The organism is Stenotrophomonas sp. a6 (assembly GCF_030913325.1).
GTDB lineage: Bacteria > Pseudomonadota > Gammaproteobacteria > Xanthomonadales > Xanthomonadaceae > Stenotrophomonas > Stenotrophomonas maltophilia.
Genome location: NZ_CP133161.1, coordinates 1,763,134 through 1,818,575, shown reverse-complemented (window position 1 = coordinate 1,818,575; position 55,442 = coordinate 1,763,134). Strand labels below are relative to the sequence as shown.

At 65.3% G+C, this 55,442-nt stretch carries 54 protein-coding genes, 1 tRNA gene and 1 other RNA gene (1 of these 56 running past the window's edge); 25 read left to right on the top strand and 31 right to left on the bottom strand.

Going from position 1 to position 55,442, the window contains the following annotated elements; all coding sequences use genetic code 11:
- Positions 1 to 401: the 3' portion of an aminotransferase class III-fold pyridoxal phosphate-dependent enzyme gene (locus Q9Q79_RS08530; protein WP_076739231.1), read on the top strand. It extends 1,096 nt beyond the left edge of the window; the window shows 401 of its 1,497 coding nt (coding positions 1,097–1,497); the start codon falls outside the window, past its left edge; it ends in the stop codon at positions 399 to 401.
- Between the two features lie 183 nt (positions 402 to 584).
- Entirely contained in the window at positions 585 to 1,178 is a 594-nt protein-coding gene (locus tag Q9Q79_RS08525; protein ID WP_005409253.1) for a TIGR00730 family Rossman fold protein, read from the top strand.
- Between the two features lie 19 nt (positions 1,179 to 1,197).
- On the opposite strand, the gene Q9Q79_RS08520 is transcribed toward Q9Q79_RS08525, so the two are convergent.
- Positions 1,198 to 3,996, bottom strand: a complete 2,799-nt coding sequence (locus tag Q9Q79_RS08520) for a GGDEF domain-containing protein (RefSeq protein WP_286246110.1) — start codon at positions 3,994 to 3,996, stop codon at positions 1,198 to 1,200.
- 292 nt (positions 3,997 to 4,288) lie between these two features.
- Between Q9Q79_RS08520 and Q9Q79_RS08515 the strand changes: the two genes are divergently transcribed.
- From Q9Q79_RS08515 to Q9Q79_RS08495, 5 genes are all read left to right on the top strand, one after another.
- Positions 4,289 to 4,807 (top strand): RNA polymerase sigma factor, encoded by a 519-nt coding sequence (locus Q9Q79_RS08515; protein WP_229295586.1) that lies wholly within the window; start codon positions 4,289 to 4,291, stop codon positions 4,805 to 4,807.
- The gene (locus Q9Q79_RS08510) at positions 4,804 to 5,802 is read left to right on the top strand and encodes a hypothetical protein (protein WP_024958289.1); all 999 of its coding nucleotides are present in this window, start codon (positions 4,804 to 4,806) and stop codon (positions 5,800 to 5,802) included. The genes Q9Q79_RS08515 and Q9Q79_RS08510 overlap by 4 nt, the downstream gene beginning before the upstream one ends.
- 40 nt (positions 5,803 to 5,842) lie before the next feature.
- A complete protein-coding gene (locus Q9Q79_RS08505; protein ID WP_201863780.1) occupies positions 5,843 to 6,439 on the top strand; it encodes a YigZ family protein in 597 nt (198 codons plus the stop codon).
- Positions 6,432 to 8,204 (top strand): ABC transporter transmembrane domain-containing protein, encoded by a 1,773-nt coding sequence (locus Q9Q79_RS08500; RefSeq protein WP_005413014.1) that lies wholly within the window; start codon positions 6,432 to 6,434, stop codon positions 8,202 to 8,204. Before Q9Q79_RS08505 ends, Q9Q79_RS08500 begins: the two co-directional genes overlap by 8 nt.
- A gap of 70 nt (positions 8,205 to 8,274) precedes the next feature.
- Positions 8,275 to 8,469, top strand: coding sequence for a hypothetical protein (locus Q9Q79_RS08495; protein ID WP_005409247.1), 195 nt, complete (start codon positions 8,275 to 8,277; stop codon positions 8,467 to 8,469).
- 268 nt (positions 8,470 to 8,737) lie between these two features.
- On the opposite strand, the gene Q9Q79_RS08490 is transcribed toward Q9Q79_RS08495, so the two are convergent.
- From Q9Q79_RS08490 to Q9Q79_RS08480, 3 genes are all read right to left on the bottom strand, one after another.
- Positions 8,738 to 9,862 (bottom strand): prephenate dehydrogenase, encoded by a 1,125-nt coding sequence (locus tag Q9Q79_RS08490; RefSeq protein WP_180872413.1) that lies wholly within the window; start codon positions 9,860 to 9,862, stop codon positions 8,738 to 8,740.
- Positions 9,859 to 10,767, bottom strand: a complete 909-nt coding sequence (gene pdxY, locus Q9Q79_RS08485) for a pyridoxal kinase (RefSeq protein WP_201863782.1) — start codon at positions 10,765 to 10,767, stop codon at positions 9,859 to 9,861. Before pdxY ends, Q9Q79_RS08490 begins: the two co-directional genes overlap by 4 nt.
- 571 nt (positions 10,768 to 11,338) lie before the next feature.
- On the bottom strand, positions 11,339 to 12,538 hold the full coding sequence (locus tag Q9Q79_RS08480; RefSeq protein WP_032966631.1) for an MFS transporter: 1,200 nt from the start codon (positions 12,536 to 12,538) through the stop codon (positions 11,339 to 11,341).
- A 72-nt stretch (positions 12,539 to 12,610) separates the two neighbouring features.
- On the opposite strand from Q9Q79_RS08480, the gene Q9Q79_RS08475 reads away from it, so the two are divergent.
- Positions 12,611 to 13,408: a helix-turn-helix transcriptional regulator gene (locus tag Q9Q79_RS08475; protein ID WP_201862369.1), complete on the top strand. Its 798-nt coding sequence runs from the start codon at positions 12,611 to 12,613 to the stop codon at positions 13,406 to 13,408.
- Positions 13,409 to 13,467: 59 nt separating this feature from the next.
- On the opposite strand, the gene dnaJ is transcribed toward Q9Q79_RS08475, so the two are convergent.
- From dnaJ to hrcA, 4 genes are all read right to left on the bottom strand, one after another.
- Positions 13,468 to 14,592 (bottom strand): molecular chaperone DnaJ, encoded by a 1,125-nt coding sequence (gene dnaJ / locus Q9Q79_RS08470; RefSeq protein ID WP_005409242.1) that lies wholly within the window; start codon positions 14,590 to 14,592, stop codon positions 13,468 to 13,470.
- A 154-nt stretch (positions 14,593 to 14,746) separates the two neighbouring features.
- The gene (dnaK, locus tag Q9Q79_RS08465) at positions 14,747 to 16,669 is read right to left on the bottom strand and encodes a molecular chaperone DnaK (RefSeq protein WP_005409241.1); all 1,923 of its coding nucleotides are present in this window, start codon (positions 16,667 to 16,669) and stop codon (positions 14,747 to 14,749) included.
- 182 nt (positions 16,670 to 16,851) lie between these two features.
- Positions 16,852 to 17,367, bottom strand: coding sequence for a nucleotide exchange factor GrpE (grpE, locus tag Q9Q79_RS08460; protein WP_201862371.1), 516 nt, complete (start codon positions 17,365 to 17,367; stop codon positions 16,852 to 16,854).
- 63 nt (positions 17,368 to 17,430) lie between these two features.
- Positions 17,431 to 18,495, bottom strand: coding sequence for a heat-inducible transcriptional repressor HrcA (gene hrcA, locus Q9Q79_RS08455; protein WP_005409239.1), 1,065 nt, complete (start codon positions 18,493 to 18,495; stop codon positions 17,431 to 17,433).
- Positions 18,496 to 18,610: 115 nt separating this feature from the next.
- Here hrcA and recN point away from each other — a divergent pair, with 115 nt between their 5' ends.
- A complete protein-coding gene (gene recN, locus Q9Q79_RS08450; RefSeq protein WP_201862372.1) occupies positions 18,611 to 20,272 on the top strand; it encodes a DNA repair protein RecN in 1,662 nt (553 codons plus the stop codon).
- 110 nt (positions 20,273 to 20,382) lie between these two features.
- Here the strand turns inward: recN and Q9Q79_RS08445 are convergent, their stop codons facing one another.
- A complete protein-coding gene (locus Q9Q79_RS08445; protein ID WP_005409237.1) occupies positions 20,383 to 21,300 on the bottom strand; it encodes a LysR family transcriptional regulator in 918 nt (305 codons plus the stop codon).
- 97 nt (positions 21,301 to 21,397) lie between these two features.
- On the opposite strand from Q9Q79_RS08445, the gene Q9Q79_RS08440 reads away from it, so the two are divergent.
- Positions 21,398 to 22,663 carry an SGNH/GDSL hydrolase family protein gene (locus Q9Q79_RS08440; RefSeq protein ID WP_201862374.1) on the top strand — a complete coding sequence of 422 codons (1,266 nt, stop codon included), beginning with the start codon at positions 21,398 to 21,400 and terminating at the stop codon, positions 22,661 to 22,663.
- A gap of 75 nt (positions 22,664 to 22,738) precedes the next feature.
- Here the strand turns inward: Q9Q79_RS08440 and fur are convergent, their stop codons facing one another.
- Positions 22,739 to 23,146: a ferric iron uptake transcriptional regulator gene (gene fur, locus Q9Q79_RS08435; RefSeq protein WP_005409235.1), complete on the bottom strand. Its 408-nt coding sequence runs from the start codon at positions 23,144 to 23,146 to the stop codon at positions 22,739 to 22,741.
- Between the two features lie 103 nt (positions 23,147 to 23,249).
- Between fur and bamE the strand changes: the two genes are divergently transcribed.
- Positions 23,250 to 23,642, top strand: a complete 393-nt coding sequence (gene bamE / locus Q9Q79_RS08430; RefSeq protein WP_005409234.1) for an outer membrane protein assembly factor BamE — start codon at positions 23,250 to 23,252, stop codon at positions 23,640 to 23,642.
- A gap of 34 nt (positions 23,643 to 23,676) precedes the next feature.
- On the opposite strand, the gene Q9Q79_RS08425 is transcribed toward bamE, so the two are convergent.
- Positions 23,677 to 23,934, bottom strand: coding sequence for an RnfH family protein (locus Q9Q79_RS08425; RefSeq protein WP_005409233.1), 258 nt, complete (start codon positions 23,932 to 23,934; stop codon positions 23,677 to 23,679).
- Between the two features lie 3 nt (positions 23,935 to 23,937).
- On the bottom strand, positions 23,938 to 24,363 hold the full coding sequence (locus tag Q9Q79_RS08420; protein WP_005409232.1) for a type II toxin-antitoxin system RatA family toxin: 426 nt from the start codon (positions 24,361 to 24,363) through the stop codon (positions 23,938 to 23,940).
- 57 nt (positions 24,364 to 24,420) lie between these two features.
- Here Q9Q79_RS08420 and smpB point away from each other — a divergent pair, with 57 nt between their 5' ends.
- Positions 24,421 to 24,924, top strand: a complete 504-nt coding sequence (gene smpB, locus Q9Q79_RS08415) for an SsrA-binding protein SmpB (RefSeq protein ID WP_005409231.1) — start codon at positions 24,421 to 24,423, stop codon at positions 24,922 to 24,924.
- 125 nt (positions 24,925 to 25,049) lie between these two features.
- Here smpB and Q9Q79_RS08410 read toward each other — a convergent pair whose 3' ends face one another.
- The 7 genes from Q9Q79_RS08410 to Q9Q79_RS08380 all read right to left on the bottom strand — a co-directional run bounded on the left by Q9Q79_RS08410 (position 25,050) and on the right by Q9Q79_RS08380 (position 31,366).
- Entirely contained in the window at positions 25,050 to 25,622 is a 573-nt protein-coding gene (locus Q9Q79_RS08410; protein ID WP_005409230.1) for a hypothetical protein, read from the bottom strand.
- Positions 25,623 to 26,025: 403 nt separating this feature from the next.
- Positions 26,026 to 26,628 (bottom strand): hypothetical protein, encoded by a 603-nt coding sequence (locus tag Q9Q79_RS08405; protein WP_201862376.1) that lies wholly within the window; start codon positions 26,626 to 26,628, stop codon positions 26,026 to 26,028.
- 1,183 nt (positions 26,629 to 27,811) lie between these two features.
- Positions 27,812 to 28,696: an SOS response-associated peptidase family protein gene (locus Q9Q79_RS08400; RefSeq protein WP_236672480.1), complete on the bottom strand. Its 885-nt coding sequence runs from the start codon at positions 28,694 to 28,696 to the stop codon at positions 27,812 to 27,814.
- 771 nt (positions 28,697 to 29,467) lie between these two features.
- Positions 29,468 to 29,887, bottom strand: a complete 420-nt coding sequence (locus Q9Q79_RS08395) for a hypothetical protein (RefSeq protein WP_201862380.1) — start codon at positions 29,885 to 29,887, stop codon at positions 29,468 to 29,470.
- 32 nt (positions 29,888 to 29,919) lie between these two features.
- Positions 29,920 to 30,339, bottom strand: coding sequence for a PLxRFG domain-containing protein (locus Q9Q79_RS08390; protein WP_236672481.1), 420 nt, complete (start codon positions 30,337 to 30,339; stop codon positions 29,920 to 29,922).
- 110 nt (positions 30,340 to 30,449) lie between these two features.
- A tRNA-Met gene (locus tag Q9Q79_RS08385) sits at positions 30,450 to 30,526 on the bottom strand.
- A 168-nt stretch (positions 30,527 to 30,694) separates the two neighbouring features.
- Positions 30,695 to 31,366, bottom strand: coding sequence for a hypothetical protein (locus Q9Q79_RS08380; RefSeq protein ID WP_201863783.1), 672 nt, complete (start codon positions 31,364 to 31,366; stop codon positions 30,695 to 30,697).
- Between the two features lie 144 nt (positions 31,367 to 31,510).
- Here Q9Q79_RS08380 and Q9Q79_RS08375 point away from each other — a divergent pair, with 144 nt between their 5' ends.
- Together Q9Q79_RS08375 and Q9Q79_RS08370 are read left to right on the top strand one after the other, a co-directional pair.
- On the top strand, positions 31,511 to 32,008 hold the full coding sequence (locus Q9Q79_RS08375; RefSeq protein ID WP_201862384.1) for a hypothetical protein: 498 nt from the start codon (positions 31,511 to 31,513) through the stop codon (positions 32,006 to 32,008).
- 150 nt (positions 32,009 to 32,158) lie between these two features.
- Entirely contained in the window at positions 32,159 to 32,563 is a 405-nt protein-coding gene (locus tag Q9Q79_RS08370; RefSeq protein ID WP_286245818.1) for a tyrosine-type recombinase/integrase, read from the top strand.
- 127 nt (positions 32,564 to 32,690) lie between these two features.
- Here Q9Q79_RS08370 and Q9Q79_RS08365 read toward each other — a convergent pair whose 3' ends face one another.
- Both Q9Q79_RS08365 and Q9Q79_RS08360 read right to left on the bottom strand, forming a co-directional pair.
- A complete protein-coding gene (locus Q9Q79_RS08365) occupies positions 32,691 to 33,827 on the bottom strand; it encodes an XRE family transcriptional regulator (RefSeq protein ID WP_201862386.1) in 1,137 nt (378 codons plus the stop codon).
- Between the two features lie 20 nt (positions 33,828 to 33,847).
- Positions 33,848 to 34,345, bottom strand: coding sequence for a hypothetical protein (locus Q9Q79_RS08360; protein WP_201863785.1), 498 nt, complete (start codon positions 34,343 to 34,345; stop codon positions 33,848 to 33,850).
- A gap of 394 nt (positions 34,346 to 34,739) precedes the next feature.
- On the opposite strand from Q9Q79_RS08360, the gene ssrA reads away from it, so the two are divergent.
- From ssrA to Q9Q79_RS08345, 3 genes are all read left to right on the top strand, one after another.
- Positions 34,740 to 35,093, top strand: a transfer-messenger RNA (tmRNA) gene (gene ssrA, locus Q9Q79_RS08355).
- A 205-nt stretch (positions 35,094 to 35,298) separates the two neighbouring features.
- Positions 35,299 to 36,645, top strand: a complete 1,347-nt coding sequence (locus Q9Q79_RS08350) for a hypothetical protein (protein WP_043035467.1) — start codon at positions 35,299 to 35,301, stop codon at positions 36,643 to 36,645.
- Between the two features lie 81 nt (positions 36,646 to 36,726).
- Positions 36,727 to 37,209, top strand: a complete 483-nt coding sequence (locus Q9Q79_RS08345) for a hypothetical protein (protein WP_201862389.1) — start codon at positions 36,727 to 36,729, stop codon at positions 37,207 to 37,209.
- Between the two features lie 13 nt (positions 37,210 to 37,222).
- Here the strand turns inward: Q9Q79_RS08345 and Q9Q79_RS08340 are convergent, their stop codons facing one another.
- Positions 37,223 to 37,684: an isoprenylcysteine carboxylmethyltransferase family protein gene (locus Q9Q79_RS08340; protein ID WP_201862391.1), complete on the bottom strand. Its 462-nt coding sequence runs from the start codon at positions 37,682 to 37,684 to the stop codon at positions 37,223 to 37,225.
- A gap of 153 nt (positions 37,685 to 37,837) precedes the next feature.
- On the opposite strand from Q9Q79_RS08340, the gene Q9Q79_RS08335 reads away from it, so the two are divergent.
- The 6 genes from Q9Q79_RS08335 to Q9Q79_RS08310 all read left to right on the top strand — a co-directional run bounded on the left by Q9Q79_RS08335 (position 37,838) and on the right by Q9Q79_RS08310 (position 43,130).
- On the top strand, positions 37,838 to 39,859 hold the full coding sequence (locus Q9Q79_RS08335; protein ID WP_065183325.1) for an alpha/beta fold hydrolase: 2,022 nt from the start codon (positions 37,838 to 37,840) through the stop codon (positions 39,857 to 39,859).
- Positions 39,860 to 39,943: 84 nt separating this feature from the next.
- Positions 39,944 to 40,816, top strand: coding sequence for a glyoxalase III HchA (hchA, locus tag Q9Q79_RS08330; RefSeq protein ID WP_111687903.1), 873 nt, complete (start codon positions 39,944 to 39,946; stop codon positions 40,814 to 40,816).
- Positions 40,817 to 40,821: 5 nt separating this feature from the next.
- Positions 40,822 to 41,526: a PA1136 family autoinducer-binding transcriptional regulator gene (locus Q9Q79_RS08325; RefSeq protein WP_201862392.1), complete on the top strand. Its 705-nt coding sequence runs from the start codon at positions 40,822 to 40,824 to the stop codon at positions 41,524 to 41,526.
- 87 nt (positions 41,527 to 41,613) lie between these two features.
- A complete protein-coding gene (locus Q9Q79_RS08320) occupies positions 41,614 to 41,850 on the top strand; it encodes a hypothetical protein (RefSeq protein WP_024956430.1) in 237 nt (78 codons plus the stop codon).
- Positions 41,851 to 41,891: 41 nt separating this feature from the next.
- Entirely contained in the window at positions 41,892 to 42,137 is a 246-nt protein-coding gene (locus Q9Q79_RS08315; protein WP_024956429.1) for a hypothetical protein, read from the top strand.
- A 138-nt stretch (positions 42,138 to 42,275) separates the two neighbouring features.
- On the top strand, positions 42,276 to 43,130 hold the full coding sequence (locus Q9Q79_RS08310) for an endonuclease/exonuclease/phosphatase family protein (RefSeq protein WP_201862394.1): 855 nt from the start codon (positions 42,276 to 42,278) through the stop codon (positions 43,128 to 43,130).
- A gap of 19 nt (positions 43,131 to 43,149) precedes the next feature.
- Here the strand turns inward: Q9Q79_RS08310 and Q9Q79_RS08305 are convergent, their stop codons facing one another.
- Positions 43,150 to 43,413, bottom strand: a complete 264-nt coding sequence (locus Q9Q79_RS08305; protein WP_060380179.1) for a hypothetical protein — start codon at positions 43,411 to 43,413, stop codon at positions 43,150 to 43,152.
- 139 nt (positions 43,414 to 43,552) lie between these two features.
- Between Q9Q79_RS08305 and Q9Q79_RS08300 the strand changes: the two genes are divergently transcribed.
- Positions 43,553 to 43,930 (top strand): VOC family protein, encoded by a 378-nt coding sequence (locus tag Q9Q79_RS08300; RefSeq protein ID WP_005409114.1) that lies wholly within the window; start codon positions 43,553 to 43,555, stop codon positions 43,928 to 43,930.
- A gap of 41 nt (positions 43,931 to 43,971) precedes the next feature.
- On the opposite strand, the gene Q9Q79_RS08295 is transcribed toward Q9Q79_RS08300, so the two are convergent.
- The 6 genes from Q9Q79_RS08295 to Q9Q79_RS08270 all read right to left on the bottom strand — a co-directional run bounded on the left by Q9Q79_RS08295 (position 43,972) and on the right by Q9Q79_RS08270 (position 51,781).
- Positions 43,972 to 45,393, bottom strand: a complete 1,422-nt coding sequence (locus Q9Q79_RS08295) for an efflux transporter outer membrane subunit (protein ID WP_043035475.1) — start codon at positions 45,391 to 45,393, stop codon at positions 43,972 to 43,974.
- Positions 45,387 to 46,124 (bottom strand): SDR family oxidoreductase, encoded by a 738-nt coding sequence (locus Q9Q79_RS08290; protein ID WP_005409112.1) that lies wholly within the window; start codon positions 46,122 to 46,124, stop codon positions 45,387 to 45,389. Before Q9Q79_RS08290 ends, Q9Q79_RS08295 begins: the two co-directional genes overlap by 7 nt.
- Before the next feature lie 64 nt (positions 46,125 to 46,188).
- The gene (locus tag Q9Q79_RS08285) at positions 46,189 to 49,359 is read right to left on the bottom strand and encodes a multidrug efflux RND transporter permease subunit (protein WP_005409111.1); all 3,171 of its coding nucleotides are present in this window, start codon (positions 49,357 to 49,359) and stop codon (positions 46,189 to 46,191) included.
- Positions 49,360 to 49,471: 112 nt separating this feature from the next.
- Entirely contained in the window at positions 49,472 to 50,695 is a 1,224-nt protein-coding gene (locus Q9Q79_RS08280) for an efflux RND transporter periplasmic adaptor subunit (RefSeq protein WP_049449210.1), read from the bottom strand.
- Positions 50,696 to 50,786: 91 nt separating this feature from the next.
- The gene (locus Q9Q79_RS08275; RefSeq protein WP_005412995.1) at positions 50,787 to 51,557 is read right to left on the bottom strand and encodes an SDR family NAD(P)-dependent oxidoreductase; all 771 of its coding nucleotides are present in this window, start codon (positions 51,555 to 51,557) and stop codon (positions 50,787 to 50,789) included.
- The gene (locus Q9Q79_RS08270; protein WP_005409108.1) at positions 51,554 to 51,781 is read right to left on the bottom strand and encodes a hypothetical protein; all 228 of its coding nucleotides are present in this window, start codon (positions 51,779 to 51,781) and stop codon (positions 51,554 to 51,556) included. The genes Q9Q79_RS08275 and Q9Q79_RS08270 overlap by 4 nt, the downstream gene beginning before the upstream one ends.
- Positions 51,782 to 51,928: 147 nt before the next feature.
- Here Q9Q79_RS08270 and Q9Q79_RS08265 point away from each other — a divergent pair, with 147 nt between their 5' ends.
- A complete protein-coding gene (locus Q9Q79_RS08265) occupies positions 51,929 to 52,960 on the top strand; it encodes a LysR family transcriptional regulator (RefSeq protein WP_005409107.1) in 1,032 nt (343 codons plus the stop codon).
- 179 nt (positions 52,961 to 53,139) lie between these two features.
- Here Q9Q79_RS08265 and Q9Q79_RS08260 read toward each other — a convergent pair whose 3' ends face one another.
- Complete coding sequence (locus Q9Q79_RS08260) at positions 53,140 to 53,835, bottom strand: OmpA family lipoprotein (protein WP_005409106.1); 696 nt, start codon at positions 53,833 to 53,835, stop codon at positions 53,140 to 53,142.
- Between the two features lie 139 nt (positions 53,836 to 53,974).
- Positions 53,975 to 55,390, bottom strand: coding sequence for a deoxyribodipyrimidine photo-lyase (locus Q9Q79_RS08255; protein ID WP_005412994.1), 1,416 nt, complete (start codon positions 55,388 to 55,390; stop codon positions 53,975 to 53,977).
- Positions 55,391 to 55,442 lie beyond the last annotated feature (52 nt).

Below are 55,442 nucleotides of genomic sequence, written 5' to 3'. Positions count from 1 at the left end.
ATGGCAATACCATGACCAGCAACCCGCGTGCGCTGGACGTGGCCTGCGCCACCTTGGCCCAGCTGACCCCGCAGGTGCGCGCCAACATCGCCGAACGCGGTGCCGAGGCCGTGCGCAGGCTGGAACAGCTGAAGAACGAGCTGGGCGGGCTGATCACCAAGGTGCAGGGCACCGGTCTGCTGTTCTCCTGCGAGCTGGCCCCGCAGTTCAAGTGCTACGGTGCCAACTCGACCGAGGAATGGCTGCGCCAGCACGGCATCAACGTGATCCACGGCGGCGAGAACTCGCTGCGCTTCACCCCGCACTTCGGCATGGACAGCGAGGAGCTGGACCTGCTGGTGGGCATGGTCGGCCGCGCCCTGCGTGAAGGCCCGCGCCGCGAGCAGGCCGCTGCCGCGTAAGCCTGCTTGGCGTTTGTAGAGTCGAGCCGTGCTCGACTCGGCCTTTGCCGCGATCTGAACGAAGATCAGCCGAGCATGGCTCGGCTCTACAGAAGGGCTCATAATCCAAGGACACCCCGTCCCCGACCGCCCTGCGGTTGGCGACGGGGCGTTTTCGTTTCCGGCCAAGAGACAGGAAGATCCATGAAATCGATCTGTGTGTACTGTGGTTCCAACGCTGGCAGCAAGCCGGCCTACACCGAACGCGCCATTGCCCTGGGTGACCGCATCGCCCGCGACGGCCTGCGCCTGGTGTATGGCGGCGGCAACGTCGGCCTGATGGGAACCGTGGCCAATGCCGTGCTCGCCGCTGGCGGCGAGGTGACCGGCGTGATCCCGCGCCAGCTGGCCGACTGGGAAGTGGCGCACCGTGGCCTGACCGAACTGGAGATCGTCGGTTCGATGCATGAGCGCAAGTCGCGCATGTTCGATCTTGCCGACGGTTTCGTCGCCCTGCCCGGCGGCTTCGGCACCATGGAAGAGATCTTCGAGATGCTGACCTGGCGCCAGCTGGGCATCGGCAACAAGCCATGCGCATTCCTCGATGTGGACGGCTTCTACGCCCCGCTGATCGGCATGATCGATCGCATGGTGGAAGAACGCTTCCTGCATCCGGACCAGCGCCAGGACCTGTGGTACGGCTCGGACATCGAAGAGATGCTGGAGTGGATGAAGAACTACCAGCCGGCCCAGGCCTCGAAGTGGATCGACGAGAAGCGCCGCGCCGCCCTGCGATGATGCAGCTGCACGCGGTGGCTCAGGCCGCCGCGTGCGCCCACGGCGCGGGCCGCCCCAGCAGGTAGCCCTGGCCGTAGTCGCAGCCCAGTTCACGCAGGGTCTGCCGCTGCGCGTCGGTCTCGATGCCTTCGCCAATGGTCTCAATGCCCAGCGTGCGCGCCAGCGACAGCACGCCTTCCACCAGCGCCCGCGTACTCTGCACTTCCGGACCGTGCAGGCCGGCGATGAAGCTCTGGTCGATCTTCAGCGTGCTGATCGGGAAACGGTGGAGGTAGGACAGCGCGGAGAACCCGGTACCGAAATCGTCCAGCTGCACCTGGATGCCGCGCTCGCGCAGGCCCTGCAGGATACGCAGCGTGTGCGGGCCGTCGTCCAGCAACGCCACCTCGGTGATTTCCAGGCGCAGCCGGCGCGGATCGGCACCACAGCTGTCGAGCAGGCCGAACAGGCGATCACTGAACTCTGCCGAGCGGAAATGCCGGGGCGATACGTTCACCGAGACGTAGCCTTCGCCTCCCCGTGCCAGCCCCGCGATGACCTGCTCGTAGATCAGCCAGTCCACCTGTTCGATCAGGCCGCTCTCTTCACCCAGCTCCAGGAACGCGCCGGGCAGCAGCAGGCCACGGCGCTCATGCTGCCAGCGCAGCAGCGCCTCGTGACCGACCACTTCGCCGTCGGACAAGCGCACGATCGGCTGATAGAACGGCACGAAATCGCGGTTGTTGATCGCACGGCGCAGGTCGGCTTCCAGGTCCAGGCTGCGCATGGCTTCTTCGCGCATGTCCTCGTCGAAGATCGCACAGCGGTCATGGCCCTGCGCCTTGGCCCGGTACATGGCCGCATCCGCATCGCGCAGCAGCTCTTCTCCGGTGCGGTAGCGCGGATTCCACAGGGCAATGCCCAGGCTGCCGGACGGAAACAGTTCGCGCCCGGCGATCCACATCGATTCCTGCAACGCCAGCAGCAGCCGCTGGCCGAAATCCAGTGCCTGCGCCAGGCCCTGCGGGCACTGCAGCAGCACAGCGAACTCATCACCGCCAAGCCGGGCCACCACATCTTCGGCACCTGCCATCGACACGATGCGCTTGGCCACTTCCACCAGCATGCGGTCGCCGGCGGCATGGCCGATGCTGTCGTTGACCAGCTTGAAGCGGTCCAGATCGAGGAACAGCACGGCGAACACCGGTCCGCCCTCGCGCTTGGCCAGCGACAGTGAATCCTGCAGGCGATCCAGCAGGTGCAGGCGGTTGGGCAGGCCTGTCAGCGCATCGTGCATGGCCTGGTGGGTCAGGCGCTGCTCGGCACGCAGGCGCTCACCGATCTGCCCAAGCAGCTTTTCGTTGACCTCGGCCAGTTCGCGGGTGCGTTCCTCAACGCGCTTTTCCAGCTCGGCATGTGCCGAACGCAGCCGCTGCTGGTCGCGCTGGCGCGCAAGCCCGGTTCCGATGTTCTGCGCAACGAAGGTCAGCAGCCGCTGATCGTGCACGCTGAACGTGCTGTTCTCGCTGTAGCTCTGCACCACGATCGCACCCACCACCTCATCGTCGCGCAGCAACGGCACGCCCAGCCAGCAATGCGAGCGCGCGCCGGACTCGCGCACTTCACCACTGGCCAGCAGCGCATCGATCTGCGCGCGTGACGCCAGCAGCGGGCGCCGGTTGCGCACCACGTATTCGGTCAGGCCCCGGCTGAACGGCCGTGGCGCGCGGCTGGCATTGTGCTCGTCCACCGAATACACGAAGTCCAGGCCGTTGCCGGCCGGGTTGACCAGGGCGATGTAGAAATTGCGTGCGTCGAGCAGGCGCCCGACCACCCCATGCACCTGACCATAGAACTGGTCCAGGCTGTCGGCAGACATCGCCATCTCGGCGATGTTGTACAGCGCGGTCTGCAACTGTTCGGCACGGCGACGCTCGGCCACCTCATCCTGCAGGCTGCGGTTGGCGCGCTGCAGTTCCTGGGTGCGCCGCGCCACCTGCTGCTCCAGCCGCACCTGCGCCTGGCGCCGGTCCATCGCGGTCTGTACGTGCTGCGCAACGAAGCCCAGCAATGCGCGCTCGGCCTCGCCATAGCGGGCTGCCTGTTCATAGCTCTGGACCACGATGGCGCCGCAGACGCGGCCGTCCCGCAGCATCGGCACGCCCAGCCAGTCCAGGCTTTCGGGCCCACGCTGCGGGTCGTGCTCCTGTTCCATCACCTGCGCCAGCAGCCTGCGCGAGGGACCACTGAGCGGCTTGCCATGGCGCAACAGCGCCACGGTCAGGCTGCGCGGCATCTCGCTGGCGTCATGGCTCTGCGTGGGATCGGCGACGAAGTCATCGACCTGATCGGCGAAGTACAGGAAGCGTATCTGGTCGCGCACATCGTCGTATTCCACGATGTAGCAGTTCTCGGCATACATCAGCGTGCCCAGCACACCATGCACGTGGCGCAGCATCTCGGGCATTTCCAGGTCGGCACCGGCCAGATCTGCAATCTGGAACAGGGCCTGCTGCAGCCGTTCGGCCTCTTCCAGTGCCTTGATCTGGCCGGCCTGGCGGCCGCGCTGCAGCGCCAGCTCAATCGCCTGCCGGGCCAGCCCCCACCACGCGGGTGAAGGCACCGCGCCCGCAACCGACAGCAGCAGCCGCGCACCGTCATACTCCCAGCCGTGCTGGCCATCGCCGGTGGCGGGCTCCACGGACGCAGCGCTGTCAATCGCAGGCAAGGGCCAGCCCCCTCGGCCACTCCCCAGCTGCGGGTCGTCCCAGCCAACGCGGACCACGGCCGTTTCCGGCAAAAGCGCATGCAACGCGCGCACCAGCGCCGTGCTCAACACGGCCTCGTGTAGTGGCTCTTCCGCCGATTCAGCATGCGTGGACAAATGACAATCTCTTGGCGCCGTCTGTGCGTCGCCTCCCCTGAGCCGCCGAGCATAGCGCGCCACCCGGGGGGCAATGGAAGCCCGTAAACCCCGAATCGTGCGCCCGTACGTTTTTCGTGCTGTCCGTAGCTGCTTCCATGCCATGAACCTCGCCCTGCCCGCCCCTGCCACCGGCTATGCGCCACCGCCTGCAGGCCTTACCCTGTACGCCGTGGAAGCCAGCGCACTGCCAACCGATGAAGCCTTGATGCTGGCCTGGGCCGGTGGCGACCTGCGCGCGTTCGAAAGCCTGTATGGGCGCCACCGCAAGCGCCTGTTCGGCTTCCTGCTGCGGCAACTGCGCGACACCGCGCTGGCCGAGGAGATCTTCCAGGACGTCTGGCAGCGGGTGATCAGCGCCCGTGCCGGGTGGCAACCAGACGCGGCCTTCAGCACCTGGCTGTTCCGCATTGCCCACAACCGCCTGAACGACCATTGGCGCGCCGCCCGCCACCGCCCGGCTGCCCCGGCCGATGCCGATCTGCGCCTGGCCGCGATCGAGGATGGGCAGACCCCGGAAGGCGAGCTTTCCGAATTCGAACAACGTCGCCGCATCCAGCTGGCGATGGAACAACTGCCGCCTGAGCAGCGCGAAGTGCTGCAACTGCGGCTGGATCAGGAACTGAGCCTGGAGGAGATCGGCCAGATCACCGGCGTAGGCCGGGAAACCGTGAAATCGCGGCTGCGCTATGCGATGGACAAGCTGCGTGCGGGATTGAACGCATGAACCGAGACGAACCGCTGACGCCGGAAGAACGCGAGCTGGCCCGGCTGCTCGGCCGTCGCGCCGAGCAGGCTCCGCCCGCCGCACTGGACGCCGCCATCCTGGCCGCGGCCCGCGCTGCCGTGGACGCGCCGGCCGCCGATGCGGTCGCCTCTCCCGAGGCGCCGCGCACGCAGCGCACACGCCCGCGTTGGCCGGCGGTGTTCGGCATCGCCGCCTCGATGGTGTTTGCCATCGGCATCGCCTGGCAGCTGCGTCCGGAACCTCCGCCGGTTCCGGCCGGTGAGGCCGCTGTTGCTGCGGCACCGGCAGCGGCAGAAGACGTTGCGGCTGCCGATCAGGCCGCTGACCGCAGTGCAGCCGACAGCGCTGTGGCGGCCGCCGAACCAAGCGCTGCGCCCGCAGCACCCGAGGCCGCCCCTGTTGCCGCTGCCCCGGCACCGGCCATCGCACGCGCGCCCGAGCCGGCGCCGGCCCAGGCTGCACGATCGATGGCTGCGGATGCGGCCGCCGATACCGCCTTTGCGGCCCTTCCGCCAGCGCCGACGGCAGCACCGTCCGCAGCGCCGCCTGCGCCACCGGCACCCGCCGCCTACTCGGCACCGGCACCTGCACCGGCATTCGCGCCGGCAGCGTCCGGGGCACTGAAAGCACGCACGGCCGCGGCACCTGCACCGGCACCAGCAGCCAATGCCGCCGAGGTCGAGCGGGCGGAGGCGCTGGATCGGGTGGAGATCACCTCGATGAAGCGTGAGGCTCCCAGCCGTTCGGCTCCGGGCATCATGCGCCGCGGCAGCGATGCGGGCCTGAGCGCGGATACCGTGCAGGCCGAGGTGGACGCCGACGCGCGCCTGCCACGCCGGCAGTGGCTGCAGAAAATCCGCGAGCGCCGTGATCAGGACCAGCGCGACCTCGCCCGCGCCAGCCTGGAGCGCTACATCCAGCAATATCCGGAAGCGCGCCTGCCGCGCGACCTGCGCCCGCTGCTGGACGACTGAAACGGGCGGGGGTACCCGGCAACACCGTAGAATGGCGGGAATGCTCGATACCCTCGCCCAGCCCGTCAGCCACACGCTGGAAGTCAAACACAGCCGCTTCATCGCCCATGCCGCGCCGATCGACGGCGCCCCCGCAGCGCTGGCGTTCCTGCAACAGGTTGCCGTGGCCGACGCCACCCACAACTGCTGGGCCTACCGGCATGGCCAGGACTACCGCTCCAGCGATGATGGCGAGCCGGCAGGCACCGCCGGGCGGCCGATCCTGGCCGCGATCGACGGGCAGGGCTTCGATCGGGTGATGGTGGTGGTGACGCGCTGGTTCGGTGGCATCAAGCTCGGCGCCGGCGGCTTGGTCCGGGCGTACGGTGGCGCCGCCGCAGAATGCCTGCGCACCGCGCCGCGGCTGGCGCTGGTCGCCATGGCACGGCTGCAGCTGCAGGCCGGCTTCGAAGACCTGGGCACCCTGCATGCGGCCCTGCCGGCATTCGGCGCGGAGAAGCGCGATGAACAGTTCGACGCGATCGGGGTGTGCCTGCGGGTCGAATTGCCGGCCGATCAGGTCGACGCATTGAAAATCCGCCTGCGCGACGCCACTCGTGACCGTATCCGCATAGAAGACGACCACCAGGATGACTGACAAGGACGGCGCCCCCGCCTCGCCCCCGCCGCTGCGCCGCCTTGGCAGCCTGCGCACGCTATGGCCGTTCGTGCGCCGCCACAGTGGCCTGTTCACCGCTTGGCTGATGGCCCTGGCGGTGTCTTCGGCGGCCACGCTGAGCCTGCCGCCGGCGGTCAAGCAGATGATCGACCATGGCTTCAGCAGCGGCGGCCAGATCAACCGTGCCTTCGCCCTGCTGATGCTGGTGGCCGTGGTGCTGGCCCTGGCCACCGCCGCGCGCTTCTACTTCGTGTCGCTGCTGGGCGAAAAGGTCGTGGCTGACCTGCGCAGCCGCCTCTACGCACACCTCATCCAGCTCGGTGCCGGCTTCCATGACCGCAGCCGCAGCGGTGAGCTGGTCTCGCGCCTGACCGCCGACAGTGAGCTGCTGCGCAGCGTGGTCGGCTCGACCATGTCGGTGGCATTGCGCAGCAGCGTCACGGTGGTCGGCAGCCTGGCGATGCTGTTCGTCACCAGCCCGCGGCTGGCGGCGTGGTCGCTGCTGGGCATTCCGCTTGCGGTACTGCCGATCATCATCGGTGCGCGCAAGCTGCGCACCGTCGCGCGCAGCAGCCAGGACCGCATCGCCGATGCCAACAGCCTGGCCAGCGAGACCCTGGGCGCCGTAAGGACGGTACAGGCGCATGCACGCGAACCCTACGAGCGCGGCCGCTTCGACCATGCACTGGGCGATGCCATCAAGGCCGCCCGCCGCCGCATCGGTGCGCAGTCGCTGGTCACCGCCAGCGCCATCCTGCTGGTGTTCGGCGCCATCGTCGGCGTGCTGTGGCTGGGCGCGCACGATGTCATCGACGGCCGCCTCAGCGCAGGCACCCTTGGCCAGTTCGTGCTGTACGCGCTGATCGGTGGTGGCTCGGTCGGTGCGCTGGCCGAAGTCTGGAACGAACTGCAGCGCGCGGCCGGCGGCATGGGCCGCATCGGCGAACTGCTGCAGGAAGACATCGAGATCCGCGCGCCGGCGCAGCCGCACGTGCTGCCGCAGCCGCTGCGTGGCGAGATCCGGTTCGACGACGTGGTGTTCCATTACCCGCAGCGGCCTGACCAGGCGGCGCTGGACCATTTCAACCTGCACGTGCGCCCGGGCGAGACGGTGGCCCTGGTTGGCCCGTCCGGCGCAGGCAAGAGCACGGTGCTGTCGATGCTGCTGCGCTTCCACGATCCGGCCAGTGGCCGCATCTGCGTGGATGGCATCGACGTGCGCCAGGTCGACCCGGCCGAACTGCGCGGACAGCTGGCGCTGGTTCCGCAGCAGCCGACGCTGTTTGCCGCCAGCGCGCGCGACAACATCCGCTATGGCCGCCTGCAGGCCAGCGACAGCGAGGTGGAAGATGCCGCACGCGCCGCCGAGGCGGACGGATTCCTGCGCGCGTTGCCGCAGGGCTATGACAGTGAGCTGGGCGAGCGCGGCGCCCGCCTGTCCGGTGGCCAGCAGCAGCGTGTGGCGATTGCCCGCGCACTGCTGAAGGATGCGCCGATCCTGCTGCTGGACGAAGCCACCAGCGCGTTGGACGCGCAGAGCGAGCACAGCGTGCAGCAAGCGCTGGAACGCCTGATGGCGGGCCGCACCACGCTGGTCATTGCCCACCGCCTGGCCACCGTGCTCAAGGCCGACCGCATCGTGGTGATGGACCAGGGCCGCATCGTCGCCGAGGGCACGCACGCGCAGCTGCTGGCCGAAGGCGGACTGTACGCTGAACTTGCACGCCTGCAGTTCATCGATTGATGACGTCCGCCTAACATCGGCGCGGCCAAGCTGGCCGCGCAACAGCAGCATCCGCTGAAGGAGGTGCACGATGTCGTTCCGTCAGTTCCCCGCCGTCGACAGCAACGGCGAAAGCCACATCATCATCGAGTTCAAGCCCGAGGCGAATGGCAGCGGGCACCATTCCGAAGCCACGCCACGCTACGAACTGGATGATGGACGGCCGCTGGTACGCGACGGCCGCGAGTTCACCACCAGTGGCGGTGAGCTGAGGCTGACGATCTGAGGTTCGCCGGGCATGGCCCGGCGCCACCGGATTTCGTACCGCTCCGCTCTGGTGGGTGTCGACCTTGGTCGACACGCCTTTTGCCTCTGGTAGGTGTCGACCTTGGTCGACACGCTTTTTGCCAAAGGCGGTCGAGCATGGCTCGACCCTACAAAAAGCGTGATCAATTTTTGACCAAGCATCTTGACAGCCTTTACTACCAAGGGCTGAGCGAGGTTATCCACACCTTTGCTCAGAAATCATCCACACCGCCTGTGGATGAATGTGCTCAGCCCAGCACCCGCCCGATGCCGCTGGCGTCCACTTCAGCGGCCGCGCGACTGATCGCCCCCGGATCGCTGCCGGCCACGAACCCGATCCGGAAATGCACTTCGCCGCCAGGCGTGCGCGAGGAATGGATCGAGGCCAGGCTGATGCGGTGCTGCTCGAACACATTCAGCAGTTCACGCAGTGAGCCCGGCCGGTCTTCCGGCAGGTGCACCGACAACGCATTGCGCTCGGTCAGGTCAGCCAGCAGATAGCCCACGCGTTCAAAGGTGTAGTTGCCCTCGGCCAGTGCCTGCTCGCCGAAGGCACTGCGGCTGGCCGACAGCAGCTGCTCACGGAATGCACTGCGTGCAGTGTCGTCGGCCTGTCCGACCTGGGCCTGCAGGGCCTGCAGCTGGCCGACCAAGCGCTCCAGCATCGGCGCCACGTACGGGTTGCCGAACTGGATGTCCTCGTAGATCGCGGGGTTCAGCGACAGGATGCGCGAGATGATCGCCGTATCCAGTTCGAACGATGCCGACCGGTACGGCATCATCGCGGCCAGGTCGCCCAGCTGCGGCTGGTACTGGCGCAGCACGCCGGCCTGGGCCAGGTGGGTGGCATGCACCATCGCCTGTACCAGCGCCATCATCTGGTCGTGATGCTGCGGCGTGGCCCGCACGCACTCAGCCTGCAGCGCCGTGCACAGCGAATCGACCCATGGCTGCCAGTGCCGCAGCCGCGCTTCGCAGACCACCATCACCCGACCCTTCAGGGTCGGCGCTTTCGGTGGCGCGGTCATCGGGTGCAGCCCGACCACCTCGGCCTGCGAGGCCAGCATCGCCTGCACCGGTGCCTCCTTCACCGAGGTCACGTCCAGCCACAGCCGGTCCTGCTCGCGGCCGGCCGACTGCCGCACGTACTCGGCGATCAACGCGGGCGTATGCCGGATCGGCGCCGAGAACACCAGCACATCGGCCTGCGCGAGCAGCTGTTCCGGCGTATGCGAGCCCGGATCAGCCGGATCATGGCCGATGACCCGCAGCTGCATGTGCTGCTGGAAGAAGCGGGTCAGCCAGCGCCCGTAGGCGCCGGCACTGCCGACGATGCCGACCGTGCGCGGCGTGCGTTCGAGCAGGCCGTTCATGCCACGCGTTCGGCGCGGAAGCGCGTCCCCTCGGCCAGCGCGGCAGGCGCTGCAGCGATCACGTCGAATTCTTCGAAGCCGTTGTCCAGGGTCGCCTCCAGGGCCGCGTGGGTGCCGGCAATCGCACGCGAGATCGCCTGCTGCATCGATTCGCCGCGCAGCAGGAACGACACCACCAGCGACATCAGCACATCACCCGTACCAGCCACGTCCACCGGCAGCAGGGGCGAGGTCCAGCGCCAGGTCTCCACGCGGCCGACAGCCAGGGTCACCAGTTCACCCGGGGTGCCGCCCACGCTGTGCGCGATCACCCAGTGCGGGCCACGATCCAGCAGCGTGCGTGCGGCGGCGATGGCATCGGCCTCGGCGAGCGCCGGCATACCGGTGAGGCGATTGAGTTCAAAGGCGTTCGGGGTCACCAGCCAGGCATGCGGCAGCAGGCGCTCGGCGAAGATCGCTTCCAGGCCCGGTTCCACGTAGGGGCCGGTGTGGGTATCACCAATCACCGGATCCAGGCAGTAACGCAGCTGCGGGCAGGCCGGCAGGATGTCGTCCAGCCAGTCGGCGAAGGCGGCACCGTTGGAGGTGCTGCCGAAGTAGCCGGACACCAGCATCTTCGCCCGCTGCGGCAGGCCGCGCTCGTGGGTGCCGAGCAGCAGGTCGGCGAACCAGTCGGCGGGCAGCACGCGACCGCGCGTGGTGTCGTAGAACGGCGCGTTGCTGAGCAACACGGTCGGAATTTCTGCTACGCGCACGCCGAGAGCGCGCATCGGCGGCACGGCGGCGCTGTTGCCGGCGTGGCCGTAGACAAGTTGCGACTGGACCGAGATGACATCGATCGGCGACGGGCCGTCGGGCCGCTGGCGGCGGCCGTGGACCAGGTGGTTATCAAGGGATTCGCTCATGGCCGCATTCTACGCCCGGTGGGCGGTTCGGCAGGGCTTGCAGCCCTGCACCTGCAGAATCAACGTCAACATCAAAAGCCAGAGCGGGCTGTCCCTGGGATGGCGGGGCGGTGTGGGTGGTCAGGACACGCCGTAAACCCATCCATGGGGGCTCGATGGCGCCATCCATGGCGCCAACGGTCCTGCGCACCCACACCGCCCCACCTTCGACAGTTGGCCGACAGCTGCTGGTGGGTGCCGACCGTTGGTCGGCACATCTGTCGGATACCGAATGAATTCGTCCACGCATGGCGTGGCTCTACTGGCAACTGCGGCTGTTGGTAGGTGTCGTCCGTTGATCGACACGTCTGTCAAATATCGATATCCGACCCCGTGCCGACCAACGGTCGGCACCCACCAAAGCAGAACGCTGTTCCGACAGATCGCGGAAAACGGCGCGACCGAGCTACATGGACGTACTTGCAGTGTCCCCCTCAACCGGACCCACCCCGCCAATCCACGGATAGCACGCTTTGGCTTTTGCCGTTGCCTCTGCGGGTGCAGGGCGCAGCCCTGCAAAAAGAAGCACCCCTCAGTGAACAGCAGGCCGCGACGGCGGCAGCCACGCCGCCACGATGCCGAGCAGCGGCAGGAACGCAGTCAACTGGTAGACGTACTCGATGCTGGTCTTGTCCGCCAGCAGGCCGAGCACGGCAGCACCCAGTCCACCCATGCCGAACGCAAAGCCGAAGAACAGGCCGGACACCATGCCGATGCGGTGCGGCATCATTTCCTGTGCGTACACCACGATCGCCGAGAACGCCGACGACAACACGAAACCGATCAGCACCGCCAGCACCGTGGTCCAGAACAGATCGGCATGCGGCAGCATCAGTGCGAACGGTGCAACGCCCAGGATCGAGGTCCAGATGATCGGCTTGCGGCCGATGCGATCGCCCAGCGGGCCACCGAGGAAGCCGCCGGCGGCGGACGCCACCAGGAATGCGAACAGATGCAGCTGCGCCTGTGCCACCGGAATGCCGAAATGGTGGATCAGGTAGAAGGTGAAGTAGCTGCCGATGCTGGCCATGTAGAAGTATTTGCTGAAGATCAGCACCAGCAGGATCGCCAGCACCTTGGCCACGGTGCGCGGGGGATGGCGCGGCGCCATCGAGGCGGTGCTGGCCGGGCGCGGGGTGCCCAGGTGCAGCGCGTACCAGCGGCCGACATAGGTCAGCAGTGCAATGCCGATCAGCGCGGCGCCGGCAAACCACGAGGCGGCATGCTGGCCATGCGGCACGATCACGGCTGCAGCAATCAGTGGACCGAGCGCGGTACCGAAATTGCCGCCCACCTGGAACACCGACTGCGCGAAGCCATGGCGGCCACCCGAGGCCAGCCGCGCAATGCGCGATGCTTCCGGATGGAAAATGGCCGAACCAATGCCGACCATCGCCGCAGCCATCAGCACCACCGCATAGTTCGGCGCGAAGCCGAGCAGCAGCATGCCGCACAGGGTCGAGGCCATGCCGATCGGCAGCGAGTACGGCGCCGGGCGACGGTCGGTGGCGGCGCCAACCAGTGGCTGGAAGATCGAAGCGGTCAGCTGGTAGGTCAGCGTGATCAGGCCGATCTGGGTGAAGCTCAGGTTGAAGCCGCCCTTGATCACTGGATAGATGGCCAGGATCAGCGACTGCATCATGTCGTTGACGACATGCGAGGTGGAAATAGCTGCCAGCACACCGGGAGCCACCGGACGTGAGGTCGTTGCGGGAGAAGCCAAGGCGGACATGGACGCAGTCAGGTTGGGGGCGAGTCACGCATGCTACGGTTGCCCTCCCCTCCCTTCTGCCGCGTTCGGGTCATGGCCTATCGCAAAAAGGACATTGCCGGCGATGTCGACCCGGCTGCGCCGTGGCGTGATGTGCCAGTGCATCGCCCGGTCACCTACCGGGTTACCCAGTACCCGGCAGGCACCCACATCGCAGGCCACAAGCACCAACGCCACCAGCTGGTCTATGCCATCTCGGGGCTGATGGTGGTGCGCTCGGAAGTCGGTCGCTGGGTCGTGCCCTCCACCCGTGCAATCTGGATGCCGGCGGGCATGGTGCACGCGGTGGACTGCATTGCCGCCGTGCACATGCGCAGCCTGTACATCGATCCGTCGTTCGCCCCGCAGTTGCCGGCCGAACCGTTCGCGGTACAGGTGGCACCGCTGCTGCGCGAACTGCTGCAGGCAGCCACCCTGATCAAGGGCGAGCACATCGAAGACAGCCGCGATGGCCGCGTGGTGCGCCTGCTGCTGGACGAGCTGCACCGCATGGACGTGCTGCCGCTGCACCTGCCGGCGCCCACCGACCCGCGCCTGCAGCGGATCTGCCAGCACATCCAGAAGCACCCCGGCGATGACGCGACGCTGCAGGACTGGGCACAGGCGCTGGAAGTGGACGTGAAAACCATCCAGCGCCACTTCGCCCACGAGCTGGGCATGACCTTCGGGCAGTGGCGACAGCAGGCGCGACTGCTGGCCGCATTGGAGCGGCTGGCGGTCGGCGACAAGGTCATCGATGTCGCGCTGGCGATGGGCTACGACAGCCCCAGCGCGTTCACCAGCATGTTCAAGCGCCAGCTGGGGCAGACGCCGGCGGCGTTTTTCCGCTGATCGCAAACGAAAACGCCGGGCATGGCCCGGCGCTACCGTTCAACACTTGCGTTGAAAACTCAGGACGTCATCCGGTCCCAGAAGCCCTTCACGCCATCCATGAAGGTGGCCGACTTCGGCGAATGCTTGCGTGCTTCCTCGCCGACGAAGGTGGCTTCGAACTGTTCCAGCAGCTTGCGCTGCTCAGGGGTGAGGTTGACCGGAGTCTCCACCACCACGCGGCAGTACAGGTCGCCCTCGCTGCGGCTGCGCACCGAACGCACGCCCTTGCCGCGCAGGCGGAACAGCTTGCCGGTCTGGGTCTCGGCCGGAATGCGGATCTCCGCTTCGCCGCCGAGGGTGGCCACGCGCACGGTGTCACCCAGTGCCGCCTGCGAGATGCGGATCGGCACTTCGCAGTGCAGGTCGTCGCCATCGCGCTGGAAGATCGCATGCTCGCGCACGCGCACTTCCACGTACAGGTCGCCCGGTGGCGTACCGGCCGGACCGGCTTCGCCCTCGCCCTGCAGGCGGATGCGGTCGCCGGTATCGACGCCGGCCGGCACCTTCACCGACAGCACCTTGTCTTCCTCGACACGGCCGTTGCCGTGGCAGGTCTTGCAGGGCTTGGCGATGATCTGGCCACGGCCGCCGCAGTTGTGGCAGGCCTGCTGCATGGCGAAGATGCCGCGCTGGATGCGCACCTGGCCGCGGCCATGGCACACATTGCAGGTTTCGACCTTGCCGTCTTCCGAGCCACTGCCATCGCAGTCGCCGCACTCGGCCAGGGTCGGAATCTCGATGCGGCGCTCGACGCCGCGCACGGCTTCTTCCAGGTCCAGCTCCATCACGTAGCCGATATCGGCGCCGCGACGCGCCTGGCGCGGACCACCGCCACCGCCGCCAAAGATGTTGCCGAAGATATCGCCGAAGATATCGTTCATGTCCGGGCCGCCCGGGCCGCCGCCGCCCATGCCGTGCTCGAACGCCGCGTGGCCATGGCTGTCGTACATGCGGCGCTTGTTGCCGTCGGACAGCACTTCGTAGGCTTCCTTGCACTCCTTGAAGGAGGCTTCGGCCGCCGCATCACCCGGGTTGCGGTCCGGGTGGAACTTCATCGCGCAGCGACGGTACGCCTTCTTCAGCTCGTCGTCGGTGGCGGTGCGGGCAACGCCCAGCACTTCGTAATAATCGCGCTTGCTCATATCGTGGATCTGGTTCCGGAAAGTCGGGATTCGTCAAAGCGGAAGAGCGGAACCAGGTCCGCTCTTGCGTCGGGCGCCCCGACACGCCGGTGGGCGGTCAGGACCCTGATGCGACAACGGGACGCTGGTGGCCAGCGTCCCGTGTCGGTCCGGATCAGGACTTCTTGTCGTCCTTGACTTCGGTGAACTCGGCGTCGACCACGTCGTCCTGCGCCTTGCCGGCATTGCCGGCGTCGGCACCCGGGGCACCGCCCTGGTCGGCCGAAGCAGCGGCGAACAGCGACTGGCCAGCTTCTTCCAGTGCCTTCGACTTGGCTTCGATCTGTGCCTTGTCGTCACCCTTCATCGCGGTTTCCAGGTCGGCCAGGGCCGCCTCGACCTTGCCGATGACATCGCCGCCGACCTTGCTGCCGTGCTCGGTGATGGCGCTGCGGGTACCGTGGATCAGGGCGTCGGCCTGGTTGCGGGCCTGCACCAGTTCCTGGAACTTCTTGTCTTCTTCGCGGTTGGCTTCCGCGTCGGCGACCATGCGCGCGATCTCTTCCTCGGACAGGCCCGAACCGGCCTTGATCTCGACCTTCTGTTCCTTGTTGGTCTTCTTGTCCTTGGCCGACACGTGCAGGATGCCGTTGGCGTCGATGTCGAAGGACACTTCCACCTGCGGCAGGCCACGCGGGGCCGGCTCGATGCCGGACAGGTCGAACTTGGCCAGCGACTTGTTGAAGCGGGCCTGTTCGCGCTCACCCTGCAGCACGTGCACGGTCACGGCCGACTGGTTGTCCTCGGCGGTGGAGAACACCTGCGAGGCCTTGGTCGGGATGGTGGTGTTCTTCTCGATGATCTTGGTGAACACGCCGCCCATGGTCTCGATGCCCAGCGACAGCGGGGTCACGTCCAGCAGCAGCACGTCCTTGACGTCGCCGCCGAGCACGCCACCCTGGATCGCCGCACCCAGTGCCACGGCTTCGTCCGGGTTGACGTCCTTGCGCGGTTCCTTGCCGAAGAACTCGGTCACCGCCTGCTGCACCTTCGGCATGCGGGTCTGGCCGCCGACCAGGATCACTTCGCTGATGTCGCTCGAACGCAGGCCGGCATCGTTCAGGGCGACGCGGCACGGCTCGATCGACTTCTTGATCAGGTCATCCACCAGTGCTTCCAGCTTGGCGCGGGTCAGCTTGATGTTCAGGTGCTTCGGACCCGACGCGTCAGCGGTGACGTACGGCAGGTTCACTTCGGTCTGCTGGGCGCTGGACAGCTCGATCTTGGCGCGCTCGGCAGCGTCCTTCAGGCGCTGCAGGGCCAGCGGATCCTTGCGCAGGTCGATGCCCTGGTCCTTGTTGAACTCTTCAACCAGGTACTCGATGACGCGGTTGTCGAAGTCTTCGCCACCCAGGAAGGTGTCGCCGTTGGTGGCCAGCACTTCGAACTGCTTTTCACCGTCGACGTTGGCGATCTCGATCACCGAGACGTCGAAGGTGCCGCCGCCCAGGTCGTACACCACGATCTTGCGATCCTTGTTGTCGCCCTTGTCCAGGCCATAGGCCAGCGCGGCCGCGGTCGGCTCGTTGATGATGCGCTTGACGTCCAGGCCGGCGATGCGGCCGGCGTCCTTGGTTGCCTGGCGCTGGCTGTCGTTGAAGTAGGCCGGCACGGTGATGACCGCTTCGGTGACCTTCTCACCGAGGAAGTCCTCGGCGGTCTTCTTCATCTTTTCCAGCACCTTGGCCGAGATTTCCTGCGGGGCCATCTTCTTGCCGTCGCTGGTGGCCACCCAGGCGTCGCCATTGTCATGGGCCAGGATGCTGTACGGGACGTGCGCGATGTCCTTCTGCACTTCGGCGTCGGTGAACTTGCGGCCGATCAGGCGCTTCACCGCGTAGAAGGTGTTCTTCGGGTTGGTCACGGCCTGGCGCTTGGCCGAGGCACCGACCAGGACTTCGCCGTCCTTGGTGTAGGCGACGATCGACGGGGTGGTGCGATCGCCTTCCGAATTCTCGATGACGCGGGCCTTGCCGCCGTCCATGATCGCCACGCACGAGTTGGTGGTGCCGAGGTCGATACCAATGATCTTGCCCATGGGGGAGACTCCTGAGGATGCTTGTTGGTGTCAGTCCGGCCGTTCGGCCGGTGGATGAATACGATGTGGGGGAGGCTCGTGGAACATTCAAGCCATCTCCCGAACGCTGTGTTCAGCGCCTGGAAAACCTTGCCAGGCATGGCCTGGCACAACCGGGACCGGGCAAAGCCCGGCCTGGTCCATCAATCGGCGGCCACCACCACCAGCGCCGGCCGCAGCAGGCGCTCGTTGAGCAGGTAGCCCTTCTGGAACACGGTCACCACGCTGCCCGGGGCGGCGCCCGGCGTCGGCACCTGGCTGATGGCCTGGTGGTGTTCCGGGTTGAACGCCTGGCCGATCGGGTCCAGCAGGACCAGTCCGTTGTCGGCGGCCACCTTCAGCAGCTGCTTGTAGGTCAGCTCCAGGCCTTCGCGCAGCGGGTGCGGGTCGTCGCCGGCGGCCTTCAGGCCGGCATCCAGGCTGTCGAACACGGGGAGCAGATCGCCCAGCAGCTTCTCGTTGGCGAACTTGCGGGCCTGTTCGATGTCACGGGCAACGCGCTTGCGCTGGTTCTCCAGGTCGGCGCGCTCACGCAGGGCATCGGCCTTGACCTGTTCGATTTCGGCGCGCAGGCGCTCGACTTCGTCGTTGACGCCGGCGGTGGCGGCCGCATCGGCGGCACTCTGCTGGGATTCGATATCTGGCTGTTCGTGGTTCATGTCTGGGTCCCTGGCGGTCAATCTCCGCCTCCACCCACCCTAGTGTGGGCGGGATGCTGCGTTTCAAGCGTCGGATGTTCCCGGCGGCCGGCCGGCTGGCGAAAACGCCGCGCCCAGTACATCGGCGGTAGCCTGCACCAGCGGGATCACGCGGTCGTAGGCCATCCGCTTGGGGCCGATCACCCCCAGCACGCCCAGCACCTGGCCATTGGCCGTGTAAGGGGCAGTGACCAGCGAGACGCCCTGCAGCGGCATCATCCCGGTCTCCTCGCCGATGAAGATGCGCACGCCGGGCGCCTGGATGGTCCGCTCCAGCAGCTGCAGGATCTCCCGCTTGCTGGAGAACAGCTCGAACAGCTCGCGCAGGCGCTCCAGGTCGGACAGGTCCTGCACCCCCATCAGGCGGGTCTGGCCGGCCACCAGCATGTCGTCGGCCGCCGGCTGCAGGGCCTGCTCGGCCAGCTCGATGCTGTGCGCCAGCAGCTGTTCCAGCTCGGAGCGGGCATCGCGCAGTTCCAGCAGCAGTCGGGTGCGGATCTCGGCCATCGGCAGGCCGGCGAAATGGGCATTGAGATAGTTGGCCACCTGCTCCAGCTGGCCCGGCGCGAACTCCTGCCGGGTCTCGATGACGCGGTTCTGCACCTCGTTGTCGGCAAACACCAGGATCGCCAGCACCCGGCGCCCGTCCAGCGCCACGAAGTCGATCTGGCGGAAGGCGAACTGCTCGCGTCGCGGCGCGCTGACCACGCCGACGAAGTGGCTCATCGCCGACAGCAGCTCCGAGGCGCTGCCGAGCAGGGCCTGGGTGCTGCCGCCGCCAGCCAGTTCCTGGCGCAACCGGGCCAGCTCGCCTTCGCCCGGCGGCTGCATCTGCAGCAGGCTGTCGACGAAGACCCGGTAGCCATGTGCGGTCGGGACCCGCCCGGCGGAGGTGTGCGGCGAGGCCAGCAGCCCCAGGTCTTCCAGGTCACCCAGGATGTTGCGGATGGTGGCCGGACTGACCTCCAGCCCGGCCACGCGCGCCAGCGTCTGCGAGCCGACCGGCTCGCCGTCCTGGATGTAACGCGCGATCAGCGTGCGCAGCAGATGGCGCGCACGCGGGGCAAGCTGGTCGGGAGAACCGTGCATGGAATCAACCTGTGAGACACGGACACTAGATAATGGCGGCGCATCACCTTGGCAAGTCATTGGACCTCCCTCGCCCGCGTGCTAGCGTTGCGCGGCTGCTGATACCCCCTTACCCATGCTCAGACATCTTTCGATCAAGGATTTCGCCGTCGTCCGCGCCACCGAACTGGAGTTCGGGCCAGGCATGACCGTGGTTTCAGGCGAGACCGGCGCCGGCAAGTCGCTGATGGTCGACGCGCTGGGCTTCCTGTCCGGCCTGCGCGCCGACAGCGGCGTGGTCCGCCACGGCGCCGCGCGCGCCGAGCTTTCGGCCGAGTTTGCGCTGGAGCAGCTGCAGGCTGCACGCCAGTGGCTGGCCGACAACGAGCTGGACGACGAGGAGCAGTGCCAGCTGCGCCGGGTCATCCGCGCCGATGGCGGTTCGCGGGCCTGGATCAACGGCCGCCCGGTGACCCTGGCGCAGCTGGGCGACCTGGCCTCGCTGCTGGTGGAGATCCACGGACAGCACGAACAGCAGGCCCTGCTGACGCGCCCGTCGCAGCTGGCCCTGCTCGACGCCTATGCGCGCAACGAGAACGAACGCCGCCAGGTGCGACGCGCCGCCGCGGCCTGGCAGGCATTGGTCGATGAATCGCTGGCGCTGTCGCAACAGGGCGACGTCAGTGACCGGATCGGCTTCCTGGAGCACCAGCTGCGCGAGCTGGACCGTGAAGACCTGGAGCCGGAGTCGATTGCCGCACTCGGCGCCAGCCACCGCCGCCAGGCCCATGCCAGCGCCCTGCTGAGCGCCTGCCAGGCCGCCAGCAACCAGCTCAACGGCGACGACGGCAGCTCCGCGCTGGACCTGCTGCAGCAGGTGCGCCACGAGCTGTCGCGCCTGATCGAGCACGACCCGCGCCTGGGCGAGGTGGATGGCCTGATCGAGAACGCTTCGATCCAGCTGCACGAAGCCCTGTCGCTGCTGGACCGGGTGCATGACGACCTCGACGCCGACCCCGAACAGTTCGAGGAGAACGAGCGCCGCCTCGGCCGTCTGCACGACCTGGCCCGCAAGCACCGCGTGCCGATGGACGAGCTGGGTGCGCAGCGCGAGCGCATGCACGCCGAAGTGGAACAGCTGCGCGGCGCCGACGAACGCCTGCAGCGCCTGGCCGGCGAGATCGACAAGGCCGCCGCCGTCTGGCGCGCACAGGCCGAAGTGCTGACCGCCAGCCGTCGCAGCGCTGCTGCCGAGCTGTCGGCCACCACCACCGGCATCATCGCCGAGCTGGGCATGGGCGGCGGCCAGTTCCTGATCGAGCTGGAACCGCAGGACGCCGCCAAGCCCGACCCGCAGGGTGCCGAGCGCGTGGAATTCCTGGTCGCAGCCAATGCCGGCCAGCCGCCGCGCGCCCTGCGCAAGGTGGCCTCCGGCGGCGAACTGTCACGCATCTCGCTGGCCATCGAAGTGGCCGCGCTGGACCTGGATGCAGTACCGACCATGGTGTTCGACGAAGTCGACTCCGGCATCGGCGGCGCAGTGGCTGACATCGTTGGCCAGAAGCTGCGCGCGCTCGGCGAGAAGCGCCAGGTGCTGTGCGTGACCCACCTGCCGCAGGTTGCCTCCAAGGGCCATGCCCATTACCGGGTCAGCAAGGCCCCGGTGGAAGGCATGACCCAGAGCGCCGTGGAAAAGCTGGACAGCAAGGCGCGCGAGGAAGAGCTGGCACGCATGCTCGGCGGCGTGGAAGTGAGCAAGGAAGCGCGCGCCGCCGCGCGCAAGCTGCTGCAGGTGTAACGCCGCCCGAGCCGGGCATAGGCCCGGCTTCCGCACGGTAGTGCCGGCCGCTGGCCGGCAACCCAACACAGGTGGGCGAAGATCGTGAGGTTGCCGGCCAGCGGCCGGCACTACCCCCGTGGCTGCGTCAGGTCGACGTTCTCCACCAGGAAATCAAGAAACGCGCGCACCCGCAGCGGCAGGTAGCCGCCCTGCCCCAGGAACACCGCGTGTACCTCTTCCAGGTCACCGGGGTTGGCCTCTTCCAGCACCGGCAGCAGGCGCCCGGCGGCAATATCCTGCTGCACCTGGAATGCTGCCAGCCGCGCCATGCCCAACCCACCCAGCACCAGCTGGCGCAGCGCATCGCCGTTGCTGGCGCGGGCGTTGCCACTGGGCAGCAGCATGCGTTCGCGCCCGTCCTGCAGCAACGGCCAGCCCTGCATCGCGCGCGCATGGCCGATATCCAGCCGGTTGTGCGACTGCAGCTCCTCGGCAGTGCGTGGCAGCCCGTGCCGCTGCGCGTAGGCCGGTGCAGCCACGATCATCATCCGCGTCGCGCCCAGCCGCCGCGCCACCAGGCTCGAGCTCTTCAGCGGACCGGCCCGCACCGCCACGTCGGTGCGCTGCTCCAGCAGGTCGATCACCTCGTCGTTGAGGGTCAGGTCCACGCCTACCTGCGGATTGCGCTGCAGGAACGCCGGCAGCAACGGCAACAGGAAATGCTGGCCGAACGGCACGTTGGAATTGACCCGCAGGCGTCCACGCGGCTCGGCGTGAGCACTGGCGCAGCGCTCGGCCTCGTCCAGGTCGGCCAGCACGCGCAGGCCGCGCTCGTAGAACGCGCAGCCCTCGGGAGTCAGCTGCAGCTGGCGGGTGGAACGCTGCAGCAGGCGCGTCCCCAGCCGTTGTTCCAGCCTCGCCACCAGCTTGCTGACCGCCGACGGGGTCATCTCCAACGTTCGGGCGGCTGCGGAAAAGCCCCCGGTCTCGATCACCCGCACGAACACTTCCAGTTCGCCGGATCGGTTGATGTCGGAGCGCGCCATGGCAATGAATCCAGTTCACAGATGATTGTCCATGCGCAGTCTAGTTCACAGATGAGTACGGAATCACCATGGCCTTCCCTCCACCCGGGATTGCCCGATGAATCGCTTCAGCCAGCTCGTCACCACCGCATTGATCGGCCTGTCCAGTGCCGCCAGCGCCGCCCCTGCGCCACAGTGGGTCGCCAGCTGGCAGGCCAGCCCGCAACCGGTCTGGGGCGCGGAATTCCTGTTTCCGACCCTGGTCCCAGCCGCTCTGCAGGACCAGACCTTCCGCCAGACGGCACGTATCAGCCTGGGCGGGTCTCGGCTGCGGGTGCGGCTGAGCAATGCCTACGGCACTCAACCACTGCGGATCGGGGCGGCGAGCGTGGCCGCCCGGGCGGGGGACACCCCGCAGCCGCTCAGTTTCGAAGGCCAGCCCGGAGTGCTGATCGGCCCCGGGCAGGAACGGCTGAGCGATCCGCTGCCACTGGCCACGGCTGACCGGCAGGCGCTGCAGGTCAGCGTCTTCGTGCCGGGGCCGATGCCGGTACAGACGTTCCATTGGGAGGGCAGGCAGACCAGTTGGATTGCGCCTGGCGACCAGAGCCAGGCCCAGGCACTGAGCGGGGCCAGCAGCACCACGGCCCGCCTGTTCCTGGCCGGCATCGAGGTCGAGGCGCCGACCAGCGCACGCAGCGTGGTGGTGATCGGCGATTCGATCACCGACGGCGCCACCGCCAGCCTCGACCAGGACCAGCGCTGGACCGACCATCTGGCCGCGCGTTTGGCACCGCGGGGCATCGCCGTGGTTAATGCCGGCATCTCCGGTGGCCGCCTCTTGCACGACGGCATGGGGGAATCCGCGACGGCGCGCTTCCAACGCGATGTGCTGGATCAGCCTGGCGTGTCCAGCGTGATCGTGCTGATCGGCATCAACGACATCAGCTGGCCCGGCACCGCCTTCGCCCGCAAGCAGGCGCGGCCCGCGCTTGCCGAGCTGCAGGCGGGCTACCGCGCCCTGGCCGAACAGGCCCATCGGCGGGGTCTACGCATCCTCGGCGCCACCCTGATGCCGTTCGCCGGCGCCCTGCCCGGCACGCCGCTGGACGACTACTACCACTCGGACAAGGACGCCCTGCGCCGCCAGCTCAATGCCTGGCTGCGCACCGACGGGCCGTTCGACGCGGTGATCGACCTGGACGCGGCCCTGCGCGATCCGGCCGATCCGTCACGGATGGCCGCTGCCTACGACTCCGGCGATCACCTGCATCCGGGTGATGCGGGGAACCGGGCGATGGCCGAGGCGGTGGATCTGGACGTGCTGCTTGGAGGTCAGGGGTCGGCCGGGGTCGGATCCCTTTGCGCCAGCAAAGGGCTCTGACCCCAGCACGCGACCCGGCAACGAAAAACCCCGGGCAGGCCCGGGGTTTCGTCGCATCTGGCTGGCTGGATCGGCTTACTTGCGCTTCTTGCGCACGTACAGCACCAGCGAGTGCTCTTCCAGCTCGTAGCCGTGGTCGGCTGCGATCTTGCGCTGCAGCTCCTCGATCTCATGGCTCTCGAACTCGATGATCTTGCCGCTGTCCACGTCGACCATGTGGTCGTGGTGGCCGCCACGGTCAAGCTCGTAGACCGCCTGGCCACCCTCGAAATTGTGCTTGAGCACGAGGCCGGCGGCCTCGAACTGGGTCAGCACCCGGTACACCGTCGCCAGGCCGATCTCGTCGCCATGCTCCAGCAGCTGGCGGTAGATGTCTTCGGCGGTCATGTGGTGCTGGGCATTGCGCTGCTCGAGCAGCGCCAGGATCCGCATCCGCGGATGGGTCACCTTCAGGCCGACTTTACGCAGGTCGTGGGTTTCCATAGGTCTCCGTTCATTGGCGATTTAGCGCCAGCTGCCTCGGATTGGGTCGCGGTGGCACGCCGGGAGTGTATCATCGGTTTGATTTCCCCAACCGCCAGTCCCGATGCGCAATCTCCTGTTGGTCGCCGCCGTCGCCCTGTCCACCACCGGGTGCGGCATCATCTACAAGCAACCCATCTATCAGGGCAACCTGATCCGGGAAGATGCCGTGGCCAAGCTGCAGGTCGGGCAGAGCAAGCAGCAGGTCACCGCGCTGCTGGGCACCCCGTCCATTCCCGATCCGTTCCACGCCCAGCGCTGGGACTACACCTCCAGCCAGCGGGTGAACCGCCTGGGACGTACTGAAGTGAAGAACTTCGTGGTGTTCTTCGAGAATGACACCGTGACCCGTTGGGAAGGCGATTACTTCCCGGGCAACGACAAGGCACTGGCCCAGCAGACCGTGCGTCAGTTCGGCCGCAACCTGCCGAAGGACAAGAAGAAGAAGGGCCGCTGAGGCCCTGCCCGTCCCCACGGACGGGTTGCGGGCATCAACCGCCGAGCGCGCGTCGCCGGCGGTTGTCCTTGGGGTCGGCCAGCAACGGGCGTAGCAGCTCAATGCGGTCACCCTCCAGCAACACCTGCTGCGGGCGCGCCAGTACGCCATGCACGGCCACAGCCGGGCATCGGTCACTGCCTTCCAGCGCGGCGGCGGCAATGGCATCGGCCACGGTCGCGCCCTCGTCCAGCTGCAGCCGGCGCGACAGCACCTGCTGCGGCCAGGCCAGCACCACCTCGACCTCGATCATCGCTCAGGCCTCGTCGGCGACGCGGACGAAATCATTGACCATCCGATCGGCCAGACCCTGGAAGCCGATCGCCAGGGCCGGCCCCAGCAGGCGCGAGCTGGGCTCGAATTCCAGGGTCAGGGTGACCTTGCAGGCGTCCTCGGCCAGCGCATGGAATTCCCAGCGGCCGTGCAACTGCTTGAACGGGCCATCGCGCAGCTGCATGTCGATGCTGTGCGGGCGCTGCAGGGTGTTTTCGGTCTGGAACCAGGTGCTGAACGAACCCAGGCCCAGGTCCAGGCGCGCCACCAGCCGGTCCTCGCCCTGCTCCAGGATCTGGGCAGCCGAGCACCAGCGGAAGCGGCGCGGATAGGCCTGGACATCGTTGACCAGGTCGAACATGCGCGCGGACGAATGTTCGACCAAGGCGCTGCGGCGGATAGTAGGCATGAATACAGGACGTTTCGGCAATCGACCGGGCGGGCCCGAATCGGAGACAATACGGAAATGAGCAAGAACAGCGGCAAGGATAAAGCAAAGAGCGCGACGGCCAACAAGACCATCGCGTTGAACAAGCGTGCCCGCCACGAGTACCACATCGAAGAACGCTTCGAGGCCGGCCTGGCACTGCAGGGCTGGGAGGTGAAGTCGATCCGCGCTGGCCGCGGCAACATCATCGATGCCTACGCCTACGTGAAGCACGGCGAGATCTTCCTGATCGGCGCCCAGATCACCCCGTTGATCCAGGCCTCCACCCACGTGGTGGCCAACGACCGGCGCGAGCGCAAGCTGCTGCTGCACCGGAGCGAGATCGACAAGCTGGTCGGCAAGGTCGAGCGCGATGGCTACACGATCGTGCCCACCGCGATGTACTGGAGCAAGAACAAGATCAAGCTCGAAGTCGCGCTGGCCAAGGGCAAGCAGACCCACGACAAGCGCGATGCCGCCAAGGACCGCGACTGGGCGATCGAGAAGCAGCGCGTGATGCGTCGCGGCAACCGCGACGCGTAAAGCCGCTGCGCATCACCCTGTAAAGCCGGGCCATGCTCGGCTGCCTTGGTTTTCTGTAGAGCCGAGCCATGCTCGGCTTCGGTAAGAAAAGCAGTCGAGCATGGCTCGACGCTACAAAAGGCGGGTCACCCCGCCAGCATGCCCTGCCCGCGCATGCGCGGCGCCAGCGCCGCGTGCATCACCGCCAGGTGCATCACCACCGCCAGTTCCGGCGCGTAGCGGTCATCGCCTTCCCGCCACTGCTGGGCCAGCTGCGCGGCATCATCGGGCAGCAACGACAGCAACTGGGCATCATCCAGCGCATCGGCGGCGCCCTGCAGCTGGCGCGCCAACTGCCGCGACTGCCACACGTGCACGCCAATACTGAGACTGGCCAGCGACATCAGGACCACGGCCAGCCCGTGCTCGAACCACTGCGACAGTACTTCCGGCCCCCACAGCAGGGCCGCCAGTACGGCCAGGCCCGGTAGGCGCCAGCCGAGCCAATGGATGCGCCCGCGCTGCGACCAGTGCACCACCACCGCGCTGGCGACCAGTGCCGCTGCGGCCGTGGCCGGCAACTCCGTCACCCAGGTGGCCGCCAGCAGCACCGCCAGCACGGCCCAGACCCAGCCGGGCGGCAACGCGCGCCGCTGATAGTCGGCACCGACCGGCCCGATCAGCTGTCGCAGGCTGCGTTGTTGGCTTGCATCGGTCACCCACAGTCTCCGTGTCTGTCCTGGCTCGGATGGTCGTCGCCAGTGTGTCGCAAATTCGTGCCAATGACGTTACCAATCCGCTATGACGGCGGCTCTACAACGTGTTGTGGATTGCAAAGGTGACTGTTCAGCTGTTTTGCCGTAGCATTGCAACCGTTGGGCAGGCCCTGACCGTGGCAACGCGGGATAGGCCCTGTACCTTGCAGCACTGTAGAAGCCGGGGGTGCATTGTCCCCGTGACGCCATCGGCGCCGGTTTCCAGGAAGCAGAAATAACGAAGCCCATCAATGCCTTAGCTTGATGGGCTTTTTTGTTCATGACTGCCGCATGGGCAGAAATGGGCATGGATTGGCAGCGTTTGGTCAACTTCTTGGTCAACATCCGATGTTGACCACTGCCGTCCTCAGCTCGCCGGCGGATCTTTCAGCTGGTAGTTCTCATCCTCAAGCTGTTTGATGACCCGACCGATCTCGGCCTGCAGTTTGGTGTGGGCTGATGACGTTTCGTCCCACAGACTCTCCGCTTCTTCATTGCTCTTTGCTCTGAAAGCCTTCCAGAACTTGTTGATGAAGGTATCCATAGGTGTCGTCACCTTCGACGAATGGATGCGAGCCCGAATCGGCAATAGCAGCGCAGCCCATTCCTCAACTTTCGGAACCAACTCAGGGTCGATTGTTGCTTTGGACCAATCCTCTCCCGTTGTCTGGGCTGCAGTCCGCGCGTTTCGAACCTTTCGGCCAGCATGAAGCAAGCCGACGAGAACCGGCTGCACCGCAAGTAGATTGCCTCGTTCCGCCTCTATTCGCTTGGCCCTTAGCGCATCGCGGCGCTCGACCAAGCGCTTCGCTTCCTGTGCCGCATCACGGCGGCGCTCGAGGAAAAAATCCAACCCCGCCTTCAGCAAGATGCCCGCGACCAGCGAGACAACGGGCAGGCCGTACTTCCAGAATTCGCTCGCCGACTCTGCCGCGGGCGCCGCGGGCGCAATCAGAATTTCTATTGGCATGCCATTCTCGTCTTCCTTGGTGAGCGCATATCCTGCCTGAATGATCTGTCGAATAGATCAAATTGGCGACTCCGGCACGCCTACGGCTATAGTCCGCGCATGACCAGCGAGCCCCGTCAATCCCAATACTCGCCGAAGGCCGTGGCGTACCTCCTCGAGAATTGGAGGGCCCTCAGACCCCAGGTCACGGACCTCCTGATTACTCTATGGCAGCTGTCAGCAACTGCCCCAACTGGGGCGAAGGACCAGTTGACCCAAGGCGTTGGTCGCAGGCTGGACACAATGCTCGTCACTGCGGACGCAGTCTTTACTCTTATCCCGCCGGCGCGCACGAAGGTATCGCGCGACGTCATAAAGCGCGCAACTATCAACCTTCAGGCATTTTTGATTCACACGGTTGGAGTCATGGACAACATGGCTTGGGCTTACCTCCATTGGCACGGCCTCCAGAGTCAGATCAACCGCAATCACGTCGATCTGTTCAAGGCGTGGACGCAAGAGGTGCTTCCGCAGCTTCTGGTTGATCACTTGACCACAGCTGAAATGGTCGCTTGGCGCGATACCTACTTGAAGCCCTATCGGGATGCACTTGCCCACCGCATCCCCCCCCCCCCTATATACCGGAGACTCACACGCAGCACGAGGCGAGCGCACTCCAGAAAATTGAAGACCGAAAGCTGGCGGCAATGGCGACGGCCGACTGGGACTCGCTTATTGCCCTACAGGAAGAGGCCGGCCAAGTGCACGGGATGGGTATCTGATCGTGCTGTCGTTCGCAACGCCGGACGAACCTATCCTGCTGCACCCCCAGATACTTGCAGATTTCACAACCATCATCGATTGGCCACGTCGTCCCACAGCCTCGCCTCGTGCCTCGCCCCCCAGAGCTCGGCGCCGGCGCGACCCTGCTCGTAGCTGGTGCATTTCCGACATGGTCCACTACCAGGACCATACCGATGTCGATCGAGGTGCGCGACCCAGATGCCATCATCGACACGCTCGGTCATGGACAAAACCCAGACGCCCTGGCTGACAATCACAGTCAGCGGATCGTCCGGCCAGCTCGCAGAGCGTGCGGTCCAGTAGAAGGAGTCGGGACGCGGCATGGCCGGCAGGATACGAATGGCGGTCGCAGCATCTGCGATTGTGAGCACTCTATTGCCACGCCACGGTCGCTCCCCTCCTATGCGGCGAGCTGGTGCTCGTAGAAGGGGTGCCGCTTGTCGTCGAAGATCCGATGCAACGCGGCCAGGTTAACCGGGTCCGGATTGAGCCAGGCATCGACGTGCTCGGGCTTGATGTTGATGATCGTCCGATCGTGGCCAGCCGCAGCCACTTCGGGCTCGGGATCGTCGGTGATCGCCGCGAACGACAGGGGATCGGGCTCTTTCCCCGCGGGGTCCGTCCAGTGCGACCACAGGCAGGCCACCAGCATCGGTTCGCCTGTGCGCGGGGTGAACTGCACCACCTGGTTCTTGCCGTCCGGACCTTCCACATTCTCGTAGAACGTCTCCACCACCATCAGCCCATGGGTGTGGCCGAATGCCGGCGTCCAGAATTTCTTCAGGCTATCCCGGCGCGCGTTGTAGGTGCCCGGGAAGCGCTGGTCATAGTTGGCCGGCTTCCCGGCCAGGCGGCACTGGTAGCGCATGGGCCTGATGACCAGCTTGCCGCCCTCGGAAATGATCACTGGGGCGTAGACCCCGGGGAAGATCCGGCTGTCACGGTCCTTCGGTTGGGAACGCTTGAGGTCAGCAAGCTTGACCAGGGCCCGGTCGATCTTGTTGCCGGCGATCCGCACGTCCTCCCGGGCCTTCTTGGTCTCCTTCACCTGCAGCGCACGCTCGGCATCGGCCAAGCGCTTGCGGTTGGCGAACAGCTCCTGCTCCAGCACCGCGGCCTCGGCCCGGTTCCACTGCTCGACCTCTGCCCACACCGCAAACTCCGCCGGTGTGGCGCCTGCCCGGAAAGCGTCATCCATGGCCTTCGGGGCCTTGGGCCGCTTCTTGCCCAGGTCGTGGGCGTACAGCGCTGCGAACTCCTGCAGGGAGAGCGTGGCGCCGGTCATGCGGACCAGCTTCTGGTAGGCAGCGGTGATCTAGGCGGAATAACACATGGCCGAATTACAGCATGCCGGCCTTACTGCTCCGTGAGCGTCCGGGGCAGTGAAGGGCCCCCTGCGGCGGCCCAGTGGACCTATGGGCCAGAAGGCGCGACCTGCCCGCCCAATGCACTTTGAGACGATTCGGCGGGTACCGAGAAGCCTGGAGGCTCGATGCTCAAACCGGAAACCACAACTATCCACCAAAACCCTATAGGGACCACTATGCCAATTGGAAACAGAATTGGTGCGGTTAAAGGAACACTCCAGAAGCGGAGCGAGTCCGGCGCTTGGCGGGAAATCAAGAGCGACGCCAAATCAAGGTGCAATTGCGAAGAAGACAGACTGATGTACAACACAACTTCACTTGTCTCGCAGCGAATCTCAATCAACGAGTTTCCTTGCGACAATTGCCACTCCGCCTTTCTAAAACTCAGCATCAAATGCGAACACGCAATAGTGGTAAATGTCACGCATTGCGCACCAGGCCCGGGCGGATATAAGGACTTTCATCCGGAAACAGCGAGAGATCACGAAGTATTCATTCACTACGTCCTCGGAACTGCGTACTACCACTCGACTCATGTCGTCAATCCAGTTCGCGGCCCACAAGTTGAAACAGACGCAGAGTTTCTTGGGCGAAGCAGCACCATTATTGATAATGGAAAGAATTTCTTGGCGAAGAATCTAGCTGAGCACTAGTTCTGCGAGAGGCCGCAAAAGCGGCCTCCCGGAACATCACAGATCGGGCAAGCCCAATCGTCTCCGCATTGCCGCGAGGAGCACGAACGAGGTCCGCACTAGCGCGTGCTGGTCACGTGTCAGCTGGTCATACATATCCAACACCTCCGGCGGGATCCGCCCTACCCGGCCTGCCTTGAAGGCGTCCATCGAGACCACCTGAGCCTTGTGCCGCTCATCTTCCATGCCCTTCTCCAGCGTCTGGCGGCGGGAGTGCCGCCCCCTCGATGCCTTGGGCCCCACCTCCAAGCCTGTTGCAGGCGAAAGAAAACCAGCGCCACTGTCCCTCGGCTGGGCTTTCTCCTGCGATCCCTTTCCACTGGCAACCACCTGCAAGTCCTTCTTGTCCATCAACCAATGCCCCTGTATCGATAGGGCCGGCACCATCGCCGGCGTCTTCACATTGGTTTCATCCAAGCAGATCCGATGGCAGGGCAAAGTTGCAGCAACTATTCCGTCACGGCTTTGTTCAGACGCGCGGCCAGCTTCGGGTTGAGGATGATCCCGGCCTCGGCCCTGGCGCTATAGCGGGCGCGGTTCTTGATGGACCGCTGCAGACCGCTTGAAGTGATGGCCAGTTCCGGATTGACCTTGTTGAAGTCGCGGATCTTGGCCAGAACGGAGGCGCGATCGCTAGCGTCACCATTGCGCAGCGCCATAGCGAAGGCATTTACCAGTGATTTGCGGCGATCGAGTATGTGCTGCTCGTAGTTCTTCAGCGCCCGGGTCGTCTCGCACCGCCTGGACACCTTTTCCGGCGCGAAGCCGTTGGCCTGCCGCAGGATCTCCCAAGGCGACAGATCGGCCACGACGGGATCGCCGCGCAGGGTGTTCACTCCCTGTGTCGCATAGCGGCCGGCCTTGATCATGTCCTTCAGCCTCTTGGGCACCCGCAGTTGCAAGGTCGCGCGGGCACCAGCGGCGCGTCTCACGACGGCCTATGCGCTGGCTTGAGTGATGGCCATGACTACCGGCCATTTGGTAGCGGGAGGTGGATTCGAACCACCGACCTCGTGGTTATGAGCCACGCGAGCTGCCGAACTGCTCTACCCCGCAAACAAGAAGGCCGCTGATTGACCAGTGGACTCCCACGTCCTGGTCAATCAACGGCCTTTGAATTGAGGCGCCCACAAAAACGCCCACTATGGGATTTCAAACCTACTTTCGGTTCCCGAGGCAACTGAGGCTCCTCATGAGGAACAACTGAGGTCATGTGTCTGAACACTAATCACCAAGCCTAGCGAACTGCTGTAGTTGTCCTTCAACATTCCGACGTATTCCCGCCACATCGGGATCTCGGACTGGATGATACTCATCAGTCTCAAGCACATCTTGGTAGTCGGAGTCTGGCCAGAAAAACTCTTCGAGGGTTTTGAGTCTTGCCGATGCAAGTCCCAGCATCATCTTCTTTCTGGAGTCCTGCTCCGTCTCTAGTGCGAGTTCAAGCTTGCGAATTTTCTCGACTGCTCGCCCAGCTGAACGTGCATTCTTCAGGACCTTGTCATAACCATCCAGCACGTCTTTGAGCGCCTGAGACGGCTGTTCCCCAAGGAGCGCCTGAACTCTGAAATGCATCGCAGCAAGTTGTGCAACAAGCTCTGTGTACTGCGCGGATCGCAGCTCAACCACAGCGTAGAAAGCTCGAGCAAAGTAGTGCTCATCGCTCTCATCTGGACGCCGCTCAATCAGGTCCAACTCCTCCTGCCACATGCTCGGCTTCTGTATGACCTCAATCGCGTCTAGCACCCGGTAGGCCAACGTTAGTCCTTCTTCGGCAACCGCTTGCTGCTTCCCCAGCTTCGCTTGCGTTTTCCAGCTTGAAAGACCCCACACGCCAACGCCACCGAGCACCAACGCGCCAACTCCCTGCGCGACTGCACCGAACCCCTGTGTCACTACTGGCCAATTGATCTCCAGTGCCCAGCATCCCATTCATTCCCCCCGCGGCATACGCCGTCTTTCCATGAAGGCGCGTCATGCACCTCCCTAACAAACCTTAACAAATGCGATAATCCCGGCCAATACAGGGAGGGTGTCGCAATGGTTGAGACGTTTCTCGGCTTGACGGATTTGCAGATGAAGGCGGTGACTGCCTTTGGTCAGTTGGCCCTCGCTACGACAGTGGCTTATATCGCCTTCCAGCAGTGGAGGACAGCACGTCACAAACTGAAACTCGACATGTTCGATCGCCGATTCGCGGCCCACGAGGAGCTCCGGCGCCTCGCAACGTCGTTTCGAGGCAAACGGCAGATGCAAGATGCGGACGCAATCTTGGCGCTGGAGCCCACGTTCCGCTATCTGTTTGGGCAACCCAGCAGCATTTTGGTGCGACACATGGCAGGAGTTGCGATGCGCGCCGCTGCGCAGACGAGCGCCGTTGAGACTCCGATTGGCCTACTCGGGCGAGATCCAGATCCCGTAAGCCTTGAGCGATGGAAGGAATCACAAGACAAGATCACCGCACTGATGACGGAGTTTCACACAATCCATACCCAGGCCACCGCAGCAACTGCCGACCATCTCACCCTCAAGCACTGACTATCGCTAGCTCTCGGCGTTCCACAGCGCCCTGCAAAATCCCCGCCTGCCACTATGGAGCGCCTCCAGCAGGACTGCGCTGGCGCACTTGTGGGCCTTGATGTAGTTGCCCTTGCGCATCTTGGCTGACTTGGCCAGACCGAGTCCGGCGTGCGTGAGGTGCAGTTGCTGCAACCTGCGATCGATGCCCTGAAAGCTCAGCGCGCCCACACCGCCACCGCCGGCGAGTTCGTCTTGCACGACCCCAGGACGAACGCCCGGTGGGGGTCGGATCAGAACATTCGCGCCGGCGAATGGCAGCGCGCGCTGCGCAAGGCTGGGGTGAGGTACCGGTACCCGTATCAGATGCGCCACACCTTTGCTTCCCAGGCGCTCAGCGCCGGCGAGAACGTCATGTGGGTGACGCGGCAGATGGGACACCGGGACTGGACGATCACGGCCAAGAAGTACAGCCGGTGGATCCCCTCAATGGTCCCCGATGCCGGCTTAGAAGTCGCGGGCGTTTGGGCGAGCGCTGCAGCAGCACCCACTACAAGGGCGGCACCGCAAAGCTGAAGCATCCAATCACACTAGTTCTGCAACCTCCTCAAACCACCCGACTCAACAGGCACTTTCGGCCAACTGCTGCAGGTAGACCGCTCAGCGGCAGGCCTGGGTAGTTCCAGCCAGGCCTGCCTATCACTTAAAGGCCTTTGGCCAAGCGCCTAACGTTGAGAGAAACAACATTGTTGGGCAACCTTGCGATGTCGTTCGTATAGGTCTGGCTAGATTCTTCCTCCGGAATGAACTCATCGACGACTTCAGGACCCACGCCAAACATGCCGCAGAAACTGTCATACGACAGCAGCGACTCGCGAAAACTGAGCCGCACAGCGTGCGCAAAAAGCTCGGGCACCTCGTTCGCTATCAAGCCATCTTCCCGCTCACCGCGAGCCTCTCCGCCTCGACTCAGTCTTATCACACCGGTCTTATATTGATCTTCAGTGATAACATCCAATTGCTTCGCGCGATAGAGAATTGCCGATTTGCTGACCTTCCACCGGAGCTTCATCTCCACCAATCCCTGCCAGTTCAAATGTCTGCCACGCAATGGCGGGAATTCCCTGACAAAAGTCGATCTCGGTAGCAAGAACGCACCGGCAAACCGATTGGCCTCGCCCTCAGTCTTTCGATCACCAGTGACCAAGCCACAATGCATCACAAGGTGTCCCAGCTCATGTGCCACATCAAAACGCCCTCGACACGAGGACGCCTCTGCATCGTTAACCACAATTACTGGCCTAGCTGTACCAATCGAACATGCATCAACCTCTCGAGCGACGCCTTTGAACCTGGTCACCAAAACCCCAGCGTTCTCTACAACCCGGATCATGTTTTGAATTGGCCCCAGCCCAAGCCCCCAGTGTCGGCGACAGGCCTCGGCTGCCTGCTCGATATCGACCACTGAACCGGCTTCAATCTGCGGAATGTTCAACTGCGGAAGAAGTACTTTGGATTCCAGCGTCGCTACAATCCTACGAAACATTTCACCCTTGGCGAGCGCGACCTGCTTAATCGCGGCCTTGGCAGTGAACCTCTTGCGGAAATGGAAAAGATCTTCGCCGACCTCAGCACTTGCCTGACGCACAAAGAATGAGGGCCGCACGCTTAGCATTTCCGAGATGTAGTCGACCACGTCGTCCGGCGGCGTCAGCTGCTCCGTCTCGATCTTGTGAACATACTGTCGGGTCTTGCCGATTCGCGTCGCAACGTCCTCTTGGCTAAACCCGTTGAATAGGCGCGCAAGCCGGACATTGGCACCCAGGATTCGAGATTGCATAAAGTATTCCTGCCACGCTCTTACGGATTCTTCCCTTCAGCGTCGTCCTTCTTGGACTCAGCTTCCAGGCGCGACCGCGCCTCTGCTGCGGAAAGATCGACAGACTCGGGCCGAGAATCGTCCACGCTGACAATGACGGGGGTGCTGGTCGAGTACTTCCAGCGGAAGACCTCTACTTGATTGGAGTCAAATCCGACGAAGTGAACATCAGGCTCCTCCTCCGCGACCTGCGGTTTGGCCACAATGAAGCGGAACATCACTGGCGCGTCGCTCTGACCGGGGAAAAGCTGATCGGATTCGTTGCGCTTGTAGAAGCCAGGCTTCTTTGGGCTTGACGGATCATCGGCAAAGAATCGACACGGGACGCCCTCGATCTCGAACGTCACATCCATCGCAGAATTGGTGAGCTGGAGCCATCCATGCTGCCCAGACTGGCAAAGCGCAATCAAGGAGTTGCGCTGCCGCCCGAAGGTAGCAGTGCCTCTGGTGTATCCGTCATCAAGCGGGGAATCGAGCAAGCGCTCAGTTTCGAAGAGAACGTCAAGCAAAGCCTCGGATACGACACGGAGACGGTGCTCGGAGAGCTGAGGGAAATGCGGAGAAGGTCCTTGAGCCACGGCGCCACCTTTATGCATATTGGGGAAGTTGTCACCGCCAACTCTATGCATTTCCGCCGCTCTGTCAACCAAATTCTTATCGGGCGACCGGCATCTGGCTCCAGGGAGGCTCGTCTGCCCATTCAGGTGAACTTTCGGTCCACCCTTCCCTGCGGGCGGGTCAAGCGGGGCTCCCCATGGAACGCGCCACGTGACTGTTCAGGAAGATTGCCGTACCATCGACGTCGTTAGGCAGGCTCTTGGTCAACATTTGGTCAACCGAGGGTCGGAAAGCCTTGCAATACTTGAAGAAACCGGGGGTGCATTGGTTTCGACGGGGGTTGTGAAGTCGCCTGGCGCATGCCGAGGGGGTAGCTTTCCTCGTAAATCCAGCTGCAAAACTCTAGTTGCCAACGACGACAACTACGCTCTGGCCGCTTAAGGCCTAAGCCTCGAAACCGCTTGTGTCCATGCTCGCGGTGTAGAGTCACTATCATGGAATCGCGCTGGGTGGCTGCCTGTCAGTCCGGCACTAGAACACAACAGGCTGGTTCCCGGATGCGCTTTGCACGCCGTGCTGTTCGGGGACGAGATCCAACGGTGAGCTAAGCATGTAGTGCTGGGGATGGAGTGCCTTCGGACGGCGGTTCAATTCCGCCCACCTCCACCATCTGTATGGCCTGTCGAGGCCGCAAGAAGCCGGATCTCCCGTCAATGGAGTTCCGGCTTTTTTGTTTTCCGAGGATGGCGCCTCCTCTGCCGTCCCGACATTCCCCGATGCCACCCGCATCGGGAGCCAGTCACAGAAGCTGAGATCCGGATCCAGTAGAGTCCCTGCGTCACACGACGTGACCCGAAACCTGAAAGGACATCAGATGAAGCGCATCACACTGTTTGTGGGCTTGGCCGTGGCGTTGGCACTGGGGCAGGCTTCCGCTGCCACCCCAGGCTCCCGCTATCTGCAGCTGGCCGCTGACCAGCGCGTACAACCCGGCACGGCAACCCTGCTTTCGAGCACCATCGATCTGAACGCCCCTGGATGGGTATATGTGCAGTCGGATGGACGGTACTTCCCTGGCGGCCGCTCTGCCGCCAACGCCTACATCACCATCAACGGTGAGGTGGTCTCCAACGACAGCTACATCGACTGGCGGCAGTCGACATCGGCCCAACAGCACTCCTTCAATGTCATCGGTGCCAAGTACCTGCCCGCCGGACACCATACGGTCAACCTGGCCGGACAGGCCATCGGTTCGGCCGTCAATTTCGGCTCCGCCAGCAACCTTTCCGTGCTCATCACATCTGCAGGCTCGGTAACCAACAGCAGCCTTCCGAGTGACACCGCGCAGCTGGACTTCAATACCGTCGGCAGCCCTGAAGGAATGGCGTTGCAGGCCAAGGACCGCAAGCTGCTGATGACTGCCCAGGCCGGCAATCCCGGTGGCCCCATCGTGGCCATGGCTTCCGGCCGCGCGTTCGCATGGGGCAACTACGGCGATGGCATGATGGGAATTTTCCTGAACGAGCAGGAGCCCGGCATCGAATCGATGACCTGGTCGATCAATGACATCTTCAGTGGCGCAGAAACGCAGGCTCCCTTCTATTCGCAAGGCCTGTTCGTCAATCCGCCGGCTTACAGCACTGTCAGCTTCGTCGCGTCCGAATCGCCGTACTACCAGCCGCAGGACGCCAACACCAACAACGTAAAGTACAAGTTCGGCGCCAACTCCCGACTGGTGACGCTGTCCAACGGCTTTGGCGTGGTCGGAAAGGGGTTGAATCCTGGATTTAACTACGCCGCCGCAGGCCCCTACCGCCGCTTCGCCTATGTCTGTGTCGGGACCAATGGCTTCGCGCCGGGCTGTCCGTCAGCGGGCTCGCAGGTGGTCATTGGCGAGGGCCAGGTCTGCATTCCGCAGGGGCACAACGGCGTGGTGCTTTTCTCGACAAAGTCCCGCGTGCAGGGTGACCCGAACGACGGTGGCGGAAGCGTGTTCCTGTTCCTGAAGATCGATGGCCAGCAGGTGGGCAGCCTCGGCACCCAGCAGTTGGGCTCCAGACCGGACTCGGTCAGCACCCGTACCATCTCCGCCAGCTACCTGAGCGCGGGATCGTCCGCGCTGGGAACGGGCTGCCACACCGTGCAGGCCGTGGCCCAGGTGCTAGGAGATTTCCGCCACATGTCGCTCAATGCCGACATGCCGCTGGTCTGGTTCGACTGACCCATCACGCCGAATGTGGCCGGTGGCCGGGATCTGTTCGCCCCGCCACCGGCTATCCCGCGACACATTAAAGGATCTGCCATGAAAGCTCCCGTCGCTCTCACCCTGTTCCTCGTCACCCTCGCCGCACCCCCAGCCACGCACGCCGCGGCACCGGCCATCGCGCCCCCCGGCACCGCCACGCTGGAAGCCCTGCTGGCCTGCAAGACCGGCTCGGACTTCAGCGAGGCCGACGCCATCGATGCACTCCAGGCCGCTGGCCTGGCCAGGAAACCGGGTGGCACCTTCGAGCCGGAGGACAAGCCGGTCGCCCTGTTCGGCGGCACCGTCACCAGTGCCGATGTGAACGTGGCCGAGGGCGAGAAGAGCCTCTTCGTCTACTTGAACGGCGTTGACGCCACGCATCTGGCCAAAGCGTGGTCAGTGAACACGGTCAACGAACACGCCAACACGCAGGAACCTTCATACGTGAAGACCATCGACAAGCGCCACACCCTGCACGTGATCGCAGGCGATGACTACGAAAGCTATTCCGCTGCCGTGAAGTGCCAGATCTCTCGATAACGGGTGATGCCCGCTACAGCCAACGCCGCACACGTTGGCGGAACATCGGATACACGTCGGGGAAGCGGGCCAGCAACGCCCGCTCTTCCGGCATGATCTGCAACCAGGTGATGTAGAGCACGAACAACGGCACAGCCAGCAACGCGATCGTGTTCTGCAGGTACAACATTGCGCCAGTGAGGATCGTTGCCTGGCCCAGGTACATCGGATTGCGCGTGTAACGGTACATGCCGCGCGTGACCAGCGCGCTTGATGCCGAAGGGCGCAGCGGATTGACCGTGGTGCGCGCCCGCTGGAACGCAAGCTTCGGCAGCAGGTTCAGCGCCACACCGATCGCCATCACCCCGCCTGACATCAGCGCCCGCATCGGCAGGGGCAACACCGCCTCCAGCCACAGTCGGCTCCCAAGCCAGCCGATCCCCGCGCACAGCAGCATCACCAGCGGCGGCGGGATCCGGGTCTCAAGCCACGTCATCGCAGTCCCTGCATAACTCCATTCACCCCAGTGTCACACGGAACCGGCTGAATCGCTTGGATGGCAGCGCCTGAGCCCCCCAAACCGACCGCCCGGTATCTTCCGCTTTGACAGGCCGACCGCTAGAGTGGCGCCACCGCGCAGGAGGATCGTATGGCAACCACGGGCTTGGGCTTCATCGGCCGCACGACCCTCATCATCACTGTGCTGCTCACCCTGGGCGGCTGCGCCACGTTGCGCCAGTTCGGGCCGTCGGTGCAGGTGGCCTCGGTCACGCCCGGCCAGTACATCGCGCTCAAGCGCGGTGACATCCTCACTTCCGGCAAGCTCAGCGCGGCGACCACGGAGACCTTGCGGGTGGCCGGCCTCGATGAAGGCGTATGCGCCAAACCGGGCCTGCCCTGCATCGAGGCGATGGAAAGCAGCATCGTGGTGCGCGAGGAAGACAAACGCTCCAGCCTGGCCGAGTTGTGGCTGCAGTATGCGATGACCCTGCCGGCGCCGAAGCGTGAGTACTCGGCATCCGGCCGCGCCAAGAGCGCGATCACCGAGCTGGATGCCGATTTTCAACCGCGCCTGGATGCGTGGATGCAGGTCGCGCGCCAGGCCTATGCCTATCTGTTCTTCACCGAGCGCACCGCCAACCAGCGCGGCTTCGAAGATCGCCAGACCCAGGTGCGCGACTACTACAACCTGGCCGTGCAGGAAGCGTCGGTACAGCTGTACGACGCCTATGCCACGGGCCGCGTGCACGGCCAGGCCAGCCACTTCCAGCTGGGCCGCTGGACCTTCGTACTGGCCCCTTCAGGCGAAGCATCACCGCTGGATACGCGTACCCCTACCGAACTGGTACCGGCGGCCTCGCTGTCGTTCACTGGCACGCTGCGCAGCGTGCATCGCCGCGATGGCTTCGGTGCCGAACTGGTGGCGGTGATGAACGACCCGGCTGGCAGCATGGCCACCCCGCCTTCGGCAGCGACGCCCGCCGCGCAGGCAAGCACATCGGCCGCGCAAAGCTGGAGCGAGATGCCCTCCCCTTCAATGACGGTGCTGCTGCGCTTCTCGGGAAAGAACCTGTGGGAAGTGCTGCACGACGACGAGCCTGAGCTGGAGATCCACGATCCCTACCAGGTCACGGAAGTCACCCTGCATGGCCAACAGGTTCCGCTGGCCGCGAACTTCACCGCCGGCTATGCGTTGTGGCTGGCCCGTTCCAACTTCAGCCACCAGTCGCTGCGCTCGCTGTTCGGTGGCAAGGGCGGCATCGACACGCCGCACCTGTACATGATGCAGCCCTACGATCCGAACCGCCGCGTGCTGCTGATGATCCATGGCCTGGCCAGCAGCCCGGAAGCCTGGGTGAACGTCGCCAACGAACTGATGCGCGACGACGAGATCCGCCAGGACTTCCAGGTCTGGCAGTTCTACTACCCGACCAACATGCCCATCGCGATGAGCCACGATGCGATGCGTCATACACTGTCCGAAGTGCTCAAGCATTTCGACCCCAGCGGCAAGGCGCAGGCTTCGCATGACATGGTGCTGGTCGGGCACAGCATGGGTGGCGTGATCGCGCGGCTGATGATCTCCTCTTCCGGCGATCATCTGGTCGACACCCTGCTGGAGACTGCGCAGATGACGCCGGCACAGCGTGAACTGCTGCGTACCAAGGGCGCACCGGTGCTGACCTTCCTGCCGGAACCGGAAGTATCGCGCGTGGTATTCATCGCCACGCCACACCGCGGCACCGACGTGGCGGGCACCCGCCTGGGCCGCTGGATCGGTCGCCTGGTGCGGTTGCCGCTGACCGTGCTGGAAGACGTCGCCACCATCGCCAACGACGGCCAGATCGACCGCAATGATGGCAAGCACGGTTACCAGATGAACAGCATCCAGAACCTGGACAAGGACGATCCCTTCGTCCGCGCGGTGGCCGACCTGCCGATGTCGCCGAAGGTGCACTACCACTCGATCATCGCGCGCGCCAAGGCCGATGGGCCGCTGGAAAAGACCGACGACGGGCTGGTGCCCTACTGGAGCTCGCACCTGCCGCACGCGGATTCGGAGAAGGTGATCGTATCCGGGCACAGCGTGCAGGAAGCCACGCCGGCCATCGTCGAACTGCGGCGGATCCTGCATGAAGACATGCAGGAGCATTCGGCCACGGTGAAGTAGCTGCGCGCGGCTGAGGGAAAACCCTCATCGCCTGTACGCATCAGCCCTTCTATGCTGGATCCCACCACCCCACTGGAGGTCCGCATGAACACGCAAGAGCCCAGCCGCCAGCCCAGCCCCGACCCGGCCGAGCGCGATGCCTTCTTCCCGTCGCCCTACTCGCTGTCGCAGTTCACATCGCCCAAGAGCAATCTGTCAGGTGCCGACTATCCGGACGCACGCCGCGATGGCCGCTGGAAGGTGCTGATGATCGCTGCGGACGAACGCTATCTGCCCACTGCCAACGGCCACCTGTTCTCCACCGGGAACCATCCGGTGGAAACCCTGCTGCCGATGTACCACCTGGACAAGGCCGGCTTCGACATCGATGTGGCCACGCTGTCCGGCAACGCCGCCAAGTTCGAGTGGTGGGCGTTCCCGCGTGAGGACACGGAGATCGGCGGACTGTACGACCGCTACGAAGCCCGCTTCCGCCAGCCACTGCAGTTGGATGAGGTGGTGGCAGGCCTCGATGCCGCATCGGATTATGCAGCCGTGTTCATCCCCGGTGGCCATGGCGCACTTATCGGACTGCCGCAGAGTCGCGCGGTAAAGGCAGCCCTGCACTGGGCGATGGCCGAGCAACGTCACATCATCACCCTTTGCCACGGCCCGGCCGCATTACTGGCCGCAGGCGTTGACGAGGCCGATGGTGGTTCGCTGTTCCGCGACTACCGCATCTGTGCCTTCCCCGATGCGATGGACCGGCAGACGCCGGAGATCGGCTACATGCCCGGGCAGCTGCCGTGGTTCTTCGGTGAGCGCCTGGCGCAGCAGGGCGTGCAGATCGTCAATGACGGCATCGATGGCAGCGTGCTGCAGGATCGCCTGCTGCTGACCGGCGACAGCCCGCTGGCCGGAAATGCGCTGGGCAAGCTGGCCGCGCGCACGCTGCTCGACGCCCTGGCCGGGCGCTGACCCGGATGAGCGAACTGGTGCAGGCGTTGCTGGAACTGGAATGCGCCCGCTCACTGAGTGCAGTGGGCGCCGTACTACGCAGCATTTCTGCACCACTCGGCTACGACCGCGTGCTGGTGTTCGCCACCGGCACGGGGTTGGAGCGCGGTACACAGCGCGTGTACTGGATCGAGGGCGACTGGTTCGGCGACGGCGGCAGTACCGACCTCGCGCGCTACCTGCACGCCTGCCCGGTCAATCGCCACGTACTGGACAGTGACGCGCCGTTCTTCTGGAGCAAGCGCCAGGGTGTTCGCGGCGAACGCTATCAGGTGGTGAAGCAGCCACGTGGTGAAGGCCTGCACGGTCTGCAGGTGCCGGTGTTCGGCACCACCGGTCTGGAAGGCGCGATCAGTTTTGCCGGGACAGCGATCGATGCATCGGCCAGCGCGCGCCTGCAGCTGGAAGCTGCTGCAGCTGCAGCATTCCGTGCCGCTCGCCGGCTTGCAGAGACACCCAGCGAGCTTTCCGGAAGTGCGTTGAGCACGCGCGAACGCGAGGTGCTGCGCTGGGTCGCCGCCGGCCGCCGCCAGGCGGAGATCGCGGCCACGCTGGGGCTTTCCGCCCGTACAGTGGAAAATCACCTGCGTCGCGCGCGCCAGCGTCTGGGGGTGGCAACCACCGCGCAGGCGGTACGCGCTGCCAGTCGGCGCGGCGAGATCGAGGACTGATCCGGGCAAGACACTTTCGGCAGTCTGGTTCGCGTGCTACACACGCCATGCGCATGTGCGCGATTGCAGAAAGCAAGGATGATGCTTATGAAACTGCAACTGGCCGCGATGGCCGCATTGATGTTGGCATTGGGTAGTGTGGTACCGGCAACCGGCCACGCGGCCGGGTCCCCCGGATCGACGACCGATTGCGTGCCCGTAAGACTTGGGCCCAACCTCGTGCATCAGCGCTGCACCGTCACCCGCACTCTGGCAGACGGCACCGTTCTCACGTCGGTGTACTGGATAGACGAGAACGGTCAGTGGTACCTCCCGGCAGACTGATCTGCATCGGACACCGACTACGACTCCAAGGAGTGTGATCAATGACGCTGCACAATCGAATGACCGCTTTTTCTTTCGCTGCAGTAGTTGCACTTGCTGCCCTGGTGCCCTCGCCGCCGGCGAATGCAGCCGAAGAGGTCGGCCTGCAGGAGGAGTGCGTGCCCTTCCGCATCAGCGGCAACGTGTTCCACCAGCGTTGCACACTGTACGTGGTCCATGACGACGGCACCCGCGTAGTCAGCGACCACTACAACCGCGACGAGAACGGGATGATCTACGACCCCTGATCGGGCAAGGGGCATCTGCCGGGCGGAGCGTCCAGCGCCCGTCCGGCATCTCCCAGTCGCCCATCCCGGCATACCGCTGCCCCCACCTTCCATGGCATGCTCCATGAAACCGTTTTCATGGAATGGAGGGATTCCACGATGTTGTCGCGTTTCCGTCGCCCCGTGCTGTGTGCGCTGTTGGCGCTTGCGCTGCCTGCCGTCGCCTCGGCTGCTGCACCGGCGCCACTCAAAGTGATGTCGTTCAATGTCCGCACCCCGGCCGATACCGAACCGGGCAAGCGCTGGCCCGACCGCCGCGATGCCATGGTCAAGGTCATCCTCGATGCGCACCCGGCTGTGATCGGCACCCAGGAACTGGTGAAGGAGCAGGCCGACTACCTGTCCGAACACCTGCCCGGCTACCGCTGGTTCGGCGAAGGCCGCCGCGGTGGCAGCGGTGACGAACACATGGGCGTGTTCTACGACAGCAAGGTGCTGGCCATCGAGGAGTCCGGCAACTTCTGGTTGTCCGATACGCCCGACGTACCCGGCAGCATCACCTGGGGCAACCTGTACCCGCGCATGGTCACCTGGGCCCTGTTCCGCCGCCTGGACGATGGCCGTCGTTTCTATTTCATGAATACCCACCTGCCCTACCGCGACGAGGATGAACCGCGCCGGGTGAAGGGTGCCGAGCTGATCGGAAAGCGCGTGCAAGCCCTGCCGGCCGATCTGCCGGTGGTCCTGACGGGTGACTTCAACAGCGAGCCCGGTGGTGACACCTACAAGGCATTCACCCGCCTGCTGCAGGACACCCGTACCCAGGTGAAGGTTCCGCAGGGGCCACGCCTGACCTTCCACGATTTCACCGGCAAGGCCACCGTGCAGCTGGACTGGGTGCTGGTGCGTGACTTCCATGCACGCAGCTTCCTGACCGATGACCGTCGCATCGACGGCGTGCTGCCGTCGGATCATTTCCCGCTGGTGGTCGAGCTGGACTGGCCGAAGCACTGAACCTGTACGGCAGCCGCAGCTACGGCTGCGGCTGTCGCGACATCAGCCGGTACAGCGCCTGATGCTGGTTGCGTGCCTGGCAGATGCGGGCACCGACCGCCAGAAACACGGAGATGCCGATCAGGCCCAGCCCCAGCATCTGGTCCGGCAGGCGCATGAAGCCGATCGCAGCCGCCATGGTAGCCAACACCATCAGCACTACGACCGCTACCGACAGCCCTGCGCCAGGCGGTCCCGGATCACCAAACAGCATGCGCTGGGTATCACGTTTGTCGTCGCTCATCGCCATCCCTCCCGGAATCTGCCCCACTAGTTACACCGCAGGCCCCGGTTCTGGCAGAGTCAGAAACGTCATGACTGTGACAACGTCCACAGCACGCGACGCGCTACCCTTCCTCCATTCCCGATCTGCGGAGGACGTCATGGCGCACCAGAGCCGTCTGGCCGGATTCATCATCGACTGCCAGGACACGCCCGCTGACGAAGGCGCACGCTTCTGGGCGGCCGCCCTCGGTCTGCAGGCGCAGCCATCGTATGGCGAAGATGGCGCCGAGTACGCCGACCTGCAGGGCGCACCCGCAGGCCTGAACGTGGAAGTGCAACGTGTCGCTCACCCCTCACGGGTGCACCTGGACATCGAGAGCGACGACATCGATGCCGAGGCAGATCGACTGGAAAAACTCGGCGCGCGCCGGATCGGCTTCGTCAAACGCTGGTGGGTGATGGAAGCACCCACCGGCCATCGCTTCTGCATCGTGCGCATGCGCGAGCGCGACACACCGGCCAATCATTGGCCCTGACAGAAGAAAGGGACGGAAGCCACTGCTTCCGTCCCTTGCGGTTACTGCACCTGCGCCACGCTGGGTTGCTGCGGCGATTGCCCCCAGCCACCCAGCGCCTTGTACACGCCCACCACGCTGACATTGACCTCGGACTCAGCCGCCGCCAACGCATCGTCGGCCGCCAGCTGCGTGCGCTGCGCATCCAGCAAGGTCAGGAAGTCTTCCGAGCCCTCGCGGTAGCGGATCTGCGCCAGCGACTCAGCCCGGCGTGCCGCCTGCGCCTGCTCGACCACGATCGCCAGCCGCGCCTGCTGCTTGGAATAGCGGGTCAGCGCGTTCTCGGTGTCTTCCAGCGCCAGCAGCACGGCCTGCTCATACTGCGCCGCCACGCCCTCGGCTTCAGCCTTGCTGGCACGCAGGCGTGCACGCACGGTGCCGAAGTCGAACGCGGCCCAGCTCAGCGACGGCGTCAGCGACCAGGCCTTGTTGTTGCCATTGACCAGGCCACTGGCGTCGCCGCCAAGGAAGCCGACGAAACCGGACAGTGACAGCCGCGGGAACAGGTCCGCAGTGGCCACGCCCACCCGCGCGGTGGCAGCGGCCAGGCGACGCTCGGCCACGCGCACGTCGGCGCGTTGGCGCAGCAGCTCGCGGGTATCGCCCAGCGGCAGCGCCTTGGCAAATGCCGGCACGTCGTGCGGCGCAAGCATGGCGGTCAGCGTTTCCGGACGCTGGCCCAGCAGAACCGCCAGGCGATTGCGCGACTGCGTTTCGGCCACTTCCAGCAGCGGAATATCGGCCTCGATCGCCTTCAGCCGGGCGCGACTGCTCTGCACGTCCAGCTCGCTGCCGGCGCCCAGCTCCCAGCGCGCCTCGGTCAGCTTCTGCGTATCGCGCAGGTTGACCAGGGTGTGCTGGGCCACCGCGATGCGCTTCTGCGTACCGCGCAGCTCGAAGTAGTTGCGTGCCACTTCGGCGGCGACCAGTACCTGCGCATCGGCCAGGTTGGCCTGCTCGGCGTCCAGGTCGGCGCGCGCGGCTTCTGCTGCACGGCGCTTGCGGCCGAACAGATCCAGCTCCCAGCCGGCATCGAAGCCGAGCTGGTAGCTTTCACTGAACACCCGCTGCCCACCCAGCTGCGGATCGGGTTGCTTGCGGCGGTCGTAGCTGCCGCCCGCGGTGATGTGCGGGGCCTGGTCGAAGCGGCTTTCGACGAACACCGCGCGGGCCTGGCTGACGCGGGCCACGGCCACGCGCAGGTCCAGGTTGTCCGACAGTGCGCCGTGCACCAGTTCTTCCAGCACCGGATCATCGAACTGCGCCCACCAGCTGGCCACCGGCGAGGTAGTGCTGAACACCGGCTGCTGCGCCCCCTGCAGCACCACCGGTTCCTGCACCGGCGCCTTGTAGTTCGGGCCGACGCTGACACAGCCCGCCAGCACCAGGCTGGAGACGGCCATCGCCAACGTGCGGATCACCATGGCAGCACCTCACCCAGGTAGGTGAAGCTGCCGCTGGCACCGGATTCACCGATGAGTGCCATTTCCACGCTGGAGCGTGCACCTTCGCTGATTTCGATCTCGCCGTTGCCACCGTTCATGTCGGTCTTGACGTAGCCCGGATGCACGGTATTGACCTTGATCGGCGTGTTGCGCAGTTCGTAGGCCAGGCTCAGGGTCCAGCTGTTCACCGCGGCCTTGGAGGCGTTGTACGCCGGAATCTTGAAGTCATAGATGCCCGAGGAGGGATCCGCGTGCAGGGTCTGCGATCCGAGCATGCTGGACACATTGACGATGCGGCCGGACTTGGCCTGCTTGACCAGCGGCAGGAATGCCTGGGTGACCGCCACCAGCGCATACACGTTGGTGTCGAAGGTGCGCTTCCAGGTCTCGAGCGATTGCTCCGACGGCGCCTGCGCGGGATTCTCGATCATGATGCCGGCATTGTTGACCAGGATGTCGAGGCGGCCATGGCGCTGGCGTACCTGCTCGACCGCTTCGGCGATGCTGGCCGCGTCGGTCACGTCCAGTTGCAGGGCTTCGACCGGCAGGCCTTCAGCCTGCAGCTTCAGCGCCAGCTCAACGGCGGTCTCACGCTTGCGACCGGCCAGCAGCGTGTGCACGCCCGCCTGGGCCAGCTGGCGCACGGTTTCCAGGCCGATGCCACGGGTGGCGCCGGTGACCAGCGCGATCTTGTTCTGATGGGTATTCATGGATGCATGCCTTGTGAGGGGGAAGCCGCCGCCGGCCATTGACCGGCGGCGACGGGGTTCCATGTCAGTGGTGGATGGTCGGCTCGCCGTGCTGCACCAGCTGGCCACCACCGTTGCGGGTGACGAACTTGCGCAGGGCCACGTAGAACACCGGGGTGAGGAACAGGCCGAACAGGGTCACGCCCAGCATGCCGGCGAACACGGTGATACCGGTCACCGAGCGCACCTCGGCACCTGCACCGTGCGACAGCACCAGCGGCACGGTGCCGGCGATGAACGCGATGGAGGTCATCACGATCGGGCGCAGGCGCAGGCGGCAGGCTTCCAGCGCAGCTTCAACGATTCCCTTGCCGCCCATCTCCAGTTCTCTGGCGAACTCGACGATCAGGATCGCGTTCTTGCACGCCAGGCCCATCAGCACCACCAGGCCGACCTGCACGAACACGTTGTTGTCACCGCCGGTCAGCCAGACGCCGAACAGGGCGGACAGCAGGGTCATCGGCACGATCAGGATCACCGCCAGCGGCAGCGACCAGCTCTCGTACAGCGCGGCCAGCACCAGGAAGGCCAGCATGATCGCCACCGGGAACACGATGAAGGCGGCTTTGCCCTGGGTCGCCTGCTGGTAGCTCAGGTCGGTCCATTCGGTGGTCATGCCCACCGGCAGCACCTTGCCGGCGATCTCGGTCAGCTTGGTCATCGCCTCGGCCGAGGACAGCAGGCGCGGGTCGGCTTCACCGGCCAGGTCCGCTGCCGGGTAACCATTGAAGCGCAGCACCGGGTCCGGGCCGAAGGTCTGCTTGATGGTGACCATCGAACCGATCGGCACCATCTCGCCGCGGTCGTTGCGGGTACGCAGCTTGCCGATGTCCTCGACCGTCTCGCGGAACGGACCGTCTGCCTGGGCGATCACCTGCCAGGTACGGCCGAACTGGTTGAAGTCGTTGACGTAGGCCGAACCCAGGTAGGTCTGCAGGGTGTCGAACAGTTCGGTGAGCTGCACGCCCTGTGCCTTGGCCTTGACGCGGTCGACCTCGGCATCCAGCTGCGGCACGTTGGCCTGGTAGCTGGAAATCGGGAAGGCCATGCCCGGCGTCTGCGCCACGGTGCCCTGCATCGCCTGCACCGCATTCTGCAGCGCGCCGTAGCCCAGGTTGCCGCGGTCCTCGATGAACATCTGGTAGCCGTTGCCGTTGCCCAGGCCGAGGATCGGCGGCGGCATCATCGCGAAGGCAAAGCCTTCCTGCAGGCCGGCGATCTTCTGGTTGATCTCGGCGTTGATCTGCGCAGCGGTACGGCCATGACGCTCGGCGAAGGGCTTGAGCGGAATGAACGCCACACCGGTATTGGGCGTGTTGGTGAACTGCAGCGCGTTCAGGCCCGGGAACGAGATGGTGTGGGCCACGCCATCGGTTTCCTGGGCGATCTTGGCCACCTTGCGCAGCATTTCATCGGTACGCGCGATCGACGAACCTTCCGGCAGCTTCACACCGGCGATCAGGTACAGCTTGTCCTGGGTCGGGATGAAGCCCGGCGGCACCAGCTTGAAGATCACGCCGGTACCGACCAGCAGGATCGCGTAGACCACGAACACCGCGCCACGACGGCCGAGGATGCGGGCCACGCCACGCTCGTACTTCTCCGAGCTGGACTTGAAGAAGCGGTTGAACGGGCGGAAAACCCAGCCGAACAGGCGGTCGATCAGGCGGCTCGGGCCATCCTTCGGTGCGCCGTGGGCCTTCAGCAGGCGCGCGGCCAGGGCCGGCGACAAGGTCAGCGAGTTGATCGCCGAGATCACCGTGGAGATGGCGATGGTGACCGCGAACTGCTTGTAGAACTGGCCGGTGACACCGGACAGGAACGCCATCGGCACGAACACGGCACACAGCACCAGCGCGATCGCCACGATCGGGCCGGACACTTCGCGCATGGCCTGGTGGGCCGCGGCGGTGGGCGACAGGCCTTCCTCGATGTTGCGCTCGACGTTCTCCACCACCACGATCGCGTCGTCGACCACGATGCCGATCGCCAGCACCAGGCCGAACAGGCTCAGCGTATTGATCGAGAAGCCCAGCAGGTACAGCGCGGCGAAGGTACCCACCACCGACACCGGCACCGCGATCAACGGGATGATCGAGGCACGCCAGGTCTGCAGGAACAGGATCACCACCAGCACCACCAGCGCGATCGCTTCCAGCAGCGTGGAGACCACGGCCTTGATCGAGTCACGCACGAAGATGGTGGTGTCATACACCGCTTCGTACTTCACGTCGGCCGGCATGGTCTTCTGCATCTCGTCCATCGTCGAGATGACCTGGTCACGGATTTCCAGCGCGTTCGCACCCGGCGACTGGAAGATGCCGATACCGACCGCGTTCTTGCCGTCCAGCTGCGAGCGCAGGGTGTAGTCACCCGCACCCAGTTCCAGGCGGGCCACGTCGGACAGGCGCACGATCTCGCCATCGGTGCCGCTCTTGAGCACGATGTCGCCGAATTCCTTTTCGGTCTTCAGCCGGCCCTGGGCATTGATCAGGGTCAGGAACTTGCTGTCCGGCAGCGGTTCGGCGCCGAGCTGGCCGGCCGACACCTGCACGTTCTGCTCGCGCATGGCGCGCACCACGTCGCTGGCGGTCAGGCCGCGCGAAGCCACCTTGTCCGGATCCAGCCAGGCGCGCATGGCGTAGTCGCCACCACCGAAGATCTGCGCATCACCGACGCCCGGAATGCGCGCCAGTGCATCCTTGACGTGCAGGCGGGCGTAGTTGCGCAGGTACAGGGTGTCGTACTTGCCTTGCGGGGAGGTCAGGTGCACCACCATCAGGAAGGTCGGCGACTGCTTCTGCGTGGTCACGCCCTGCCGGCGCACGTCCTCGGGCAGGCGCGCCTGCGCCTGCGCCACGCGGTTCTGCACCTTCACCGCCGCTGCGTCCGGGTCGGTGCCCGGGCGGAAGGTGACGGTCATCTGCAGCACGCCGTCGGAACCGGCGACCGACTTCAGGTACATCATGCCTTCGACGCCGTTGATGGCTTCTTCAAGCGGCGTGGCGACGGTCTCGGCAATGACCTTCGGGTTGGCGCCCGGATAGACCGTGCGCACGACCACCGACGGCGGCACCACTTCCGGGTACTCGCTGATCGGCAGGATTGGAATCGTGATCAGGCCTGCGGCAAAGATCACGATCGACAGCACCGCCGCGAAGATCGGCCTGTCGATGAAGAAACGGGAAAAGTCCATGGAGGAATTCCTGGGAAAGGCATTCGGCGGGCAACAGCCACCCTGCCCCTCGCCGAAATGACGAAGGCAGGGAAGGCTGCCGCTGGCGCCGGCAGCTAAGCGGGGACGCGGATCAGTGCTTCAGGGCGGCGGTGGCATCGCGGCCCGGTGCCGGCGCCGGCTGTGGCTGCATCGCCACCGCCTTGGCCTGCACCGGCATGCCCGGCATGAAGACCTTCTGCACGCCGTCGATGATCACCTTGTCGCCCGCGGCCAGGCCGTGTTCGACAATGCGCAGGCCATCAGCGGTGCGACCGAGCTGGATGTCGCGGCGCTGGGCCTTGCCATCCTTGTCAACCACGTAGACATACTTGCGGTCCTGGTCGGTCAGCACGGCCCTGTCATCGATCAGCAGCGCCTGGAACTGGCCGCTGCCGAGCAGCTGCACGCGGGCGAACAGGCCCGGCGTGAACTGGCGGTCGGCGTTGTCCAGCAGTGCGCGGACGCGGATGGTGCCGGTGCTGCGGGCGACCTGGTTGTCGAGGAAGTCGACCTTGCCCGAGTGCGGGTAGCCCTCTTCGCCGGACAGGCCAACCTTCACCGGCAGTTCGCTGTCACGCTCGCTCGGGCGCTCGCCCTTGCGTGCCATCTGGGCGTAGCGCAGGAAGGTGCTTTCGTCGGCATCGAAGTAGACAAAGACGGTATCCAGCGAGACCAGCGTGGTCAGCACGCTGGCACTGTCGCCGGCGGTGACCAGGTTGCCGGCGGTGACCATCGCGCGACCGGCACGGCCGTCGATCGGTGCACGCACCTTGGTGAACTCCAGGTTGAGCCGGGCCGCGTCCAGCGCAGCCTGCGCGGCCTGCACGGCGGCACCGGACTGGTCGGCGGCCGCGCGACGCTGTTCGGCGGTCTCGGTGGAGATCGCCTGCTGCTCGGACAGTCGCTTGGCGCGCTCGGACTCGCTGCGGGCCAGCGTGGCCTGGGTGCGGGCGCGGGCCAGCTCGGCAGCCGCTCGATCGTACTCGGCCTGGTAGCTGCGCGCGTCGATGGTGAAGAGCACTTCGCCCTTCTTCACTTCCTGGCCTTCGACGTAGTTGACCTTGTCGATGTAGCCGGACACGCGCGGGCGCAGTTCAACGCTCTGCACCGCTTCGACGCGGCCGCTGAACTCGTCCCACTGGCTGACCTGCTTGACCAGTACCGGCGCGGCGCTGACCTGCGGCGGCGGCGGTGCACCGGCTTCTTCGGCGTGGCCGCCGCTGCAGGCCGCAAGCACGGCTGCGGCGAGGATCGACACGCCGACCATCGCAATGCGATGGCCGAAACGATGTGGGGTGGTATTGGGGGAAGTCATGGCATGCATCCGTACGGAGGGGTGGTACAGCTATATGAGAACGTGTTGCAAAAATCGGCGGCGTATCCTGCGACCTCAACCATGGTCGAGGTCAAGCAACGCCTGCGGTATCGCGCCACAAAGGGGGAACTTCCAGGTGCAGCAGGCCGCGCGGCAGCTCGGCATCGCTGCTGTCACAGCGGACGATGGCACGGTTGTCGCGGCAACCATCCAGCAGCGACACAACGCGACGACCCACCAGCAGCGAGCTGGGCCACTCGATGCAGGCATTGGCCGCATTGGCCGGGGTGCACACCGGGCTGCAGACTTCCAGCATCTGCGCGCGCACGCCCAGCGCCTGCGCTTCCTGGTGCACGACCTGCGCGTACATGCGCAGCGCGGCGGTGGTGATCGAGGTCTCGCCGTAGCCCGCCCATGGTTTTGCGTTGGCCGGGCTGCCGATCATCACGTAGCGGCGCGCATGCACGTTGTCCTGCAGCAGCGGCAGCAGGTGACGCACCGCGTGCACGTGCGGCATCAGATCGGCCTGCATCGCGCCCATCAGTTCGTCACCGTTGCGGTCGACCACGCGACCGCGGCGGTACGGTCCACCCATTGCGGCGATCACCGCCGCCAACGGGCGCGGGCGCTGCGCGATGCGTTCGGCCAGCGCGCGCGCCGATCCGTCGTCGCTGAGCGACCCCAGCAGCGTCTCCAGGCCCGGCTCGTCAGCGAACTGCTCGTGCAGCGCCGCCAGCCGGCTCGGATCGCGGCCGACAACCAGTACCGGGCTGCCGGCCTCCAGCAGCGCGCCAACCACACCCTGGCCGACGGCACCGGTGCCGCCCAGGACCAGGACTTCAGGCGTCAGCATCCCATTCACGGGACATTTCCTCCCAAATCCGGGATAGTCCCGATTCGGCGCAGGCGGTCACCCTTGTGAGGGGCCAGGCGGATGGCACCGCCACGCTGCTGACGCATGGGCGCGGTAAACTCACGAAAGTCCTTGTGTACCAAGGAACTCGGACGGGCTTCGACGGTCATCGCCAGGTCCAGGGTGTTCTGGCCGGCGTTCCGGAGTCGGGCAAGAATGTTGCGCAGGCTCATGGCGGACGGGCTCCAATTAACGAATGGCGCCACGATAGACCTCAAACCTTTACTTGATTAGTCCTGATTAAGGGGAATAATCATCCCGCTCCCGGTCCAATCGTTCTGTCACGATTGTCCCATCCCCGACGTCCAGGATCCCCGACCATGTCCCACGATCTCAACGAGACGCTGATCTTCGTCAAAGTGGTCGAGCAAGGCAGCTTCATTGCCGCTGCCAAATCGCTCGGCCTGCCCAAGACCACGGTCAGCCGCAAAGTGCAGGAGCTGGAAACGCGCCTGGGCGCGCGCCTGCTGCACCGGACCACGCGCCGCCTCGGCCTGACCGAAGCCGGTTCGATCTACCACGAACATTGCCAGCGCATCGCGCGCGAACTGGAAGAGGCCGAGAGCGCGGTGAGCCAGCTGCAGTCCGGCCCGCGCGGCTGGCTGCGCTTCACCGTGCCCTATTCGATCGGCATCACCTGGATCGCCCCGCTGCTGGGCCAGTTCCATGCGCAGTATCCGGAGATCCGCCTGGACATGCACATGGGCAACGAGAAGCTGGACCTGATTGCAGGTGAAGCGGACCTTGCGCTGCGCGTGGGGGCCCTGCCCGATTCCAACCTGGTCGCACGCAAGCTCGGCAGCCTGCGCACGCAGGTGTTCGCCAGCCCGGCCTACATCGAGCGCTATGGCGAGCCGCTGCATCCGGAGGAGCTGCAGTTCCATCGCATCCTGGCGATGCGCAAGCCGTACCACACCGGCAATTCGCCGCGCTTCACCTGGCAGCTGGGCGAGAACGGCGGCGAGCTGCGTGACTTCCCGGTCACCCCGCTGATGACCGCCAACGACATGTCTGCGTTGAATGGTGCATTGGTCTGTGGCGAAGGCCTGCTGCTGACCGGCGACGTGATGGCCAAGCCGTTCGTTGAATCAGGCATGGTGCGCCGCGTGCTGGCCGGCTGGACCGGCCCGGAAGTGGACTTCAACGCCGTGTTCGCCGGCGGCCGCCTGGTTTCGCCGAAGGTGCGGGCGTTCGTCGACTTCCTGGTCGAGAAGCTCAACTTCGACGCCAATTACATGCTGGCGCAGTGCCCGGGCGCTAAGCTGGCGCAGCAGCAGAAGGAAAAGGAAGACGCCGCTCTGGAAAGCAGCGGCAAGCGGATCCTGGAGAAGGTGGCCGCTTCTGCGGCGTAGCCTGCAACAAGAGCGCCTACCCATCTCCTGGTAGTTGCCGACCTTGGTCGGCATGGCTTACAGAAGGATGCGCTATCGGCGTGCCGAGCAACGCTCGGCACCCACAAAAATGCCGCCTGCAAGGGCGGCATTTTCGTTCCGGCCGATGGCCGGACCGGCTCAAGCAGTAACGCTACGCGTTATTGCTTGAGCGGAATCACCCGGATCTCGACGCGGCGGTTCTTGGCGCGGCCGGCGTCGGTGCTGTTGTCGGCAATCGGGTACGACTTGCCGGCGCCCAGCGTTTCGATGCGCACGCTCTGCACGCCCTGGCCGATCAGGTACTGCGCGACCGAGTCGGCACGTTCCTTCGACAGGCGGTTGTTGACCGCATCGCTGCCGATGCTGTCGGTGTGGCCGACCACTTCGATCATGGTCTGGTTGTAGTCACGCAGGGTGCCTGCCACGCCATTGAGCGCGCCGTAGAACTGCGGCTTCAGGGTCGACTTGCCGAAGTCGAAGGTGATGCCGTCCGGCAGGTTCAGCATGATGTTGTCGCCCTGGCGCTGCACATCGATGCCGGTGTTGGCAGTGCGCTCGCGCAGTGCGCGTTCCTGGCGATCCTGGTACTGGCCGACGGCGGCGCCGCTGAGCGCACCGATACCGGCGCCGATCAGGGCATGCTGGCGGCGCTCGGTGGCGCTGTCGCCGGTCAGCAGGCCGGCTGCCACGCCGATGGCGGTACCGATCAGGGCGTTACGGCCAGTACGGTTCTGCTGCTCGGTGGGGTTGCCGTACTGGTCACTCTGTACGTAGGAGCCGCCGGTGGCGCAGGCCGACAGGACGGCCGCGCTCATCAGGGCCAGTGCGACGTTGCGGGTGGTGTTGCGGATCATGAGGTTCTCCTTGGTTTCCGGTCGGCCGGCGGCCTGCGGGCGCAAAGAGAATAAACAGCCCGATGCGATGCCGGAATGATGATCGGGCACACCGACAGGGCCGCGTTCAGCTAACTGACCAGATCGCGCAGGTCGCCCTTTACCCTGCCCCCGACTGGCGGTACGCCGCCAATGCGGCGTCGCGGCCCGCAGCCAGGTCCACCACCGGCGTAGGCGGATAGCCCGGGGCATGTGCCGCCAGCAGCAGCGGATGCTGCCAGGGCGCAAACCGGGCCTTCACCGGCAGCGCGGCCAGTTCGGGCACCCAGCGGCTGATGTACCGTGCCTGCGGATCGAACTTCTCGGCCTGGGTCACGGGGTTGAACACACGGAAGTACGGTGCCGCATCGGCACCGGTCCCGGCCACCCACTGCCAGCCCATGGTGTTGTTGGCCAGGTCGGCATCGACCAGGGTGTCCCAGAACCAGCGTGCGCCATGCAGCCAGTGCGCGCGCAGGTGCTTGCACAGGTAACTGGCCACGATCATCCGCACCCGGTTGTGCATGTAGCCGGTGTGCCACAGCTCGCGAAGCCCGGCATCGACGATCGGCACGCCGGTGTTGCCGCGCTGCCAGGCGTGCAGCTGCGCCTCACTGGGCGTTGCCCATGGGAAGCGATCGAAACGCGGGTTGAGGTTGTCGGTGGGCGTCTTCGGGAAGTGATGCAGCAGGTGGTAGGCGAAGTCACGCCAGCCCAGCTGGCGCAGGTAGCCGTCGATGTCGGCGTCGGCGCCGGCGCTACGCAGCCCTTCCAGCGCATGGGCAATCCGCCAGGGTGCGATTTCGCCGAAATGCAGGTGCGGCGACAGCCGCGAGGTCCCGACACGGTCCGGCAGGTCACGCTGCTCGCGATACCCGCGCAGGGCACCGTCTTCAAAGACGGACAGTGCTTCCAGCGCACCGGCTTCGCCCGGCTGCCAGTGCTCCCAGAAGCCGGTATCCCAGTCCAGCGTCGGCGCCAGCTGGAGATCATCCAATGCCAGGCTGTCGACCGCGTGCGGCGCCAGTGCTTCCGGTGCGGCCTGCAGTGCCGGCAGGCGCCAATGACTGAGTACATTGCGCCAGTACGGCGTAAATACCTTGTACGGCTGGCCCTGCTGGGTGGCGATGTCCCAAGGCTCGAACAACAGGCTGCCATTGCAGCTCTGCGCGTCGATGCCCTGCTCGCGCAGCATGCGCTTGATGGTGGCGTCGCGTGGCTGGGTGGCCGGTTCGTACTTGCGGTTCCAGTACACCGCCTCGGCGCCGGTCTGCGCGATCAGCAACTGCAGGGCCGGCAGGCTGTCACCACTGCGCAGCACCAGCGAGGAACCGCGCGTGCGCAGGTCCGCATCCAGCGCGGCCAGTGAACGGTGGCGCCACGCATCGGAGGCGGCACCCGGCGCCCACTCACCTTCTTCGTGCGGCGCATGGATGTAGACCGGCACCACGTCGTGGCCGGCATCCAGCGCGGCCTGCAGGGCCGGATTGTCCTGCAGCCGCAGATCACGGCGGAACCATACCAACGCTACCGACACAGGTACTGCCTTCGTTGTGGAAGGCGCACATGATAGCCAGCGGTGGTGAAGG

What these genes read in the sequence shown, in the direction of transcription:
- Q9Q79_RS08490 (WP_180872413.1), bottom strand. Translation starts at nt 9,862, where the DNA reads ATGAACGGCCTGCTCGAACGCACGCCGCGCACGGTCGGCATCGTCGGC.
- fur (WP_005409235.1), bottom strand. Translation starts at nt 23,146, where the DNA reads ATGGAAACCCACGACCTGCGTAAAGTCGGCCTGAAGGTGACCCATCCG.
- Q9Q79_RS08375 (WP_201862384.1), top strand. Translation starts at nt 31,511, where the DNA reads ATGGTTGAGACGTTTCTCGGCTTGACGGATTTGCAGATGAAGGCGGTG.
- bamE (WP_005409234.1), top strand. Translation starts at nt 23,250, where the DNA reads ATGCGCAATCTCCTGTTGGTCGCCGCCGTCGCCCTGTCCACCACCGGG.
- Q9Q79_RS08315 (WP_024956429.1), top strand. Translation starts at nt 41,892, where the DNA reads ATGACGCTGCACAATCGAATGACCGCTTTTTCTTTCGCTGCAGTAGTT.
- Q9Q79_RS08525 (WP_005409253.1), top strand. Translation starts at nt 585, where the DNA reads ATGAAATCGATCTGTGTGTACTGTGGTTCCAACGCTGGCAGCAAGCCG.
- Q9Q79_RS08365 (WP_201862386.1), bottom strand. Translation starts at nt 33,827, where the DNA reads ATGCAATCTCGAATCCTGGGTGCCAATGTCCGGCTTGCGCGCCTATTC.
- Q9Q79_RS08305 (WP_060380179.1), bottom strand. Translation starts at nt 43,413, where the DNA reads ATGAGCGACGACAAACGTGATACCCAGCGCATGCTGTTTGGTGATCCG.
- Q9Q79_RS08300 (WP_005409114.1), top strand. Translation starts at nt 43,553, where the DNA reads ATGGCGCACCAGAGCCGTCTGGCCGGATTCATCATCGACTGCCAGGAC.
- Q9Q79_RS08480 (WP_032966631.1), bottom strand. Translation starts at nt 12,538, where the DNA reads ATGTCCGCCTTGGCTTCTCCCGCAACGACCTCACGTCCGGTGGCTCCC.
- Q9Q79_RS08345 (WP_201862389.1), top strand. Translation starts at nt 36,727, where the DNA reads ATGAAAGCTCCCGTCGCTCTCACCCTGTTCCTCGTCACCCTCGCCGCA.
- Q9Q79_RS08290 (WP_005409112.1), bottom strand. Translation starts at nt 46,124, where the DNA reads ATGAATACCCATCAGAACAAGATCGCGCTGGTCACCGGCGCCACCCGT.
- Q9Q79_RS08445 (WP_005409237.1), bottom strand. Translation starts at nt 21,300, where the DNA reads ATGGCGCGCTCCGACATCAACCGATCCGGCGAACTGGAAGTGTTCGTG.
- Q9Q79_RS08425 (WP_005409233.1), bottom strand. Translation starts at nt 23,934, where the DNA reads ATGATCGAGGTCGAGGTGGTGCTGGCCTGGCCGCAGCAGGTGCTGTCG.
- Q9Q79_RS08500 (WP_005413014.1), top strand. Translation starts at nt 6,432, where the DNA reads ATGACTGACAAGGACGGCGCCCCCGCCTCGCCCCCGCCGCTGCGCCGC.
- grpE (WP_201862371.1), bottom strand. Translation starts at nt 17,367, where the DNA reads ATGAACCACGAACAGCCAGATATCGAATCCCAGCAGAGTGCCGCCGAT.
- pdxY (WP_201863782.1), bottom strand. Translation starts at nt 10,767, where the DNA reads ATGAGCGAATCCCTTGATAACCACCTGGTCCACGGCCGCCGCCAGCGG.
- Q9Q79_RS08390 (WP_236672481.1), bottom strand. Translation starts at nt 30,339, where the DNA reads ATGATCAAGGCCGGCCGCTATGCGACACAGGGAGTGAACACCCTGCGC.
- Q9Q79_RS08340 (WP_201862391.1), bottom strand. Translation starts at nt 37,684, where the DNA reads ATGACGTGGCTTGAGACCCGGATCCCGCCGCCGCTGGTGATGCTGCTG.
- Q9Q79_RS08515 (WP_229295586.1), top strand. Translation starts at nt 4,289, where the DNA reads ATGCTGGCCTGGGCCGGTGGCGACCTGCGCGCGTTCGAAAGCCTGTAT.
- hchA (WP_111687903.1), top strand. Translation starts at nt 39,944, where the DNA reads ATGAACACGCAAGAGCCCAGCCGCCAGCCCAGCCCCGACCCGGCCGAG.
- Q9Q79_RS08440 (WP_201862374.1), top strand. Translation starts at nt 21,398, where the DNA reads ATGAATCGCTTCAGCCAGCTCGTCACCACCGCATTGATCGGCCTGTCC.
- Q9Q79_RS08475 (WP_201862369.1), top strand. Translation starts at nt 12,611, where the DNA reads ATGGCCTATCGCAAAAAGGACATTGCCGGCGATGTCGACCCGGCTGCG.
- Q9Q79_RS08280 (WP_049449210.1), bottom strand. Translation starts at nt 50,695, where the DNA reads ATGACTTCCCCCAATACCACCCCACATCGTTTCGGCCATCGCATTGCG.
- Q9Q79_RS08270 (WP_005409108.1), bottom strand. Translation starts at nt 51,781, where the DNA reads ATGAGCCTGCGCAACATTCTTGCCCGACTCCGGAACGCCGGCCAGAAC.
- smpB (WP_005409231.1), top strand. Translation starts at nt 24,421, where the DNA reads ATGAGCAAGAACAGCGGCAAGGATAAAGCAAAGAGCGCGACGGCCAAC.
- Q9Q79_RS08510 (WP_024958289.1), top strand. Translation starts at nt 4,804, where the DNA reads ATGAACCGAGACGAACCGCTGACGCCGGAAGAACGCGAGCTGGCCCGG.
- Q9Q79_RS08325 (WP_201862392.1), top strand. Translation starts at nt 40,822, where the DNA reads ATGAGCGAACTGGTGCAGGCGTTGCTGGAACTGGAATGCGCCCGCTCA.
- Q9Q79_RS08400 (WP_236672480.1), bottom strand. Translation starts at nt 28,696, where the DNA reads ATGACCGGCGCCACGCTCTCCCTGCAGGAGTTCGCAGCGCTGTACGCC.
- dnaK (WP_005409241.1), bottom strand. Translation starts at nt 16,669, where the DNA reads ATGGGCAAGATCATTGGTATCGACCTCGGCACCACCAACTCGTGCGTG.
- Q9Q79_RS08320 (WP_024956430.1), top strand. Translation starts at nt 41,614, where the DNA reads ATGAAACTGCAACTGGCCGCGATGGCCGCATTGATGTTGGCATTGGGT.
- Q9Q79_RS08310 (WP_201862394.1), top strand. Translation starts at nt 42,276, where the DNA reads ATGTTGTCGCGTTTCCGTCGCCCCGTGCTGTGTGCGCTGTTGGCGCTT.
- dnaJ (WP_005409242.1), bottom strand. Translation starts at nt 14,592, where the DNA reads ATGAGCAAGCGCGATTATTACGAAGTGCTGGGCGTTGCCCGCACCGCC.
- Q9Q79_RS08420 (WP_005409232.1), bottom strand. Translation starts at nt 24,363, where the DNA reads ATGCCTACTATCCGCCGCAGCGCCTTGGTCGAACATTCGTCCGCGCGC.
- hrcA (WP_005409239.1), bottom strand. Translation starts at nt 18,495, where the DNA reads ATGCACGGTTCTCCCGACCAGCTTGCCCCGCGTGCGCGCCATCTGCTG.
- Q9Q79_RS08285 (WP_005409111.1), bottom strand. Translation starts at nt 49,359, where the DNA reads ATGGACTTTTCCCGTTTCTTCATCGACAGGCCGATCTTCGCGGCGGTG.
- Q9Q79_RS08495 (WP_005409247.1), top strand. Translation starts at nt 8,275, where the DNA reads ATGTCGTTCCGTCAGTTCCCCGCCGTCGACAGCAACGGCGAAAGCCAC.
- Q9Q79_RS08505 (WP_201863780.1), top strand. Translation starts at nt 5,843, where the DNA reads ATGCTCGATACCCTCGCCCAGCCCGTCAGCCACACGCTGGAAGTCAAA.
- Q9Q79_RS08350 (WP_043035467.1), top strand. Translation starts at nt 35,299, where the DNA reads ATGAAGCGCATCACACTGTTTGTGGGCTTGGCCGTGGCGTTGGCACTG.
- Q9Q79_RS08260 (WP_005409106.1), bottom strand. Translation starts at nt 53,835, where the DNA reads ATGATCCGCAACACCACCCGCAACGTCGCACTGGCCCTGATGAGCGCG.
- Q9Q79_RS08295 (WP_043035475.1), bottom strand. Translation starts at nt 45,393, where the DNA reads ATGGTGATCCGCACGTTGGCGATGGCCGTCTCCAGCCTGGTGCTGGCG.
- Q9Q79_RS08405 (WP_201862376.1), bottom strand. Translation starts at nt 26,628, where the DNA reads ATGCCAATAGAAATTCTGATTGCGCCCGCGGCGCCCGCGGCAGAGTCG.
- Q9Q79_RS08265 (WP_005409107.1), top strand. Translation starts at nt 51,929, where the DNA reads ATGTCCCACGATCTCAACGAGACGCTGATCTTCGTCAAAGTGGTCGAG.
- Q9Q79_RS08335 (WP_065183325.1), top strand. Translation starts at nt 37,838, where the DNA reads ATGGCAACCACGGGCTTGGGCTTCATCGGCCGCACGACCCTCATCATC.
- recN (WP_201862372.1), top strand. Translation starts at nt 18,611, where the DNA reads ATGCTCAGACATCTTTCGATCAAGGATTTCGCCGTCGTCCGCGCCACC.